The organism is Thiomicrospira pelophila DSM 1534 (assembly GCF_000711195.1).
Classification (GTDB): Bacteria; Pseudomonadota; Gammaproteobacteria; order Thiomicrospirales; family Thiomicrospiraceae; genus Thiomicrospira; species Thiomicrospira pelophila.
In genome coordinates this window covers 1498506-1555732 of the sequence record NZ_JOMR01000001.1, presented here as the reverse complement: position 1 = coordinate 1555732, position 57227 = coordinate 1498506, and the positions used below count along the sequence as shown (strand labels likewise).

55 protein-coding genes and 4 tRNA genes (2 of these 59 cut by a window edge) are annotated in these 57227 nt (G+C 44.1%); 35 read left to right on the top strand and 24 right to left on the bottom strand.

Annotation, left to right across the window (positions count from 1 at the left end):
• Positions 1-157 carry the beginning of a hypothetical protein gene (locus N746_RS0107460; protein ID WP_029935365.1) on the bottom strand. The gene continues 161 nt to the left of window position 1, outside the view, so 157 of the gene's 318 nt are visible here — the first part of the coding sequence; its start codon is at positions 155-157; the stop codon falls past the left edge of the window.
• A 323-nt stretch (positions 158-480) separates the two neighbouring features.
• Between N746_RS0107460 and guaB the strand changes: the two genes are divergently transcribed.
• The 7 genes from guaB (at position 481) to htpG (ending at position 9714) form a co-directional block, all read left to right on the top strand.
• The gene (guaB, locus tag N746_RS0107455; protein ID WP_029935364.1) at positions 481-1941 is read left to right on the top strand and encodes an IMP dehydrogenase; all 1461 of its coding nucleotides are present in this window, start codon (positions 481-483) and stop codon (positions 1939-1941) included.
• Positions 1942-2012: 71 nt separating this feature from the next.
• Positions 2013-3593: a glutamine-hydrolyzing GMP synthase gene (gene guaA, locus N746_RS0107450; RefSeq protein WP_029935361.1), complete on the top strand. Its 1581-nt coding sequence runs from the start codon at positions 2013-2015 to the stop codon at positions 3591-3593.
• 1 nt (position 3594) lies between these two features.
• Entirely contained in the window at positions 3595-4143 is a 549-nt protein-coding gene (tadA, locus tag N746_RS0107445; protein WP_245603346.1) for a tRNA adenosine(34) deaminase TadA, read from the top strand.
• 144 nt (positions 4144-4287) lie between these two features.
• Complete coding sequence (cheD, locus tag N746_RS0107440; RefSeq protein ID WP_029935357.1) at positions 4288-4863, top strand: chemoreceptor glutamine deamidase CheD; 576 nt, start codon at positions 4288-4290, stop codon at positions 4861-4863.
• Between the two features lie 106 nt (positions 4864-4969).
• Positions 4970-7069, top strand: coding sequence for a chemotaxis protein CheA (locus tag N746_RS0107435; protein ID WP_029935355.1), 2100 nt, complete (start codon positions 4970-4972; stop codon positions 7067-7069).
• 9 nt (positions 7070-7078) lie between these two features.
• Complete coding sequence (locus N746_RS0107430; protein ID WP_029935353.1) at positions 7079-7666, top strand: hypothetical protein; 588 nt, start codon at positions 7079-7081, stop codon at positions 7664-7666.
• Positions 7667-7815: 149 nt separating this feature from the next.
• A complete protein-coding gene (htpG, locus tag N746_RS0107425; protein ID WP_029935352.1) occupies positions 7816-9714 on the top strand; it encodes a molecular chaperone HtpG in 1899 nt (632 codons plus the stop codon).
• A gap of 206 nt (positions 9715-9920) precedes the next feature.
• On the opposite strand, the gene N746_RS0107420 is transcribed toward htpG, so the two are convergent.
• The 4 genes from N746_RS0107420 to N746_RS0107405 form a co-directional block, all read right to left on the bottom strand.
• Complete coding sequence (locus N746_RS0107420) at positions 9921-10610, bottom strand: FKBP-type peptidyl-prolyl cis-trans isomerase (protein WP_029935350.1); 690 nt, start codon at positions 10608-10610, stop codon at positions 9921-9923.
• A 93-nt stretch (positions 10611-10703) separates the two neighbouring features.
• Positions 10704-11831, bottom strand: a complete 1128-nt coding sequence (locus N746_RS0107415; protein ID WP_029935348.1) for a hypothetical protein — start codon at positions 11829-11831, stop codon at positions 10704-10706.
• Between the two features lie 57 nt (positions 11832-11888).
• Complete coding sequence (locus N746_RS10925; protein WP_029935346.1) at positions 11889-12719, bottom strand: hypothetical protein; 831 nt, start codon at positions 12717-12719, stop codon at positions 11889-11891.
• 120 nt (positions 12720-12839) lie between these two features.
• Positions 12840-13484, bottom strand: a complete 645-nt coding sequence (locus N746_RS0107405) for an RluA family pseudouridine synthase (protein WP_029935344.1) — start codon at positions 13482-13484, stop codon at positions 12840-12842.
• 51 nt (positions 13485-13535) lie between these two features.
• On the opposite strand from N746_RS0107405, the gene N746_RS0107400 reads away from it, so the two are divergent.
• Positions 13536-14024, top strand: a complete 489-nt coding sequence (locus tag N746_RS0107400; RefSeq protein ID WP_029935342.1) for a low molecular weight protein-tyrosine-phosphatase — start codon at positions 13536-13538, stop codon at positions 14022-14024.
• A gap of 48 nt (positions 14025-14072) precedes the next feature.
• On the opposite strand, the gene N746_RS0107395 is transcribed toward N746_RS0107400, so the two are convergent.
• Entirely contained in the window at positions 14073-16277 is a 2205-nt protein-coding gene (locus N746_RS0107395) for an Rne/Rng family ribonuclease (RefSeq protein ID WP_081836001.1), read from the bottom strand.
• Between the two features lie 658 nt (positions 16278-16935).
• On the opposite strand from N746_RS0107395, the gene rluC reads away from it, so the two are divergent.
• On the top strand, positions 16936-17871 hold the full coding sequence (gene rluC, locus N746_RS0107390; protein WP_038126106.1) for a 23S rRNA pseudouridine(955/2504/2580) synthase RluC: 936 nt from the start codon (positions 16936-16938) through the stop codon (positions 17869-17871).
• Entirely contained in the window at positions 17871-18530 is a 660-nt protein-coding gene (locus N746_RS0107385; protein ID WP_029935338.1) for an HAD-IA family hydrolase, read from the top strand. The genes rluC and N746_RS0107385 overlap by 1 nt, the downstream gene beginning before the upstream one ends.
• Here the strand turns inward: N746_RS0107385 and N746_RS0107380 are convergent.
• Positions 18527-19132 carry a Maf family protein gene (locus N746_RS0107380; RefSeq protein ID WP_029935336.1) on the bottom strand — a complete coding sequence of 202 codons (606 nt, stop codon included), beginning with the start codon at positions 19130-19132 and terminating at the stop codon, positions 18527-18529. The genes N746_RS0107385 and N746_RS0107380 overlap by 4 nt on opposite strands.
• Positions 19133-19233: 101 nt before the next feature.
• Between N746_RS0107380 and N746_RS0107375 the strand changes: the two genes are divergently transcribed.
• The 16 genes from N746_RS0107375 (at position 19234) to N746_RS0107300 (ending at position 33562) form a co-directional block, all read left to right on the top strand.
• Entirely contained in the window at positions 19234-19743 is a 510-nt protein-coding gene (locus N746_RS0107375; protein WP_029935334.1) for a YceD family protein, read from the top strand.
• Positions 19744-19856: 113 nt separating this feature from the next.
• Positions 19857-19991, top strand: coding sequence for a 50S ribosomal protein L32 (gene rpmF, locus N746_RS10440; protein WP_156018294.1), 135 nt, complete (start codon positions 19857-19859; stop codon positions 19989-19991).
• 6 nt (positions 19992-19997) lie between these two features.
• On the top strand, positions 19998-21041 hold the full coding sequence (plsX, locus tag N746_RS0107365) for a phosphate acyltransferase PlsX (protein ID WP_029935332.1): 1044 nt from the start codon (positions 19998-20000) through the stop codon (positions 21039-21041).
• Entirely contained in the window at positions 21038-22015 is a 978-nt protein-coding gene (locus tag N746_RS0107360; protein WP_029935330.1) for a beta-ketoacyl-ACP synthase III, read from the top strand. The genes plsX and N746_RS0107360 overlap by 4 nt, the downstream gene beginning before the upstream one ends.
• 52 nt (positions 22016-22067) lie before the next feature.
• Entirely contained in the window at positions 22068-23000 is a 933-nt protein-coding gene (fabD, locus tag N746_RS0107355; protein ID WP_029935329.1) for an ACP S-malonyltransferase, read from the top strand.
• Positions 23001-23008: 8 nt separating this feature from the next.
• Positions 23009-23749 carry a 3-oxoacyl-ACP reductase FabG gene (gene fabG / locus N746_RS0107350; RefSeq protein WP_029935327.1) on the top strand — a complete coding sequence of 247 codons (741 nt, stop codon included), beginning with the start codon at positions 23009-23011 and terminating at the stop codon, positions 23747-23749.
• Between the two features lie 123 nt (positions 23750-23872).
• Positions 23873-24109 carry an acyl carrier protein gene (acpP, locus tag N746_RS0107345; protein WP_029935325.1) on the top strand — a complete coding sequence of 79 codons (237 nt, stop codon included), beginning with the start codon at positions 23873-23875 and terminating at the stop codon, positions 24107-24109.
• Positions 24110-24230: 121 nt separating this feature from the next.
• A complete protein-coding gene (fabF, locus tag N746_RS0107340) occupies positions 24231-25472 on the top strand; it encodes a beta-ketoacyl-ACP synthase II (protein ID WP_029935323.1) in 1242 nt (413 codons plus the stop codon).
• 9 nt (positions 25473-25481) lie between these two features.
• Entirely contained in the window at positions 25482-26906 is a 1425-nt protein-coding gene (locus tag N746_RS0107335; protein ID WP_051678576.1) for an aminodeoxychorismate synthase component I, read from the top strand.
• Complete coding sequence (gene pabC, locus N746_RS0107330) at positions 26903-27775, top strand: aminodeoxychorismate lyase (protein WP_051678575.1); 873 nt, start codon at positions 26903-26905, stop codon at positions 27773-27775. The genes N746_RS0107335 and pabC overlap by 4 nt, the downstream gene beginning before the upstream one ends.
• Before the next feature lie 28 nt (positions 27776-27803).
• The gene (mltG, locus tag N746_RS0107325) at positions 27804-28892 is read left to right on the top strand and encodes an endolytic transglycosylase MltG (RefSeq protein WP_081836000.1); all 1089 of its coding nucleotides are present in this window, start codon (positions 27804-27806) and stop codon (positions 28890-28892) included.
• A 46-nt stretch (positions 28893-28938) separates the two neighbouring features.
• Positions 28939-29565: a dTMP kinase gene (tmk, locus tag N746_RS0107320; RefSeq protein WP_029935315.1), complete on the top strand. Its 627-nt coding sequence runs from the start codon at positions 28939-28941 to the stop codon at positions 29563-29565.
• Positions 29562-30530: a DNA polymerase III subunit delta' gene (gene holB, locus N746_RS0107315; protein ID WP_029935313.1), complete on the top strand. Its 969-nt coding sequence runs from the start codon at positions 29562-29564 to the stop codon at positions 30528-30530. The genes tmk and holB overlap by 4 nt, the downstream gene beginning before the upstream one ends.
• Positions 30527-31309 carry a TatD family hydrolase gene (locus N746_RS0107310; protein WP_029935311.1) on the top strand — a complete coding sequence of 261 codons (783 nt, stop codon included), beginning with the start codon at positions 30527-30529 and terminating at the stop codon, positions 31307-31309. Before holB ends, N746_RS0107310 begins: the two co-directional genes overlap by 4 nt.
• Positions 31310-33112, top strand: coding sequence for an ABC transporter ATP-binding protein (locus N746_RS0107305; protein ID WP_051678574.1), 1803 nt, complete (start codon positions 31310-31312; stop codon positions 33110-33112). It begins immediately after the preceding gene.
• Between the two features lie 24 nt (positions 33113-33136).
• A complete protein-coding gene (locus N746_RS0107300) occupies positions 33137-33562 on the top strand; it encodes a hypothetical protein (protein ID WP_029935307.1) in 426 nt (141 codons plus the stop codon).
• 40 nt (positions 33563-33602) lie between these two features.
• On the opposite strand, the gene folD is transcribed toward N746_RS0107300, so the two are convergent.
• Entirely contained in the window at positions 33603-34451 is an 849-nt protein-coding gene (folD, locus tag N746_RS0107295; RefSeq protein ID WP_029935305.1) for a bifunctional methylenetetrahydrofolate dehydrogenase/methenyltetrahydrofolate cyclohydrolase FolD, read from the bottom strand.
• 174 nt (positions 34452-34625) lie between these two features.
• Here folD and N746_RS0107290 point away from each other — a divergent pair.
• The 3 genes from N746_RS0107290 (at position 34626) to N746_RS0107280 (ending at position 34932) form a co-directional block, all read left to right on the top strand.
• Positions 34626-34703, top strand: a tRNA-Pro gene (locus N746_RS0107290).
• Between the two features lie 48 nt (positions 34704-34751).
• A tRNA-Arg gene (locus N746_RS0107285) sits at positions 34752-34828 on the top strand.
• Positions 34829-34856: 28 nt separating this feature from the next.
• Positions 34857-34932: transfer RNA gene (locus N746_RS0107280), tRNA-His, on the top strand.
• A gap of 324 nt (positions 34933-35256) precedes the next feature.
• On the opposite strand, the gene N746_RS0107275 is transcribed toward N746_RS0107280, so the two are convergent.
• The 5 genes from N746_RS0107275 to N746_RS0107255 all read right to left on the bottom strand — a co-directional run bounded on the left by N746_RS0107275 (position 35257) and on the right by N746_RS0107255 (position 37610).
• A tRNA-Pro gene (locus N746_RS0107275) sits at positions 35257-35333 on the bottom strand.
• Positions 35334-35402: 69 nt separating this feature from the next.
• Complete coding sequence (locus N746_RS0107270; RefSeq protein ID WP_029935303.1) at positions 35403-35714, bottom strand: EscU/YscU/HrcU family type III secretion system export apparatus switch protein; 312 nt, start codon at positions 35712-35714, stop codon at positions 35403-35405.
• A 16-nt stretch (positions 35715-35730) separates the two neighbouring features.
• Positions 35731-36006 carry an STAS domain-containing protein gene (locus N746_RS0107265; protein ID WP_029935301.1) on the bottom strand — a complete coding sequence of 92 codons (276 nt, stop codon included), beginning with the start codon at positions 36004-36006 and terminating at the stop codon, positions 35731-35733.
• Between the two features lie 35 nt (positions 36007-36041).
• A complete protein-coding gene (locus N746_RS0107260; RefSeq protein ID WP_029935299.1) occupies positions 36042-36401 on the bottom strand; it encodes a response regulator in 360 nt (119 codons plus the stop codon).
• 168 nt (positions 36402-36569) lie between these two features.
• Positions 36570-37610 (bottom strand): flagellar hook-length control protein FliK, encoded by a 1041-nt coding sequence (locus N746_RS0107255; protein WP_029935297.1) that lies wholly within the window; start codon positions 37608-37610, stop codon positions 36570-36572.
• A gap of 96 nt (positions 37611-37706) precedes the next feature.
• Here N746_RS0107255 and N746_RS0107250 point away from each other — a divergent pair, with 96 nt between their 5' ends.
• From N746_RS0107250 to N746_RS0107240, 3 genes are all read left to right on the top strand, one after another.
• Complete coding sequence (locus tag N746_RS0107250) at positions 37707-38534, top strand: CheR family methyltransferase (protein ID WP_029935295.1); 828 nt, start codon at positions 37707-37709, stop codon at positions 38532-38534.
• 51 nt (positions 38535-38585) lie between these two features.
• Positions 38586-39710, top strand: a complete 1125-nt coding sequence (locus tag N746_RS0107245) for a protein-glutamate methylesterase/protein-glutamine glutaminase (RefSeq protein WP_029935293.1) — start codon at positions 38586-38588, stop codon at positions 39708-39710.
• Between the two features lie 69 nt (positions 39711-39779).
• Positions 39780-41000 (top strand): methyl-accepting chemotaxis protein, encoded by a 1221-nt coding sequence (locus N746_RS0107240; protein ID WP_029935291.1) that lies wholly within the window; start codon positions 39780-39782, stop codon positions 40998-41000.
• 114 nt (positions 41001-41114) lie between these two features.
• On the opposite strand, the gene N746_RS0107235 is transcribed toward N746_RS0107240, so the two are convergent.
• Entirely contained in the window at positions 41115-41408 is a 294-nt protein-coding gene (locus N746_RS0107235) for a hypothetical protein (protein WP_169735998.1), read from the bottom strand.
• A 65-nt stretch (positions 41409-41473) separates the two neighbouring features.
• Between N746_RS0107235 and N746_RS0107230 the strand changes: the two genes are divergently transcribed.
• Positions 41474-41785, top strand: a complete 312-nt coding sequence (locus tag N746_RS0107230) for a YqfO family protein (protein ID WP_029935287.1) — start codon at positions 41474-41476, stop codon at positions 41783-41785.
• Here the strand turns inward: N746_RS0107230 and N746_RS0107225 are convergent, their stop codons facing one another.
• The 5 genes from N746_RS0107225 to N746_RS0107205 all read right to left on the bottom strand — a co-directional run bounded on the left by N746_RS0107225 (position 41786) and on the right by N746_RS0107205 (position 48672).
• On the bottom strand, positions 41786-42274 hold the full coding sequence (locus tag N746_RS0107225; protein ID WP_029935285.1) for a copper chaperone PCu(A)C: 489 nt from the start codon (positions 42272-42274) through the stop codon (positions 41786-41788).
• Positions 42275-42286: 12 nt separating this feature from the next.
• Positions 42287-42904 carry an SCO family protein gene (locus N746_RS0107220; RefSeq protein WP_029935283.1) on the bottom strand — a complete coding sequence of 206 codons (618 nt, stop codon included), beginning with the start codon at positions 42902-42904 and terminating at the stop codon, positions 42287-42289.
• 70 nt (positions 42905-42974) lie between these two features.
• Positions 42975-45008, bottom strand: coding sequence for a TonB-dependent receptor domain-containing protein (locus N746_RS0107215; protein ID WP_029935281.1), 2034 nt, complete (start codon positions 45006-45008; stop codon positions 42975-42977).
• A gap of 184 nt (positions 45009-45192) precedes the next feature.
• Positions 45193-46572, bottom strand: coding sequence for a 4Fe-4S binding protein (locus N746_RS0107210; RefSeq protein WP_038125923.1), 1380 nt, complete (start codon positions 46570-46572; stop codon positions 45193-45195).
• Between the two features lie 9 nt (positions 46573-46581).
• Positions 46582-48672, bottom strand: coding sequence for a TonB-dependent receptor (locus N746_RS0107205; RefSeq protein WP_029935277.1), 2091 nt, complete (start codon positions 48670-48672; stop codon positions 46582-46584).
• 189 nt (positions 48673-48861) lie between these two features.
• On the opposite strand from N746_RS0107205, the gene ilvA reads away from it, so the two are divergent.
• Positions 48862-50385 (top strand): threonine ammonia-lyase, biosynthetic, encoded by a 1524-nt coding sequence (gene ilvA, locus N746_RS0107200; RefSeq protein ID WP_029935274.1) that lies wholly within the window; start codon positions 48862-48864, stop codon positions 50383-50385.
• Between the two features lie 69 nt (positions 50386-50454).
• Here ilvA and N746_RS0107195 read toward each other — a convergent pair whose 3' ends face one another.
• Both N746_RS0107195 and N746_RS0107190 read right to left on the bottom strand, forming a co-directional pair.
• Complete coding sequence (locus tag N746_RS0107195) at positions 50455-52953, bottom strand: ABC transporter permease (protein WP_051678573.1); 2499 nt, start codon at positions 52951-52953, stop codon at positions 50455-50457.
• Complete coding sequence (locus N746_RS0107190) at positions 52953-53627, bottom strand: ABC transporter ATP-binding protein (RefSeq protein WP_029935270.1); 675 nt, start codon at positions 53625-53627, stop codon at positions 52953-52955. Before N746_RS0107190 ends, N746_RS0107195 begins: the two co-directional genes overlap by 1 nt.
• Before the next feature lie 27 nt (positions 53628-53654).
• Between N746_RS0107190 and N746_RS0107185 the strand changes: the two genes are divergently transcribed.
• Positions 53655-54263 carry an arylesterase gene (locus tag N746_RS0107185; protein ID WP_029935268.1) on the top strand — a complete coding sequence of 203 codons (609 nt, stop codon included), beginning with the start codon at positions 53655-53657 and terminating at the stop codon, positions 54261-54263.
• Positions 54264-54280: 17 nt separating this feature from the next.
• Here N746_RS0107185 and N746_RS0107180 read toward each other — a convergent pair whose 3' ends face one another.
• From N746_RS0107180 to N746_RS0107170, 3 genes are all read right to left on the bottom strand, one after another.
• On the bottom strand, positions 54281-54700 hold the full coding sequence (locus tag N746_RS0107180) for a hypothetical protein (protein WP_051678572.1): 420 nt from the start codon (positions 54698-54700) through the stop codon (positions 54281-54283).
• 111 nt (positions 54701-54811) lie between these two features.
• A complete protein-coding gene (locus N746_RS0107175; protein ID WP_051678571.1) occupies positions 54812-56227 on the bottom strand; it encodes an efflux transporter outer membrane subunit in 1416 nt (471 codons plus the stop codon).
• Positions 56224-57227 carry the 3' portion of an efflux RND transporter permease subunit gene (locus N746_RS0107170; RefSeq protein WP_029935262.1) on the bottom strand. 2146 nt of this gene lie beyond the right edge of the window, so the window shows 1004 of its 3150 coding nt (coding positions 2147-3150); the start codon falls outside the window, past its right edge; its stop codon occupies positions 56224-56226. The genes N746_RS0107175 and N746_RS0107170 overlap by 4 nt, the downstream gene beginning before the upstream one ends.

Below are 57227 nucleotides of genomic sequence, written 5' to 3'. Positions count from 1 at the left end.
TTTTCTGTTTCCAAACATTTTGGTTCTCTTCAGAGATGGCTTGTTTAGCCTTTGCTTCCTCAACTAACGCTGAGTAGTTATCGCTATGCTGATTGTGCGCGCAAGCACCTAGGGTTAGAGTGGCTAGAACCGTTGCACCAACTAGTAATTTTTTCATGTATTCCTCCAGATTAGATGAGCTTTTATTTTTTATTGTGTTAATCACAGTTTTAATTGTATAGGATGAACAAAAAAAGCTAAAGTACGAACAGACATTTTTTCTGTTTTTCGTATTTACGTATACGTTATTAAGTTTACCCCGTCGCTGTCAAACTTTATAATAGGGGAAATTTTTAAAATTTTGGGCCATTTTGTCGAATGAGACATCTTTTTTTTTGCTAGTGCATTGAAAAGTAAAAGGAAAATCTTTTTAATTTGGTTTTTACTAACTGGCAATAAAAAATCTAATCAGCCTATAAAGAATTGTGAGAGGTAGTTAAAGTGAGAATTTTGCAAGAAGCGTTGACGTTTGATGATGTGTTATTGGTGCCTGCACACTCCACGGTACTGCCTAAAGATGTTTCGCTAAAGACCAAGTTGACGCGGAATATTAGCTTAAATATTCCGTTTGTGTCATCAGCGATGGATACCGTTACCGAGGCGAGATTGGCGATTGCTTTAGCGCAAGAAGGTGGTATTGGCATTATTCATAAAAATATGACTATTGCTGAGCAAGCGGCAGAAGTTAATAAAGTAAAGAAATATGAGCATGGTGTGATTTTAGATCCGATTACGGTGCAGATTCAGGCCACGGTCGCTGATGTGGTGAAAATTACAGATGACAATAATATTTCTAGTGTACCTGTTATGGATGGCGATAAATTGGTGGGCTTGGTAACGGGACGTGATTTACGTTTTGTGACCGACCATAAAAAACCAATTAGCGCTGTCATGACCCCTAAAGAAAAATTAGTTACCGTTCCAGAAAAATTTGAGCGCACAGCCGTATTGGATTTATTGCATACCCATCGTATTGAACGTGTTTTGGTGGTTAATGATAATTTTGATTTGAAAGGTATGATTACCGTTACGGATATTTTAAAGTCAAGTGAACACCCTTTAGCCAGTAAAGATTCTAATGGTCGTTTACAAGTTGGTGCGGCAGTTGGGACCGGCGGTGAGACTGAGGAGCGTGTTGCAGCCTTGATTAAGGCCGGTGTAGACGCGATTGTGGTAGATACCGCTCATGGTCATTCACAGGGCGTGCTAGATCGGGTTTCTTGGATTAAGCAAATGTATCCTGAAGTTGATGTAATTGGTGGCAATATCGCAACTGCTGAAGCGGCGTTAGACCTAGTGAAAGCCGGAGCGGATGCCGTTAAGGTAGGCATTGGCCCGGGTTCTATTTGTACAACACGTATTGTAGCTGGTGTGGGGGTGCCGCAGATTTCAGCGATCTCAAATGTTGCGAAAGCTTTACAGGGTACCGGTGTGCCACTAATTGCCGATGGCGGTATTCGTTTCTCAGGTGATGTATCCAAAGCCTTGGTGGCAGGGGCTTCTTGTATTATGTTGGGCAGCATGTTTGCCGGTACTGAAGAATCACCGGGTGAGGTTGAGTACTTTCAAGGACGAGCTTACAAGGCTTATCGTGGTATGGGTTCTTTGGGTGCTATGTCTCAGAAACAAGGTTCAAGCGATCGCTATTTTCAGTCGTCTAATGCGGAAGATAAGCTTGTGCCAGAAGGTATTGAAGGGCGTGTTCCGTATAAAGGTTCGTTGTCCCCGATTATTCATCAGTTAATTGGTGGCGTTCGTTCGAGTATGGGGTATACCGGTTGCAAGGACATTTTGGAGATGAACACTAAACCATCCTTTGTACGAGTCACGAATGCGGGCATGATTGAGAGTCACGTGCATGATGTAATGATTACAAAAGAAGCCCCAAACTACCGTATATAGTTTAAAATTCGTTATCCTTTTTTTCATTAAGCGGAGCCTTGGCTCTGCTTTTATTTTTATATGGACACCCTATGACACAGCATTCAATTCACGATCATCGTATTTTAATTCTAGACTTTGGTTCACAGTATACCCAGTTAATTGCACGTCGAATTCGTGAAATTGGGGTCTATTGTGAAATCGAGCCTTGGGATGTTGACTTGGATGTGATTCAGGCGTTTGGTGCGAAAGGGATTATCTTGTCTGGAGGTCCAGAAACGGTGACGGGCGATGATGCACCGAAAGCACCAGGCCTGGTGTTTGATTTGGGTGTGCCGGTTTTGGGTATTTGTTATGGCATGCAAACCATGGCCGCTCAGTTAGGCGGCAAAGTGATCAACGCGGATGAGCATGAATATGGTTATGCCCAAGTTCGTGCGAGAGGTCATACTGATTTACTACGTGATATTGAGGATCATGTCACGCCGGAAGGTTACGGGTTATTGGATGTTTGGATGTCGCATGGTGATCGTGTTGATGTGATGCCATCTGGCTTTAAGTTGATGGCGAGCACCGAAAGTTGTCCAATTGCTGGGATGGCGGATGAATCTAAGCATTTCTATGGTATTCAGTTTCACCCAGAAGTCACGCATACAAAGCAAGGTTTGAGAGTTCTTGAGCGTTTTGTAACCCAAATTTGTGGCTGTGAGAAGCTTTGGACAACCGCTAATATTGTAGAAGATAGCATTGCACGTATTCGTGAACAAGTTGGTTCTGATGATGTGTTGCTAGGTCTGTCCGGTGGGGTTGATTCCTCCGTGGTGGCGGCCTTATTACATAAGGCGATTGGTGACCAGTTAACTTGCGTGTTTGTCGATCACGGCTTATTGCGTCACCAAGAAGGCGATCAAGTGATGGCTATGTTTGCGCAAAACATGGGGGTCAAAGTGATTCGTGTGAATGCCGAGAAACGTTTCATGGACAAGCTTGAAGGTGAAGCGGATCCAGAGAAAAAACGAAAAATCATCGGATACACGTTTATTGAAGTATTTGATGAGGAGTCGTCTAAATTAACCAATGTTAAGTGGTTAGCTCAGGGCACGATTTATCCAGACGTAATTGAATCAGCAGGTTCTAAAACCGGTAAAGCAAAAGTGATTAAATCACATCACAATGTGGGTGGTTTGCCTGAAGATATGGCGTTATCTTTACTTGAACCATTACGCGAATTGTTCAAAGATGAAGTTCGGAAAATAGGTGTCGAGTTAGGCTTACCGGTAGACATGGTTTATCGTCATCCGTTCCCAGGTCCAGGTTTAGGTGTGCGTATTCTAGGCGAAGTTAAAAAAGAGTATGCCGATATTCTGCGTTTGGCTGACCATATCTTTATCGAAGAGCTTCGCAAAGCGGATTTGTATGACAAAACTTCGCAAGCTTTTACCGTATTTTTGCCGGTTAAGTCGGTCGGTGTAGTCGGTGATGCGCGTCGTTACGATTATGTGGTTAGTTTGCGTGCTGTTGAAACGATTGACTTTATGACGGCTCGTTGGGCGCATTTGCCATATGATTTTCTAGAAAAAGTGTCTAACCGTATTATTAATGAAATTCCGCGAATTTCACGTGTGACTTACGATATATCAAGTAAGCCACCTGCGACGATTGAATGGGAATAGAGTGGCGTTCAAGCAAGACTTGGTTCCGTCACACTGTCCACCAGGCTTGGTGGCTGAAGAGCGAGATGCTTTTTGGATGCGCCATGCCATCGCTTTAGCTGAACAAGCTGAGGCCTTAGGTGAGGTGCCGGTAGGCGCGATTGTTGTAAAAGACGATGAGTTAATCGCCACCGGTTTTAATCGATCAATCACCTGTCACGATCCGAGCGCTCATGCTGAGATTGTTGCACTTAGAGAAGCGGGTGAAAAGCTTAATAATTATCGGCTACCAGATTGCGAATTATATGTAACTCTAGAGCCATGTGCCATGTGTGCCACAACGATGGTGCATGCGCGATTAAAGCGTCTGGTTTTTGGAGCGTCCGACCCTAAAACAGGTTCGGCTGGTTCGGTCTTAAATTTAGTCAATTACTCGGCTTTTAATCATCAAATTCCTATCAAATCCGGTGTATTGGCATCGGAGTGTTCAGCACTGTTATCTGGGTTTTTCAAAAAAAGACGCGAGCAACATCGGTTACTTAGACAAAATTTACCAATTCAGGATTCTTAAAGTCGACAAATTGGATTAATTGATTCAGAGTATTTAATTTGAATTTTATGATATTTGTTGTTGATCTGATGGCGAGTTGCTGGAATTTATCTTAGTCAAACGGTATTATGGCTATATTTAGTCTTCTAAGAAGTTATAAATTTTATGCAAAGAAGTATTGATCCAGCTGAGGGTATTCCTACCATCAAAATTTTGCCTGGCGAATATTATGTAACACGTCAAGAAGAACGAATTGAAACGGTTTTAGGCTCGTGTATTTCGGCATGTGTTCGCGATCCGGTGTCAGGTATCGGTGGTATGAATCATTTTATGTTGCCGGTGGATAAAAACAATGCGCGAGGTATTGAGCTTTCAGACGCTAACCGCTATGGTAACTATGCGATGGAAAATATGATTAATGCCTTGTTGAGTTCAGGTGCGATGCGTAACCGATTAGAGTTTAAAATTTTTGGTGGCGGTCGCATAATGAGTTCAATGACCAATATTGGTTGGTATAACATAGGGTTTGTGTTTGACTATATTTATACCGAAGGCTTTAAAGTAGTTTCACAAGATATTGGTGATGTGTATCCACGCAAAGTTATTTATTATCCGTTATCTGGACGGGTGCGAGTTCGGCGCTTGAATGCGATGCATAACCAATCGTTGGTTGATCAAGAGAGTCGATACTTTCAAAACATTGAACATAAACCGGTTGAAGGTGATGTTGAGTTGTTTTAATAAGCTACAATGTCTGCATAAATTGTAGTTTTAGCCGGCGTAATTGTTGGAGTCAGGTTTATGACATAACCTGGTTGAATGGTAATTGTTTTCTGAGGAAAAAATCATGGACATGATGGAAACGTTTCGACAAACATATTTAGAGGAAAGCTTTGAAGGCTTAGCAATCATGGAAACCGGTTTGCTCGAATTGCCACCAGGTCGTCCAGACTCAGAAAAAATCAATGAAATTTTTCGTGCAGCTCACTCTATAAAAGGGGGTAGCGGGACTTTTGGCTTTATTGAGATTGCCGGTTTTACGCATGTTTTGGAAACCTTGTTGGATGAAATGCGCGATTACAAGCGTGACGTTACGCAAGAGTCGATAGATGCCATGTTGGCCGCGGTTGATGTGTTACGTGATATGTTGACTAGATTGCAAAACCACGATCAAATTGACGAAGTTCGCGCGTCAGAAGTGCAGGCTAGGCTTGAGGCTATATTGGGTGGTTCAGCTTCAAATATTAATGTACCTGAAGCGGCTGCTACGGATGCTGCCGTAAAAAGTGAGGCGCCTAGTAGCTGGGTTATTCAGCTGAAACCAGAAAAAGGTTTATTGAAAACTGGTAATGAACCAATTCGTATTTTCCGCGAGCTTCAAACTTTGGGTAACCTTGAGGTAACCGCTCATACTAGTAATTTACCGGGTATCGAAAACTTCAATCCAGAAGAGTTACACATCTGTTGGACTTTGCTTTTATCGGGTATGGAAATTGAGTTAGAAGATATTAAAGAAGTGTTTGAATGGATTGATGGCGATGGTGCCGAAGTGATTATCGAGGCACCGATTACCTCTGAATCCTCACCTAGCTCACAGACGTCTCTATCAGAATCAGCTGTCACACAGCAATCTCAAGCTCCAGAAACGGCTGAAAAACTTCCAGAAGTGAGCCGAGCCGCATCTAAAGAACCAGCTAGTGTGCAAAAGAAAGGACCCGCTCCGCAGCAAGATGGTTCAATTCGCGTCAACCTTAGCAAAATAGATCAAATGGTTAACCTCGTTGGGGAACTGGTTATTACCCAATCTATGTTAAGTCAGTTTGGCGATCAAGCCGAACAAAACCCGGATAGTACCGAATGGATTGATAAGTTAAAAGAAGGCTTAACTCACCTTGAACGTCATACTCGTGAGCTACAAGAAAGCGTCATGAATATTCGTATGCTGCCAGTTAGTTTTGCATTTAACCGAATGCCTCGAATTGTGCACGACGTCAGTCAAAAACTTGGTAAGACGATTGAACTGGTTATGGAAGGTGAGTCGACAGAGCTGGATAAAACTATGCTTGAACAGTTAACGGATCCACTTGTTCATATTGTGCGAAACTCAATTGACCACGGTATTGAAGGTCCACAAGATCGTATTGCAGCTGGTAAACCTGAGAAAGGGGTGGTTAAGATGGCTGCTTTTCATCAGGGTGGCAATATCATGATTCAAATTACGGATGATGGTGCCGGTATTAATGTTGACAAGGTTCGTCAAAAAGCAATTGAAAAGGGTGTGATTGATCCGGATATCAACCTTAGTCACGATGAGATTGTGGATCTTATTTTCCATCCTGGTTTTTCAACGGCGGATGTTGTCAGTGATGTGTCGGGGCGTGGCGTTGGCATGGATGTCGTTCGTAGAAACATCCGTGGACTTGGTGGCACCGTTGAGGTTAAAACTAAGCGAGGCGAGGGGAGTGTGTTTACGATTCGATTGCCTCTAACACTTGCGATTTTGGATGGACAGTTGGCGTCTGTCGGTAGTCAAACCTATGTATTCCCATTGGTTTCTATTGTTGAATCTATTCAGGTAGATAAATCATTGGTGAAAGGTATCGCTGGTCAAGCCGAACTATACAAACTAAGAGATCAATATATCCCAGTCATACGTCTGCATAATCGCTTTGGTGTGAATGACGCCAAAAGTGACTTGTCAGAAGGCCTATTGGTCGTAGTAGAAGAGGGTGGTCGCCGAGCTGGTATTTTTGTAGATGACTTACTTGGGCAACAGCAGGTGGTCATTAAAAGCTTAGAAAGTAACTTTATGAAAATAGAAGGTATCGCAGGGGCAACAATTCTAGGTGATGGCAAAGTCGCTTTAATTCTAGATGTAGCTGGTGCGGTTTCAAATCATAAAACGGCCAATGCTGAAAAATTAGCGCAAATTGATGCGGCGGCTTAAAGGTAACCTATGACAGACTTAAATGAGCCAAATTATGTATTAGGCGCTAAAGAAGTCCAACAGACAATTCTGATACTTAACTTATCTATTGCTCAGATAGAGTTGTCGATCACCGAGGGTGACCACTCTGTTAATGCACTGATTGACTCGTTTCGCTTCATGTCTCAGCATATTGAAGAGATTCAATATGCTACAGCTGAAATTGGAACGGTTGAAACGGATAATGCCTTGTTTCACAAACAACACTCTTTATTGTTGAGTCAAACTTCAGATTTATCGCAAAAAATGCAGCAAGCGATCATCGCTTTTCAATTTTACGACAAGCTTAGTCAGCGTTTAGAACATGTTTCGCATGGTTTATCGAGTTTAGCTGAAATTGTATCGCATGAAATGCGAGTGCAAGATGAGCAGGAGTGGGAGAAGTTTAAGCTTTCAGTGCGAAAAGGCACGACGATGCGTGAAGAAGAGGAACTATTTGAACTGATTTTTGATCAAAAAATACCTTCCGCTCAAGCGATTGAAATTATGAAAGCTCGTATGTCTCAACGCATGCATGCCGAGCAAGAAAGTCAGGAAGAAGAGATTGAACTGTTCTAAGAGTTAAGTAACTGAATCAAAGTATTTAGATTAATCTGGAGCCCCTTTTTTGGGGCTTTTTTGCGTTTTAACTCTTGAAAAACTACGAATTAGGCCCTATGACAAGCGGGTTATTAAATACAGTAGTTATCAATAGGAGACATCAAAAAATGAGCACCAATAAAGAAACCCATGTGTTTCAGACAGAAGTTAAGCAGCTTCTGAAGTTAATGATTCATGCACTTTATAGCAATAAAGAAATTTTTTTAAGAGAGTTAATTTCAAATGCTTCGGATGCAATGGATAAATTGCGTTTTGAGACGGTTTCGAATGACGCATTAAGTGAAGGTGAATCTGAGTTAGCGATACAAGTTGAATTTGACGAACAGGCCAAGACCATTACATTGCGTGATAATGGAATCGGTATGACACGTGATGAAGTGATTGAAAACATCGGTACGATTGCCAACTCCGGCACGAAAAAGTTTTTGGAAAAACTAACGGGTGATCAAGCGAAAGATAGCCACTTAATTGGCCAATTTGGGGTTGGCTTTTATTCGGCTTTTATTGTGGCCGATAAAGTAACATTACATACCCGTAAAGCGGGTTCCTCGGTTGAAGAAGGTGTTCAGTGGGAGTCGAATGGCGAAGGTGAATTTACATTAGAAAACTTAGCTAAGCCAAAAAAAGGTACTGAGATTACTTTGCATTTAAAAGAGGGTATGGACGAATTTTTAAACGAATATCGTTTGAAGAACATCATTACAACTTATTCTGACCACATTAACTTCCCGATTCAAATGCGTAAAACCGTTGATACTGATGATTCGAAAGAGCAAGAAAGCTCAGCCGTTGAGTGGGAACAGGTTAACAAAGCGACCGCAATTTGGACGCAACCTAAGTCTGAATTAACCGATGACGACTATGCGAACTTCTACCAAACCTTATCGCATGACTTTGATAAGCCTTTAGCCGTTATGCATAACAAGGTAGAGGGTACCTTAGAGTATACATCTTTACTGTATTTACCTAAAAAAGCACCATTCGACTTGTACGATCGGGATCGTCGATACGGTTTAAAACTTTATGTTAAACGTGTCTTTATTATGGATGATGCAGAGCATCTGATGCCGGCTTATCTGCGCTTTGTGCGAGGAGTTATTGACTCGAACGACTTACCTTTAAATGTCTCACGTGAAATCTTACAAAGTAACCAGGTAGTCGATAAAATTCGCTCGGGCTCAGTCAAACGAGTTCTTGACCAGTTGACTAAGTTAGCCAAATCTGAAGATACTACTGAGTATGATGAATTCTGGGATGCCTTTGGACAAGTATTAAAAGAGGGGATTGTCGAAGACTATGCTAACCGCGAAAAACTGGCTAAATTATTAAGGTTCTCTTCGACACATGATTCGGCTAAACCTCAACGCACATCTCTGGATGATTATGTTGCAAGGATGCCTGAAACGCAGGAGGCGATTTATTACATTGTAGCCGATAACCATTCGGCCGCATTAGGTAGCCCTCATTTAGAAGTTTTTCGAAAGAAGGGTATTGAGGTCTTATTGCTGTCAGATCGTATTGATGAGTGGTTAGTGGCGCATTTAACTGAGTTTGATGGCAAGTCATTGAAGTCAATCACGCAGGGTGATATTAAGGAGCTGGTTGAAGAAGAGGAGCAATCCTTAACAGAGGACGAGAAAAAAGCGCGTAGTGACCTAACGGATAAGGTTAAAAATGCTCTGTCTGACTTGGTTTCAGACGTTAAGATGACGGTACGTTTAACCGATTCTCCAGCTTGCGTGGTTTCAGAAGAAGGTGGAGTGAGTAATCATATGGCACGTTTAATGGAGCAGATGGGTCAAGCACTGCCGAAAACAAAGCCCATTTTGGAGTTAAACCCTAACCATGTATTGGTTAAGCGTTTAGAAGCTATTGAAGATGATAAGCAATTAAAGGACTGGTCTATGTTTTTGCTTGAACAAGCGCAAGTGGCTGAAGGCGATCACTTAGAATCCCCATCTGAGTTTATCAAGCGGGTGAATGCCTTGTTGTCTGTAGGTTTATAGTTGACTGCTTAACTAACTGTTTTATATGGTTAAGTTGTTTTATGTCCCTATAAAAAAATTAGAAAGAAACTATATTAGAAAATCTTGATATTAGTAAACGCTTGTATTAATATAGAGGCTGTTGTTTTCAACAACTCCTCTTGAAGAGCTTTTATTGTCCGAATGGCATAAGCCCGAGCTTAAGAATTTAAGCTCGGGCTTTTTTTTTATTCAGCTGCGGTAGAGATGAAGTGAATTTCAAAGATTAACGTTTGATTTGGTCCAATTACATTGCCTGCTCCACGCATGCCGTAGGCTAAGTGAGCTGGGACAAAGATTTCCCATTTTGAACCTGGTTTCATTAGTTTTAATGCTTCCTGCCAACCTAGGATGACATTATCCATTTTAAATTCGATGGGGGCATTACGGTTGTAAGAACTATCGAACTCCGTACCATCCAGCAAGGTGCCTTTATAATGCGCAATGATTGTGTCATTTTCAGTAGGGTGCGCCCCTTTGCCTTCTTCAATTACACGGTACTGCAAACCTGAGTCCAAAGTTTTAATGTCTGATTTAACCTTGTTTTTGGCTAGAAAGGCCTCCCCCTCTTTTTTATTTTGATCGGCTAAGGCTTGTTGCTCAGCTTGTTGTTTAGCTTCAAGAGAGGCTCTGAAGGCATCAAGTGATTCCCCCATTTGTTCGCTGGTTAACTTTAGTTCATTATCTTTTAGAGAGTCTTCAAGGCCTAATAAAAAAGAGTCGACTTGAATATCTATGCCTTGATTTTGCAGGTTGTTGGCCAGGTCAACACCGATCGCATAACTGGCTTTTTGTTCGGTCGTTGAAAGTGGGGCGGCATGGGCATAACTGAAGGTGAAGGCAAGAGCTGATAGCGTAACTAGCTTGTTTGAAATCATAAGTTATCCTGACTGAATTTAAATGAATTTTGGATTAAAAAAATACATTATCACTTAAGCCAGGTTTAGGCAATCTTGAGTGCTTGGGTTTGCTTATTGTTTATACTCGTAAGGATTGCGATAGCTGTAGGGCTTGGGACCTTCATTGGCCGCCTCTTCTTTCACTTTCGCAAATTCATTAGTGAGTTTTTGTAAGTTAGTATAGATATCGCTCTGACGGTTCTGTAGTGAATCTAGTTGTTTTTTGATATTAGCTAGCTGGGAGCTTAGGGTGTTGTTTGTGTTTTTAACAACAGACGGCTCTGGTTTTTCGTTGGCCACATTCTGTTTAACTGAGCGTTCTAGCCTTTTATTGATTGAGTCAATTTGAGCCGACTGAGCTTGCAATAGATTTTCTATTTTAGCAAGTTGATTGTTTAAAGGTTCAAGATCAACCTTTTGACCGTCCATATTTGAGGTATTAGCCTTAGCGAGGTCTTTTAGGGAAGCTTTATACTCATTCAAGCTCTTAGCTATGCTTTTTTGAATTTCATCAAATTGTGCGGTGGCTGAGGTTTGGCTTTCATTTAAGGGGGTGTTCGTAATATCGGCCGGTTGATTGTTTACATCGATTGACCCTTCAGCCAGTTCTTCACCAGACGACTTTGAGGATTTGCTGTCAGTATTGCTTTCCCCGTTTCTTTGGTAGCTCAGTGCATTTTCAACAACCGAAGCCAACTCATCAATCTTCATGTTAACTTGGCGCTGGTTGAGTGATGATTCAGTCTGAATCATATCCATTAGTTGAGATTGAGATTCAGCTTGATTGTTTTTAGACATCAAAACTAACCAGCTCATTAAGCCAGCTGCGATTAAAGTTAAGATAATCGCACTGGTGAGCATTCCGACAAAAAAACCACGAGATGATTTTATTTCTAAGTTGGCATCCCGAATTGTTTGGCGCCAAGAAATGCCTGCATCGTGCATGCTGTCAATTTGCTGCTGCTGTTGTCCAGCTAACTTTAGGTTGACACTGGCCGACTCTTGGCTGCTGATGGCGGACTCTTGAGCCATTTTAGAAGCTTCCAGCATCAATACCGCTGTCTCCATGGCCGTTTCACCAGTATATTTATTTAGTGTGGCGTTGTTCTTAACAACTTGGTCAACTTGCTCATTGAGTTCTTCGGTAGAGTTCTCAAGGTCTTCTAAGTCATTAATTAGATCATCAGCAATATCTTTCATCAACCTATGCCTATTGCAGTTATTGTTGGCCTGTCATTATAAACAACAGGGTGAATTCTATTTCAGTTTAAGAGCGGCTAAACGTTCTTTTATTTGGCTGCTAGCTTGTTTTAAAGTTTGATTTCGTTCACGAATCGCCTGCAGTTGCTGAGCGAGTTCATCTGCCGATAAGTTTTTATCAAAGTTTTGTTCATTAAGCATGTAACCGGCATTTTTTACAGTTTCGAATGCTTTTTCTGCAGCACTAAAAGTTGCTTCAATAGCCGCTTGCGTTTTTTGAGCTGACTCTTGAGCTTGTCGTGCTGTAGCTAACGCAAGACTGGTTACTTCTTTTGATGTCTCTTTTAGTTCTTCGGCAATGGAATGAATATCTTGATCAATATGGATAGCATCTTCCATTGTATTGACAGACTGTGTAGAGATGTCAGCCGAGTCTTCGATGTCAGCCGAGTCTTCGATGTCAGCCGAGTCTTCGATGTCAGCCGAGTCTTCGATGTCAGCCGAGTCTTCGATGTCAGCCGAGTCTTCGATGTCAGCCGAGTCTTCGATGTCAGCCGAGTCTTCGATGTCAGCCGAGTCTTCGATGTCAGCCGAGTCTTCGATGTCAGCCGAGTCTTCGATGTCTGCTGAGTTTTCGATGTCTGCTGAGTCTTCGATGTCAGTTTCGTCTAAAAGTGATTCGCTAGTTTCTAGGTCAGATGATATGGGATCGGAATCTAGCTCAAGTGAGTCCTCGGGTGTGCTGACCTCAACTGAAGAGTTGTCATCCAGGTTTGAGAGATCGTTCAAAGCATCCAGTAAGTCATCTTCTTTGTTTGATGACTCGGATTCGCCCAGCATTTTTAGCATTTCTTGGTTTGCTAACTCGTCTTTTTCAACATCCGTCATTTTAAACCTCACTTAACATTCTGAGTCAGTATCACTTTGACCTACATGAATTATGAATCCATTTACAAGGACTTACAAATTATTCTAAATATAATCTCAGCATTTTATATGCCAGTTATATCATAGAAACTCTGGAGGACTTTTGATTTTCATTCTTTGATGCGTTTCAGGATGTGAAAACTCAAGCTCTCCAGCGTGTAGCATCAGTCTTGAATAATTTGCAACGCTGAGCGAATCGGCATAGAGATTATCGCCTAGAATAGGGTGGCCAAGTGACTTCATATGGAGTCTTAATTGGTGTGAGCGTCCTGTAATTGGACTGAGCTCGACAGAAAAATAATCGTCAAACTGGATAATTTTCTGCCAGAGTGTTTGAGCTGATCGTCCGTGGATAAAGTCGATCATTTGCTTAGGGCGTCTATCCCAGTCGCATCGCATAGGTAATTGAATGTAACCTTCGTCAGCAAGTAGCTTTCCTGCGCATAATGCATAGTATTTTTTATTCACTTGTCGGTCTTGAAATTGAATGCTGAGCGAACGATGTGCTTGTTTGTTTAGTGCCAGTAGCATAATGCCAGAGGTATCCATATCTAATCGATGAACAATTAGAGCGCTTGGGTGTGTTTGGTGTAAGTGGGTAAGCACGCACTCTTTATTTTGCTCACTTTTTCCAGGTACGGATAAGAGGCCGCTAGGCTTGTTTACAATAACAAGGTGCTCGTCAGCATAAAGTATCCAATCTGTTGGGGGCTGTGTTTTGTTCATGACTTAAGATATGTGTAAAATTAAAAGCCTATTTTAACGAAGGGGAGTTTAATGAAACAGAAAGTTTCGGTTTTATTCGTTTGTATGGGCAATATTTGCCGATCACCTACTGCGCATGCTGTGTTCAGAAAGTTAGTTCGAGATGAAGGACTGGAGGACTGGGTGGTGATTGACTCAGCGGGCACTCATGCTTATCACGTTGGCAATCCGCCAGATAGTCGCTCCATGCAAACAGCGGCCAATCGAGGGATTCAAATGGATGATTTGCGTGCTCGAAAGGTCGATTTTTCTGATTTAATTGAGTTTGATTATGTTTTAACAATGGATGCGGATAATCATCAGAACTTAATGCAGATGGCGCCTAGTGACTTACAGGCTAAGGTAAGGTTGTTTATGGAGTTTGCGCCCGGTTTTGGACAGGATTATGTGCCCGATCCATATTATGGTGGAGCTGATGGGTTTGAGGATGTTTTTGATATGGTAGAAGCGGCTTCAAGAGGTTTGTTAGATCATATAAAGCAGAACCAGTCGAATTCATAAACAGTAGAGACCTAAAAGGCTAAGCCTTTTAGGTTGAAACGTCTGTGATTAAGTTGATGAACTTGAATCGGATTCAGTTTTGTCACTTGTGCCTAGGTTTGCAACACTAATGTTTTCAGCATCTCTAGGTGCGCGTCTGCGGTTTAGTGAACTGCGACTGTTGTATCGACTGCGACGACGCGGGCCTTTCTTGTTGGCATCATCGTTGGTTTGCTGGTCATTCACATTGGTTGATTTTTGATCAACGGCCGACTCGTGAGAAGTATTACTTGGTTTTGTATTTTCTGCATGATTTGGCTTTTGTGGAGTTGACTTGTTAGCCTGCTCATCACGAGAAGATTCTCTTGCACCGTCATTAGACTGGTTGCGCTTTGAGTTATCGTTTCTACTGCGATTTCTTGAGCGTTCTGTCTGCTGATTTGATTTGGTATCTCTTGTTGACTCTACATTGCCCGTGGTCGTGTCATTTTCGTTGTTACGTTTGCGACCATTTCCTCGGCGACGATTGTTGTTCTTACGCGCATTTTGAGAGCGATTTGAAGTTCTTTCAGTTGGCTTGGTTTTTTTGGGGGCCGCAGGTTTTGGTTGTTTAAATAACCAATTCCATAGTTTGGCTAGCAGGCCTGGTTGCGATGGTTTCTCGCCGACTTGAGCGGGTGGAGGCGCAGAAGGTTGTATGTTTTTAATCGCAGGCTCTTCTTTTTGAGAGAGCGGTTTTTCCACGCTAGGTATTTCTTGAGTGATAATAGATTTTGCTTCATAGCTGCTGCTATGAGTGGGCTCTTCACCATTGCGAGTGCGCTCAATCAGGTAGTGTGGGGTTTCTAAATGTTCATTTGGAACAATCAAAATGTGTAAATCATAGCGATCTTCGGTTTTGATGATTTGGCTGCGCTTTTCATTTAGCAAAAAGGTTGCGACATCAACGGGTAATTGAACCGTGACACGACGAGTTCCTTCTTTCATGGCTTCTTCTTCTAGCAACCTCAAGATAGAAAGCGCAAGCGACTCTACACCTCGAATAACGCCAACACCATTACATCTAGGGCAGACGATTTGGCTCGATTCTTCAATAGAAGGGCGTAAGCGTTGACGTGACATTTCAAGCAGGCCAAAACGCGAAATTTTGCCAATTTGTACACGAGCACGGTCATTCACGACGGCATCACGCATTTGGTTCTCAACTTCACGTTGGTGGCGCGATGAATGCATGTCAATAAAGTCAATCACCACTAATCCGCCCAAGTCTCTTAGACGTAGTTGACGAGCAATTTCGCAAGCCGCTTCCATGTTGGTATGGAAAGCCGTTTCCTCAATGTCGCCGCCTTTGGTTGAGCGACTAGAGTTGATGTCAATCGAGGTCAAAGCTTCGGTCATGTCAATTACGATCACGCCGCCAGATGGCAAAATGACTTCTCGCTGGTAAGCCGATTCTATTTGCGATTCTATTTGGAAGCGTGTGAAGAGCGGAATTTTATCCTGATAAGGTTTCACTTTTTGCACGTGCTGGGGCATAACTTGTTGGATGAAGTCGCGAGCGCGGTGAAAAGTGTCCATGTCGTCAATTAGAATTTCACCAATGTCTTGGCGTAAATAATCGCGTATAGCTAAGGTGACAATGTCAGATTCTTGATGAATTAAGAAGGGGGCTGATTTTTCATTAGCCGCTTGTTTAATTGCATCCCAAAGCTGGATTAAATAGTTAATCCCCCATTGAAGCTCTTCTGGGCTTTTGCCTACACCAGCCGTGCGGACAATTAAGCCCATGCCATCAGGGATGTCGATGTCTTTTAAAGTGTCACGCAAGTCAGAACGTTCATCCCCTTCAATTCTGCGAGAAATCCCACCTGATTTTGGGTTGTTCGGCATCATGACGACATAAGGCCCGGCCAAAGTGATTTGAGTGGTTAGAGCTGCACCTTTATTGCCACGTTCTTCTTTTTGAACTTGGATAATCAGCTCTTGGCCTTCTTTTAGGACTTGCTGAATCGACAAGTTGTTGTCGTTGGTATTGTTTGGGTAGTATTCTTCAGCGACTTCTTTGAAAGGAAGGAAGCCGTGACGATCTGCGCCGTAGTCAACAAATGCCGCTTCTAGGCTAGGTTCGATGCGTGTGATAACGCCTTTGTAAATGTTGGCCTTTTTCTTCTTTTGGTGCGGGGTTTCGATGTCTAAGTCGTATAGGGTTTGTCCGTCAACCAGGGCTACGCGTAACTCTTCAGCTTGCGTGGCATTTATAAGCATTCTTTTCATGCTGTTCTCTTTGTCAATGTTAGGGCTTGGGGCTGACGTAGAAGTTGAGATCTAATAGCAGAGGGATGCAGGGGTGAAGGTTAGACTTCTTGAGGAATAAGGTTCTAATGGTTCTCGTCCGGCTAACAACAAAAGTTAACATGAAAATAGGTTCATGATTTGGTTCGAGCGCTGTTAGAGCGTTATTCATCGTTTTTGTCGAGCTTAGCGTTTTGTGCTGCGCTAAGCTCTTAGTCTAAACAAGTATGTTTCACCTTGTTTGCATGTCTTGTTACATATCGTGCTGATAAAGCTGAAGCGTCTTACGTCCATTTGTGTGGGCGGCGCGTTCATATCTTTATGAGCATCAATAGGCGAGTGCGCTTAGGCGGCCTGATATGCTTAGTACTCAATAATGTCTTCTAGATCAACCGCTTGCCGGATGGATAAAAAACTGTTTTGTTTAAATCATCGCGTTTGTGCTTCGCGGAATTTCTGCTTGCCTATGTTATTTACACTAGGCTTGCGCAATATAGCACCCCTTGGGGTCAGGTGCAATGCTTAATACGTGTGTTGGCCATTGTTATGGTTATTAAAGTTAAAAGGCGCGCGAGTTTTTCGGAAAAATGAGCGGCTTTCGGCTAAAATTGCGAGTCATTTTAATTTTTTGGTGGGCGTTATGTCGGGTGTGAGATGGGTTGAAGTGACCGAGGATGAAGCCGGGCAGCGGTTGGATAACTTTTTGCTGAAGCATTTACGAAAAGTGCCTAAGATGCTGATTTACCGCATTATTCGAAAGGGTGAGGTGCGAGTAAATAAAGGGCGATCTCAACCCAATGTGCGTGTCCAGACGGGTGATGTGGTGCGAATTCCTCCGGTTGTAACAGCGGAAGCAGGACAAACTGTCAAGCCACCACGCACGCAGCAGGACAAGATTGCGCAACATATTTTGTATGAGGATTCTGACTTAATTGTTGTAAATAAGCCTTCTGGTATTGCAGTGCATGGCGGAAGTGGCGTTAGCTGGGGATTGATTGAGTTGATCCGTAACTTGCGCCCAGAGGCGCGCCGGATTGAGCTGGTACATCGTTTAGATCGAGATACGTCAGGGGCGATTATCCTGGCTAAAAAAACCTCCATACTAAGAGACCTGCATCGCCAAATTCGAGAAGACCAGGTAGAAAAATATTATCTAGCTTTGGTTGCTGGAGCTTGGCCAAAAGATAAATATAAGGTAGATTTGCCTTTGCTGAAAAATACCTTACGCTCAGGTGAGCGCATGGTTGAAGTTTCGCCGGAAGGTAAGCCTAGTGTGAGTTTCTTTAAAGTGCTAAATCAGTTTAGTGATGCCGCCTTGGTTGAAGTTAAGTTGATTACGGGGCGAACCCATCAGATTCGTGTTCATGCTCAAGCTGTTGGGTGTCCGATTATTGGTGATGATAAATACGGATCAGAAGTCGCTAACGCCAGCTTTAAGAAACTAGGTATGGCGCGCTTGGCTTTGCATGCGCAAAAGCTTGGGTTTACGCACCCAGCAACGGGGGAAAAGTTATTTATAGAGGCTCCCTTGTTTGTCGATTTTAAAAACATAATAAAGACACTTGAGGCTAGATAATGTCCAAAGCACGCCGTTTTGATTTAGTTATTTTTGACTGGGATGGCACTTTGATGAATTCGGAAGCGCGGATTGTTGATGCAATCCAGTCGGCCGCTCAAATTTGTGGTTTACCCGTTTTACCTCGTCACGATTCAAAACAAATAATAGGTTTGAGTCTTGATAATGCCATTCATCAGCTTTATCCAGGGGTTGAGTCAGGCCTGGTGGTCGAAGTGGCAAAAGCTTATACGCAGCATTTTTTGCATGATTCAGTGGTGGACATGCAGCCTTATGAAGGGGCGCAGGAGTTGTTATCCGAGTTACATGGGCGGGGAGTTAAGCTAGCGGTCGCGACAGGTAAAAGCCGAACAGGATTGGATGCGGTATTGGCTTTGACCGGTTTTGAGCCTTACTTTCACATTACACGTACCCCAGTTGAGTCGGCTTCAAAGCCTGATCCGTTAATGCTTAAGCAGATTTTGGAGTTTAGCAATATGGATGTTTCTCAAGCGGTTATGGTGGGTGATACCAGTTTTGATATGCAGATGGCGCAGGCCATTCATATGCCTCGAGTGGCGATGAGTCATGGCGTGCATACTTTAGAACAAATGGCGAGCTTTGAGCCTATGTCGAGTTTTGAGGATTTAGGCGCTCTAGGTCGCTGGTTACTAAGTTAGCGGCTTGGATCTAATGGTAGGCTGAGGCCAGCTTGAGATAGCAGGTTAACCAGCTCAATCAGTGGTAAGCCAATCAATGCATTAGGGTCTTGGTTTTCGATTTTGCTAAAAAGCGTGATACCTAAGCCTTCAGATTTAAAGCTGCCGGCGCAATCATAAGGTTGCTCTGTCAGTAGGTAGTTGCGAATTTGCTGGTCGCTCAGTTCGCGAAAGTGAACCTTGGTGATATCGAGAGCACTCAAGTAAGTTTGATCGTGCGGGTTATAAACCACCAGGCCTGTATAAAAGCAAATGACTTGGCCTTGCTGAGCTTTAAGTTGCTCAAAGGCTTTTTCAAAACTACCTGGTTTGCCCAGGGCTTGATCATTTAAACTGGCGCTTTGGTCGGATGCGATAATGATTTTACTAGGGTGTTGCTGGACGAGAGCTTGCGCTTTTTTTAGGGAAAGTCGTTCAACCATCTCGCGCACAGTTTCGTGTTCATGCGCAGTTTCGTCTATGTCAGGCGATTCACAGTTAAAAGTTAAGCCGAGTTTTTCAAGTAGTTGGCGGCGATAAGGTGAGCTAGAAGCCAGTAAGATTTGAGGTGAATCAAGCGTCATTTTGTTCCTTTAATTTAATAAAAGGTTTTATGCGTAAAAATAGTGCGGTAAGTCTGTGAAAGTTTTGACAGAAACACTTTCTGAGAGTATCATTCCCCGCCATGTTTGAGAAACTTCCCGATTTGATCGATCCCGTTCACTGTGCTGAACATAATATGCGCTTTCAGGCTCGTGTCAACCAGTCTGCGATGAAGCGTTTGCTCGATCAAGTTAGGCAGTCGAATGGTGAGGTTGAAGTTGATATTGTTTTCAGTCGTCATCCTCAATTAAAGACACCTCAGTTCGAGTTGTCGGTGAAAACCGATCTCGTTCTTGAATGTCAGCGAACGCTCGAAGCGTTTGTTTATCCGGTTGATAGACAAACTCAAGGCGTGTACGTTTCGGTCATGTCGATGGCGGAAGACCTTGATGAAGATATCGAGGTTTATGAAATGCCAGAAGGCAAAGTATCGTTGTTAGAATTGGTTGAAGACGAAGTTCTATTAGCGATACCGATGGTGCCTCGACAAGAAGGCGAGATGCTGAGTTGGCAAGATGAGGCGTTCGAAGAAGTAGAGTTATCGCCCGCTGACGATAACCCATTTGCCAAGTTACAAGATTTGAAAAAATAAGGCTCGATCCGCTTTAGCGTTTCATAAGAGTAGAAGTTTTATATTTTGCGTGTTTATTAGGAGAACTTAAATGGCCGTTCAACAAAACAAAAAAAACCCCTTCAAAGCGCGGTATGCGCCGTTCACATGATGCATTAACTGCGGCTTCTTTGACCGTTGATGCTACAACGGGTGAAGTGCATCGTCGTCATCATGTCACTGCTGATGGTTACTACAAAGGTAAGAAAGTAATTCAAGATAAGGAATAATTAGTCTTGAAAATTACACTGTCTATAGATGCAATGGGCGGTGACCATGGTGTAAAGGTCACTGTTCCTGCGGTGATCGAAGCGCTAAAAAAGTTTAAAGATCTGCATATTATTTTAGTGGGCGATGAGACGTTAATTCGTGAACAGCTCACGCTTGCTAATTTCACCTCAGAAAACTTGTCTATTCAACATGCTGAACAAGTGGTTGATATGGATGACTTGCCTTCATTCGCTCTGCGTAATAAAAAACAATCGTCAATGCGTATTGCTTTGAACTTGGTGAAAGATGACCAGGCGCAAGCCTGTGTGAGCGCGGGTAATACTGGAGCGTTAATGGCCACGGCTAAGTTTGTTTTAAAAACTTTACCTGGAATTTATCGCCCTGCGATTTGCACATCTATGCCGACGATCAATGGTCACGTTCATATGCTGGATTTGGGTGCGAATGTGGGCGCGGATGGTGAAAGTCTGGCTCAGTTTGCCATCATGGGTTCGGTTTTAGCGCGCGCAATTGATAATAATCCTAATCCCAGTGTTGGTTTGTTGAACATTGGTGAAGAGGAGATGAAGGGGCATGACCGTATTAAATTGGCGCAGCAGATTCTGCGCCAAACCTCTATTAACTATGCTGGTTATGTAGAGGGAGATGATATTTTCAAAGGTACGGTCGACGTGGTCGCTTGCGACGGTTTTGATGGCAATATTGCCTTAAAAGCTTCGGAAGGTGTAGCTAAGATGATTTCGTTCTATCTTAAACAAGCCTTTAATCGTAACTGGTTAACCAAAATAGTGGGCTTGTTGAGTCTGCCTGTGCTGAAGAGCTTTAAGCAAAAAGTTGACCCGCGTCGCTATAATGGTGCTTCATTTTTAGGTTTGCGTAAGATCGTTATCAAGAGTCACGGTGGAGCTGATAGCTTCTCATTCTTTCACGCGATTGCTGAAGCCCGTTTAGAAGTAATGAATAACGTACCAGAGCGTATCCAAGCCGAAGTTTCGAAGCTATTGGAACAGCAAGCACTGAGTCAGCCAACCCAAGTGGTAAGTGAATGAGTTCAAAAATCTATAGTAAAATTATTGGTACAGGCCGCTATTTGCCTGAAAAAGTGCTGACGAATAAAGATCTCGAAACCATGGTAGATACCAGTGATGAGTGGATTCGTGAAAGAACCGGTATTGAGCAACGTCATATTGCTGCTGACAATCAAACGACGTGTGATTTAGCCGAGCAAGCCTCGCTAAAAGCCATTGAAATGGCTGGAATCAATGCGCAGTCGATTGATATGATTATTGTTGCTACCACCACGCCAGATAAAATTTTCCCGAGTACTGCTTGTCTATTACAGCAGCGCCTTGATATTCATGGCTGTCCGGCGTTTGATGTGCAAGCGGTTTGCACTGGTTTTGTTTACGCAATCAGTGTGGCGGATCAGTTTATTAAAACCGGTATGGCAAAACGTGTATTGGTAGTGGGAGCGGAAACCTTGTCTCGCATTACGAATTGGTCAGATCGTACGACTTGTATTTTGTTTGGTGACGGTGCGGGTGCCGTGGTGCTTGAAGCGTCAAGTGAACCGGGCATTTTATCGACTCATATTCATGCTGATGGTCAATACGAAACATTATTGCACGTACCATCAGGCCCATCTAAATTACCACAAACTGACGATGTCGCTGAACGCACTATGTCGATGAAAGGTAATGAGGTGTTTAAGGTTGCGGTGAATACATTAAGTCGTATTGCCAACGAAACCCTAGAAGCAAATGGCTTAACCAAAGATCAAATTGATTGGTTGGTGCCTCATCAAGCTAACTTACGCATCATCAGTGCGACGGGTAAAAAACTGGGACTGAAAGAAAGTCAGGTGGTTGTGACGGTTAATAAACATGCAAACACATCCAGTGCATCCGTACCTATGGCACTGGATGAAGCCATTCGTGATGGTCGTATCCAGCGTGGGCAGCTTATTCTAATGGAAGCGTTTGGTGGGGGCTTTACCTGGGGATCGGCTTTAATCCGTTATTAAATTTGTTTTAACCTGGCTAAAGCCAACTAGAATATTTGTTTAAAGGTTTATTATGAAATACGCGTTTGTTTTTCCTGGTCAAGGGTCACAATCTATCGGTATGCTTAGTGACTTAGCTGCCAATCACCCCGTCGTTACAGAAGTATTTAATGAAGCTTCCGCTGTTCTGGGCTATGATTTGTGGGATGTGGTTCAAAATGGTCCAGAGGCTCGCTTAAACCAAACAGATGTTACTCAGCCAGCTATGTTGGCTTCTGGCATTGCCGTTTTTCGAGCGATGCAGGCACAAAAACCAGATTTACAGCCTAGCTTTATGGCTGGTCACTCGTTAGGTGAATATACGGCGTTAGTGGCGGCTGGTGTCATGAGTCTAGCGCAAGGTATTGAGTTGGTGGCAGCACGCGGTCAATTAATGCAGTCGGCTGTGCCCGCTGGTAAAGGCGCGATGGCCGCTGTATTAGGTCTGGAGGATCAGCAGGTCGTTGAATTGTGTGCTGATTCAGCGCAAGGTGGTGTCGTAGAAGCTGTAAATTTCAATTCACCAGGCCAGGTTGTCATTGCAGGTGAGGTCGCAGCGGTTGAACGCGCTATGCAGCGTGCCGAAGAGCTAGGTGCTAAAAAAGTCGTCGCCTTGCCGGTTAGCGTACCATCGCATTGTGCTTTGATGAAACCTGCGGCAGAGGCATTAAAATCAAAACTAGATAATATGACATTTGAATCACCAAACGTCTCGGTGCTACATAATGTAGATGTTGAGTGTCATGCGGATCAGGCGCAAATAAAATCAGCTTTAGTTGAGCAGTTATACTGCCCAGTTCAATGGGTTAAAACCGTTGAGAAAATGAAAGCTGAAGGTGTTGAAAAATTATATGAACTGGGCCCAGGTAAAGTGTTGGCCGGTTTAAATCGTCGTATTGACCGTCGCATGGCGGTTGAAACTATTTTCGATTCTGCTACATTAGCCCAAGCAATAGAAGGATTGTAGGAGCCATTATGTTAACTGGAAATATTGCCCTGGTTACAGGCGCGAGTCGCGGGATTGGCAAAGCCATTACCCTGGATTTACTAGCCCAAGGAGCAACCGTGATTGGTACCGCAACCTCGGAATCAGGCGCTCAAGCGATTACGGATTACATCAAGCAGTCCGGCGGTAAAGGTCAAGGTTTAGCACTGAATGTAACCGATGCGGATCAAATTGCCTCAATTATGGATCAGATCACCAAAGAGTTTGGTACACCTACAATTTTGGTCAATAATGCAGGCATTACTCGTGATAACTTGCTCATGCGCATGAAAGATGATGAGTGGGACGATATTATTCAAACAAATTTAAGCTCTGTGTACCGTATGAGTAAAGCCTGTTTGCGTGGCATGATGAAAGCCAAACAAGGTCGTATTATTAATATTGCATCGGTGGTTGGCGTGATGGGAAATGCCGGTCAAACTAACTATGCGGCGGCTAAAGCTGGGATTATCGGCTTTGGCAAGTCTTTAGCACGTGAGGTTGGCTCACGCGGCATTACTGTTAATACGGTTGCACCAGGGTTTATTGATACTGACATGACGCGTTCGCTACCCGAAGAACAGAGAAAAGCGCTAACTGAACAAATTCCTTTGAGCCGTTTGGGCTCGCCGGAAGATATCGCGAAAGCGGTCACTTTCTTAGCGTCAGAAGGCGGAGCTTACATTACTGGGCAGACGATTAATGTCAACGGTGGTATGGTCATGGTGTGACCGAATATCAAAAAATTCGATTTTTTAGGCTTTTATTTCATTAAAAAGCTTGAAAATTTAGTTCCCTGAGTACAAAATACATTAAATTTTTTTCATCATTAAAGTAAGAGTTGGAGATTATCCATGAGCAGTATTGAAGATCGCGTTAAAAAAATCGTAGTTGAGCAGCTAGGTGTAGAGGAAGCGCAAGTTACACCTGACGCTTCTTTCGTTGATGATTTGGGCGCGGACTCACTAGACACCGTTGAATTAGTTATGGCTTTGGAAGAAGAGTTTGATTGCGAAATTCCTGACGAAGAAGCAGAGAAAATCTCTACGCTAGCGCAAGCCGTTTCTTACATCAACGCTAACATGGAATAATTTTCCACGTTACGTGATCAAAAAAAGCCGTGTAAACGGCTTTTTTTATATCTGGATTAAGATTTAGTGTTTGGTGAAAGCGTTTGCATTAAGTTGGTGACGAGTTTAGGAGGATTTTACTTTGTCAAAGCGTCGAGTGGTTATTACAGGTCTAGGTTTGCTAACTCCTGTTGGGCTTAATGTTCAGCAAACTTGGGAAAATATCAAAGCTGGCAAAAGTGGCATCACGCCTATCTCTAGATTCGATACGGAGAAGTTTTCAGTTAAGTTTGCCGGTACGATTGCAGATTTTGATGTGAATACTTATATTTCACCTAAAGAAGCCAAAAAAATGGATCCGTTTATTCATTACGGGATTGCCGTTGGTATTCAAGCTTTTGAAGATTCAGGTATAGAAGTCACTGAAGAAAATGCCACGCGAATTGGTGTATCAATTGGTTCTGGTATTGGTGGCATTGGCACGATTGAAGCCCAACACGCTGTATGCCAAGCGGGGGGGCCTAGAAAGGTTTCTCCCTTCTTTGTTCCGAGCGCAATTATCAATATGATCTCGGGCCATGTCTCAATTAAGTATGGTTTGAAGGGCCCGAATTTAGCCTTGGTAACGGCTTGTGCAACAGGTACACACAGTATCGGTGATGCAGCCCGCTTAATAGAATACGGCGATGCCGACGTGATGGTCGCGGGTGGAGCAGAATACTCTACAACCGAATTAGGCTTGGCTGGTTTTGCGGCCGCTCGTGCGCTTTCAACGCGCAACGATGACCCACAAGCGGCAAGTCGCCCTTGGGATAAAGATCGTGATGGTTTTGTATTGGCCGATGGCGCAGGTGCGGTTGTGCTAGAGGAATATGAACATGCAAAAGCACGTGGTGCTAAAATTTACGGTGAAGTACTGGGCTTTGGCATGAGTGGTGACGCTTATCACATGACTCTGCCAGCTCAAGGTGGCGAAGGCGCGGCTCGTTGTATGACAAATGCGTTGCGTAATGCGGGCTTGGACAAGTCAAAAATAGGCTATATCAATGCACATGGCACGTCTACACCAGCTGGTGATGTATGTGAAAACGCAGCGGTTAAATCGACCTTTGGCGATCATGCTTATAAACTAGCGATGAGTTCAACTAAGTCTATGATTGGACACTCGTTAGGTGCCGCCGGTGCGATTGAAGCGATTTTCTCGACTTTGGCATTATATGACCAAGTTTTGCCACCTACTATCAATCTAGACAACCCAGATGAAGGGTGTGATTTAGATTATGTGCCTCACGAAGCACGTGATGCCAATATTGATTATGCGCTGTCTAATTCATTTGGCTTTGGTGGAACCAATGCCAGTTTGGTATTAGGGCGAGTAAAATAATCAGGCATTATGCGTGACTTATCGCAAACCACTCGGGCTGTCATTCGACAGCCCTTAGTTTTTTCTGATCTGACGTTATTGTCAGAGCATCTTCCAGAGCGCTACCCGCATTTATTGGAAAGTGTTGCCAAAGGCGACCCTAATCAAGCGGATAGTTTAGGCCGGTTTGAAATCTTGTTCGCCTTTCCTCAGCAGACCCATGTATTACAAGATCTGAATTCTGCCACGAGCTTTGTTGAACAATTTGAAACCGAGTTCTCCAGTTTAGAACAAACACCAGGCCTGGTGGATGATTTGCCTTTTAGTGGGGGGTGGTTTGGTTATTTTTCGTACGAATATGCGCAGGTGGTTGAGCCCTGCTTAAACTTGGCCGAATCAACTTTACCCTTGGCTGTTTTACAACGATTTCCTGCGGCAATTATTGTTGATCATCATCTACAGCAAGTCTGCTTTGTGGCCGAGCCTGAATACGCAGATTGTGTTGAACATATGCAACGCGATTACGCGCAGTTTGTTCAGCCACCACAAGCTGAAAGGGCGAGTTTTGCAATTGAGGTGGCAGGCGTAAGTGAAGAAGCTGAACCTTCATTTTTGCAGGGTGTAGAGGGCATAAAAAACTATATTTTGGCTGGGGATGTCTTTCAGGTGAACTTGTCGCGTGAATGGCAAATTGACCTAGCTAAAAAGTCAAGACCAATTGATGTCTATCGTCAATTACGTCAACATAATCCAGCCCCATTTGCTTGTTTGGTTCAGTTCTCACAGCCTGCTGGAAATTTTCCAGACCCCTGGGCAATTATTAGTTCATCACCGGAGCGTTTAGTGCGTTACAGCGCGCAAACACAGTGTGTAGATACACGTCCGATTGCGGGTACACGCAAGCGCAGTGATTCACTAGTGCAGGATCAAGCCTTAATGGAAGAATTAATTTCGCATCCTAAAGAACGCGCAGAACATATTATGTTGATTGATCTTGAACGTAATGACTTGGGGCGTATTTGCGAGCCGGGTAGCGTTGAGGTGAATGAGCTGATGGTGATCGAAACCTATGAACATGTCCATCATATTGTTTCGAATGTCCGCGGCCAACTTAAACGTGGCATTAGTCCTCTCCAAGTAGTTCACGCTTTGTTCCCCGGAGGGACGATTACTGGCTGTCCCAAAATTCGCTGTATGCAAATTATTTCTGAATTGGAAAGCGGGCCTAGGGATGCTTATACTGGCTCAGTCGGTTACATTAATCGCGATGGCTCAATGGACTTTAATATTTTAATTCGTAGTTTTATTCAACAACAAGACCAATTGCGTTTTCGTGCGGGTGCTGGCATTGTGGCGGATTCAGTTGCGTCGGGTGAGCTTAAAGAAACTCGGCATAAGGCCAAAGGTTTATTGCGCGCATTGGGTTGCGAGACGAACGAGACAACTATCTCATGAACCAACAGGCCTGGTTAAACGGGGAGCCGACTGAGCAGTTGCTCGCCTATGACAGGGGATTGGCTTATGGTGATGGTTTTTTTACCACCATCCTGTGTTATCAGAAAAAACCACTTAATTGGTTGGGCCACTGGCAGCGTATTCAAGAGAGTTTGCAAACGTTACGACTCGGTGAAATAGATAAAAACCAACTGATAAATGAATTACAAACGGCTTTATACGAGTCAGCGAGTGACGGCTTTTGTATACTGAAGTTGATTGTGACACGAGGTACGGGTGGACGTGGTTATGCGCCACCTAAACCTTCAAATTTACATCGTTTAATTTATGTGATGCCGACTCCTTTTCAACCAACGGATGTTGCCCCAAGCTTGGTTGAGCTCAGCGCAATGATTTGTCAAACTGCCGCGTCAATTAACCCAAGCATGGCTGGTTTAAAACATTTAAACCGGCTAGAAAACGTATTGGCACGAAATGAAGTGGTTGACAATGAATTCGATGAAGGCCTAATGTTCAATGAATTCGGTCATTTAGTAGGTGGCACTCAGTCAAATATTGTATTAATTAACCAAACCTCGCATGGCCGCCAAGCTTTGACGCCTAAGTTGGATTTAAGTGGTGTAAAAGGTACCTGTTTGTCAGCCTTAAAGAATTTAAGCTTGGATTTAAATTGGCAAGAAAAAACCATTTCATTGAGTGAATTGAGAACTGCTGAAGCCGTATTCGTTTGCAATGCAGTTCGCGGTGTTCAAGCGATTAAACAACTTATAATAAGCGACAAGGTTGCGATTGATTATGCTATCGAGCCTGTTCAGATGATTCACCAGGCCTGGTGGTTATGGAATTTAAACCAGCCAGGATTTGATTAATTTTAACGCAACTAGAAAGTCGAGGGTTATGCCTAAGTCACGTCAATCTCAACACAAAGGTTCGGTTACCAAAACCCAACAATTATCTAGCCAAGTGGCTCGACTAAGTCGTCTGTTGTTTGTGACGCGCATCGGACTTATCAGCCTATTCAGTCTGTTAGTTCTTCTGATCGCTGGATTGGCTTGGGCTTATCACATATCTCATAGTCCCATATCAAGTTCTGCTCAACCACAAATTGTTGAATTGCCCAAAGGTGCTTCTGCAAAAGCCATGGCGAGACAACTTAATCAGGCCGGTATGTTGAAAAATCCAGAGGCGTTTGTTTGGTATTTACGTCTTAATCAGCAAGCCAACAATCTCAAACCTGGCGAATTTATGATTCAACCAGCGTGGGACTTTCGAGCTTTAATGCAAGCCTTGGTTTCAGGGCGAAATGTAAGTTATCCTTTTGCGATTATTCCGGGTGATAGTTTGGCGGAAGTAAAACAAAAACTACAGCAACTACCAAAGCTTAATCAGGTCATGCAAGCATCAGATTGGCAAACACTTGGCGAAAAAATGGGAGTGACCGAGCATCTTGAGGGTTGGTTGTTACCTGAGACTTATCATTATCATAAAGGTGAAACCGATCTTGAACTGGTTAAGCGCGCGATCGCAGCCATGAAGCAAACTTTAGAAGCCGAATGGTCGACACGTGATGGTGGTTTACCGTTAAAAACACCTTATGAAGCTTTAACCTTAGCTTCGATCATTGAAAAAGAAACCGGCGTCGCGCATGAGCGTCATCAGGTTGCAGGGGTCTTTATTAGGCGTTTGCAAAAAGGCATGCGTTTACAAACCGATCCAACCGTTATTTATGGCATGGGTGAACGTTATCAAGGTCATATTGGTCGCGAAGGCTTAGATACGGTAACACCTTATAACACCTATCGTATCCGAGGCTTAACGCCGACCCCAATTGCGATGCCAAGTCGTGAATCAATTCGTGCCGCTTTGCGCCCAGATGCATCGGATGCGCTTTATTTTGTCTCAAAAGGCAATGGCGAACATTACTTTTCGAGCACGCTAGAAGAACATAATCGAGCCGTTAGACGTTATATTTTGAATAAACCTTAGGGTATCGAGTGGCCTATTTATAAGTCGTCACGAAAAAAGGAATCACATGGCGGGAAAATTTATTACCTTAGAGGGTGGAGAGGGCGCAGGAAAGTCTACCAACTTGGCCTTTATTAAAGACTGGTTAGAAGCTCATGATATTCCGTTTGTTGTGACACGTGAGCCCGGCGGCACCAAGTTAAGTGAAAAAATCCGCGAACTATTGCTGGATAAATCCAATAGCAATATGACGACTGAATGTGAGTTATTATTGGTGTTTGCAGCGCGTGCTCAGCATATTGATGAAGTGATAAAACCCGCTTTGGCTGAGGGTAAATGGGTCGTATCCGATCGCTTTACCGATGCAACTTATGCCTATCAAGGTGCCGCTCGTGGTTTAGGGTTTGACCGCATCAAGTTAATTGAGGACTGGGTGCAGCAAGGGTTTGCGCCCAACCAAACCTTTGTATTTGATTTGCCTGTCGAAGTCGGTATGCAGCGTGTTCGTAACCGTGGTGCCGAAATAGACCGGTTTGAACAAGAAAAGGTCGAGTTTTTTGAGCAGGTTCGCCAAGCTTATTTAACTCGCGCATCTCAAGTCCCGGAGCGTTACTGTGTGTTGGACGCCGCTCAATCTTTAGATCAGGTTCAGGCTCACATTCAATACCAACTTGACGTCTTGGTGAACACATGACTTTTCCTTGGCAGCAAACCCAGTGGGACTTTTGGCAGTCTCAGCTTAATCGAGTAGGACATGCTTATCTCCTATCAGGTGCAAGTGGTTTAGGATTAACCGAATTTGCGCGTCAAATGGCCAAAAGCATGTTTTGCCAATCAGATCACACCAAGCCTTGCGGACAGTGTGCGGGGTGCATTCAATTTGATGAGTCTACGCATGCCGACTTTGTACAACTTGAAGTGCTAGAAGGTAAAAAAGAAGTTGGGGTTGAGCAAATTCGGCAGCTTACTCAGCGTTTAATGCAAACCGCCCACCAAGGTGGTTACAAGGTGGCGATTTTGCAAGAAGTCGAATGGCTAAACGCCTCCGCGTTTAATGCCTTGCTTAAAACACTAGAAGAACCACCTGAGCGAACCTTATTAATCTTAACCACTTATCAGGTTAGCCGATTACCCGCGACAATTATTAGTCGTTGTCAAAAAATGAGTTTTACGGCACCACCCATTAAAGAAAGCCAAGCATGGCTGGCCCAACAGGGCGCCGATGAGCAATTGGTGAAACGTGCCTTACGTTTAAACTGGGGTGCGCCCTTAGCGGCTTTGAAGTGGTTAGAACAAAAGGGCTGGGAGCAGGACGAGAGTTGGCAAAATAATATGCGAGGCTTGCAAACCGGCACGGAATCGGTATCACAAGTGGTGGCGGCTTGGCTTAAATGGCCAGAACCCGAGCGAGTATTTGATCAATTTTATTTAACCAGTGTGACCGAAATACGGCGCGCGTTTTATCAACAAGCCGAATTGAATAACAACTGGTTTCAATTTCAACAAGCTTTGTTGCAAGCCAAACAAGACTGGCGACAGAATGCCAACAAAGAATTATTATTAGAAAGTTTGTGCTTGTTATTTTTACAAGCCAATCAAGCAAATGTTCCGTTAGCGGAGGTTTTTCAAGGCGAATGGATACGAGGGAGATGGGCATGATTATTGATTCACATTGCCACTTAAATATTTTACCGGAAGACAAGGTAGGCAACACCGAAAAAGTGCTTCAACAGGCCAAAGAACATGGGGTTGAGCGCATGATGTGCGTGGCGATTGATCCATCTAAATGGCCAGAAGTTTTAGACTTGGCAGATCGTTACGAAAGTGTGTATGCCAGTATCGGCATTCACCCATGCAGCGATGACACGATTACCGCCACCGATGACGAGATTATTCAAGCCGCCAGTCACCCCAAGGTGTTGGCGATTGGTGAGGTTGGTTTAGATTACTTTCATCAAAGCCCAAGTGAGGTAGATTTAAGTTTTCAACATGATCGTTTTCGCCAACATATACGGATTGCGAAACAATTAAACAAGCCTTTAGTAATTCATACCCGCGCCTCGACGCCAGATGTACTGCAGATTCTACGCGAAGAGGGTGCGGATCAGGTTGGCGGTATTATGCACTGTTTCGTGGAAGATTTAGATACCGCCCAGCAAGCCATGGATTTAGGTTTTTATATTTCTTTCTCGGGGATTGTAACCTTCAAAAACGCGACGGACTTAAAAGCGGTAGCGAAGGCGATGCCTTTAGATCGGATTTTAGTCGAAACCGACTCACCTTATTTGGCTCCAGTTCCTTATCGTGGAAAGACTAATCAACCCGCTTATACACGCTATGTGGTGGAAGAAATTGCTCAATTGCGCGGTTTAGAGTTTTCTGAGGTGGCGGCGGCGACTTCAGCAAATTTTGAACGCTTGTTTGGATTAAATTCTTAAATGTCAGACCATCAACTACCAGGCCTGGTGGAAGGCGAAGCTTATAGCTGGCAACGTATTTTTGACTTGGTTGTGCAACATAAATCTTTGTTAATCAAAGCGCATATTATTGCTTTGCTTGCGACCCTGGCAACCGTGCCTTTACCACTTTTATTGCCCTTGTTGGTGGATGAGGTCTTGCTCGATCAGCCAGCTTGGATTGTCGCCAGTTTACAAGCCATAGCGCCCGAAAACTGGTACAGCCCGCTTTATTATATTGCTGCGATGACGTTGTTAACTATTGTGTTACGTGCAACAGGAGTCGGATTTGGCGTTTGGCAGATGCAACAATTTACCGTGATTTCGAAAGATGTTACTTATCGAATTCGGCGAGATTTGTTAGCGCGGGTGCAAGGCGTGTCGATGGCTCAATATGAAACTTTGGGTACTGGGTCGGTCAATGCGACCTTGGTAAACGATGTTAATACTATTGATACGTTTTTAGGCACGACAGTCGGCAAGTTAATTATCGCGGTTTTTAGCTTAATTGGTATGACCCTGATTTTGCTTTGGTTGCATTGGCAGTTGGCTCTGTTTATTTTGCTAATGAACCCTTTGGTGGTGTATTTCACCATGCGTATGGGACGTAAAGTTAAAACGCTTAAAAAGTCTGAAAACAGTGCATTGGACGCGTTCCAACAAGCTTTAAGTGAAACCTTAGAAGCTTTGTTGCAAGTACGTGCTTCAAATCAAGATAAATCATTTTTCCAGCGTATTAATCGTACCGCGTTTGATGTAAAGCGACATTCGGAAAGTTTTACCTGGAAAAGTGATGCCGCTAGCCGAATTTCATTTTTAATTTTTTTAGTTGGGTTTGATGTCTTTCGCGGTGTCAGTATGTTGATGGTGGTGTTTTCAGGACTTAGTATTGGCGAAATGATGGCGGTGTTTGGTTATCTCTGGTTCATGATGGGGCCGGTACAAGAACTGCTGGCGATTCAATATAGCTATAATGCCGCTACAGCCGGCTTACAGCGTATAAATAGTGTGTTGGATTTAAAGCAAGAGCCATATTACTCCTCAAAAGTGAATCCGTTTAAGTCTAATCAAGCCGTTTCCGTCAGTGTTCAAAACCTCAAGTTTCATTATCCCGGTAAAACCGAGTATGTTTTGGATGGTTTGAGTTTTGAAATTCAAGCCGGCGAAAAGCTCGCCCTAGTGGGTGCAAGTGGTGGTGGTAAAACGACGCTTGTGCAAATGCTGCTAGGCTTTTATCGCCCCGATTCCGGTGGCGTTTTTTTCAATCAGCAACCCATTGAACGAATTGGATATGATGTCGTACGTGAGCATGTTGCCACGGTGTTGCAAACACCGATGCTGTTTAATCAAACGGTGCGCTTTAATTTAACCTTAGGTCGAGATCTCAGCGAATCACAGCTTTGGCGCGCTCTAGAAATGGCGCAACTGGATGAAACTATTAAGGCCTTGGAGCATCAACTGGATACACAGGTCGGTCGTAGCGGGATTAAGTTATCCGGGGGGCAGCGACAACGTTTAGCGATTGCACGTATGATTTTACAAGACCCTAAGGTGGTGATTATGGATGAAGCTACCTCCGCATTAGATATGGAAACCGAGCGTAAGCTATACGAAGATCTAGCCCCTTTCTTTGAAGGTCGCACCACCTTAATTGTGGCGCACCGTTTAAGTTCGATTCGTCAGGCAGACCGTATTTTGGTATTTGAAGATGGTCGAATTATTGAAAGTGGGCATCATGAAGAACTACTTCAAATGCAGGGAACCTATCACCGTTTGTATCGTTAGTCGCTTTTAACTGGGAGTAAAAAAATGCTAAGTAAGTTGAAGTTTGTGGTTCTGGTAATGTTGAGTGTTTGGAGTCTGTCGGCCCAAGCGGATCGTTCATTTAACTTGGCCACGCCTGTTGTGATACTAATGCCATATGTTCTGCCCAATGCCGAATTGCTTGAAATTACCCCGGATCAAGCTCAGAAAGTACGTGAGATATCGTCAAATGTAAATCCCGAGCGAGAGGATAATGAGTTGTACAGTAAGGAGTTACGCAAAGAGTTGTGGGAGCTGTTATCAAGTTCGAAAGAACCTGAACAAGATGATTTGAAGGAGTTGATTCAGTTGATTTCCAAAGCTGAACAGCGACGAGTGGCCATGAGTGTTGAGTGTGCGACGCAACTGCGTGCTATTTTGACACCATCGCAATGGGACTTGCTTGTGGGTTTAGCGGCCGATGTTCAATAGCCCTAGGCGTTATAAACGCCTTAGGACTTAAGAGTTAGCCTTATTGTGATTTGGCGACTTGCAAGGTGTTTTCTAAGAGGGTGGCAATAGTCATGGGACCAACGCCACCTGGAACCGGAGTAATCCAGCTAGCCCGTTGTTGAGCGGTCGCAAACTCGACATCACCGCATAAACGGCCATCGTCCATGCGGTTAATGCCCACATCAATAACAATCGCGCCAGGCTTAATCCATTCGCCTTTCACCATTTCAGGAATTCCAACACCTACGACCACCAAATCAGCTTCGGATACCATCTTTGGCAAGTCTTTAGTAGCACTGTGGCAAACTGTTACGGTAGCCCGCGCGTTTAATAGTTCCAAAGTCATCGGTACACCAACAATATTAGATGCACCTACTACAACCGCATTTAAACCACGCAACTCAATCCCTGTCTTAGAAAGCATGGTCATGACGCCATGCGGGGTGCAAGGAGCTAACTTCGTCATACGAGTCGCTAAACGGCCAACGTTGTATGGATGAAAGCCATCTACGTCCTTAGATGGTGTAATGCTCTCAATTACCGTTTCAGGATCAATGTGATCGGGCAGGGGAAGCTGTACGAGGATACCGTGTACATCATTGCGATCATTTAACTCATCAATTAACGTTAATAAGTCTGCTTGGCTAGTTGTAGCCGGTAAATCATAAGCAAAATCATTAAAGCCGGCTTCTTTACAGGCATTCTTTTTATTGCGCACATACACTTGAGAAGCTGGGTTTTCGCCCACTAGGATGACCGCCAGGCCTGGTCGTTGTTTGCCTTGGCTAATTAATTGATCTACTTCTGTTTTAATACTCGCACGCAGTTCAGCAGCAATGGCTTTTCCGTCTAAAATTTTAGCAGACATAATGTTCCCTTAATATTAAGCAGGTTTAATTGTCGACAATAATAACCGATTTGACGATAAAATATTATTGTAAAATGTTTGATAACGCAGTTGACAGGCGGCGGGGCGCTCTATACAATACGCGCATCTTTTAACGCACTGGCAGATCTAATCTAACATGCGTTGGTCGATACTCGGAGTGTAGCGCAGCCTGGCTAGCGCACCTGTTTTGGGTACAGGTGGTCGGGGGTTCGAATCCCTCCACTCCGACCAGATTTCACTTTCTGACATCTTGTCAGAAAGTACCCTTGGTTCGAATGAGCGCCCATAGCTCAACTGGATAGAGCATCGCCCTTCTAAGGCGAGGGTTGCAGGTTCGAGTCCTGCTGGGCGTACCAATTCAACATACGCTTTATTTACAATATGGTGACCGTAGCTCAGTTGGTAGAGCCCAGGATTGTGATTCCTGTTGTCGCGGGTTCGATCCCCGTCGGTCACCCCATCTTTACCCCATCTTTTTCCTTTTATTACAATTCCTTATCTTTTTTATTTATTTTGTGTTAGTCGCAATTTCCACCTAAAAGCTCATTTTGTCGCTTCTATTATTACCCCTAGTGTACTGATTATAGGAACATGGAAAGGCTTGGCGTGAAATTTTTTAGAGTTTGCTTGTTTATATGTTAAGAAAAGCCAAATATATATTAGCGAAGTCATTAGGCGGCTTATGCTTTTTTATAGAAAGTGAAGATGTTTTCTAAAAACGAGATTGGTGTTATGTTGTTTTTTTTAGACTGGATTGAATAATTCATTGAATTTTTGTAAAAATTGGTCGGGACAGAAGGATTTGAACCTTCGACCCCCGCCACCCCATGACGGTGCTCTACCAGGCTGAGCCATGCCCCGAACAAGCTGTAGATTATAGCGGTTTTTGAAGTTGAAGCAAGCAGCTTGAGAGGCTTAATTGTGTTTATTTTATAAATTGTTAGTAGGGGGTGTCGTGGGGGAGTTGTTAGGTAGAGACTTGCCACTTAACTGGTAAGCGAACACTAAAACTTGCGCAACGGCTTCATATAGAGCAGGCGGCACCTGTTCATTCAATTCAACTTGACTGAGTAGTTCGGTAAGCTCGGCATTTTGAGTAATAGGAATGTTGTGTTGCTTGGCGAGATCTACGATTTGTTGGGCTAAGTGCCCAGCTCCTTTTGCCGTAACTCGAGGCGCACTGTCACCGGAATACTCCAGGCTGACAGCAAAAGTGTCTTTTAAACTGCGTTTATCCGACACCGTCCTTCCTTAAGTATTATTGCAGCTGAAGCTGGGAAACTAGGCCGATGTTAAGGGCGTTATCTTTAAGAGTGTTGTTGACGTTTTGCCAGTCAAATGGCACTTGGCGAGACTTTAAGTTTTCTACCAAGGCTAGCAACATTTGTAAGCCGGAGGTATCAATCGAATCAATTTGGCCTGCATCAAATACCACGCTCTCATTTTCAGAGACCACACTTTGCTTAAGTTCGGCAAAGTGGTCATTAATGTGATGAATCGTTAGATTTTCTGGAAGAGTAACTTGGCTGCTCATAATACAGGCTCCTTAATGCTTAATTGCAATAATGTTTATAGTACGCGACCAATCACAGATAGCAATTTTTCAGGACTGAAAGGTTTCACAATCCAGCCAGTTGCGCCCGCATCTTTGCCTTTTGTTTTCATGTCACCGGATGACTCGGTGGTTAGACACAAGATAGGGGTAAACTTGTAGTTTGGCATGGCTCTTAGCTCACCAATGAGTTCAATACCATTCATGTTTGGCATGTTGATGTCGGTGACAACTAAATCGAACTGTTCGCGTTTAGCGATATCCAATGCAACCGCACCATCCTCCGCTTCAGTAACATCGTGGCCGGCTGATTTAAGAGACATACTAACCATTTGACGCATTGATTTAGAATCGTCAACTGCTAAGATTTTTGACATTGTCTTTCTCTCTATTCTTTAAAGTTTGAAATTAATTGTGAGTGATTTTACGCGTAATTATAGCGGCTGTAAAATGGATATGTTTAAAAGCCGCTTATTCCTATTATCTTAAATGCTCGTCTTAAGCACTGAAAACTCCGCTGAGGCTAGCTTTTTTGCTAGCTTTTATTAAACTTTAATGTCGATCAAACCGACTTGTTGGGTGTTTGCGCTAAAGCTAGGTTTTACAATACTTAACTCAAGCAGGTTTAATGCCAATCCGGCTTGGTTAAACATTTCTCGCAAAGTAGGAAAGGCTTGTTGTATTTGGTTGGCAAGCATTTTGTACTCTGTATGGAAGTAACAGTCGAGTTGATCGTCATTTTTAAGGCTTAATTTGCAAGTCACGTCGTCTGCTTCTTGCACTGAAATTTGCAAGATGACTTCCCAGTGAGACTTTTCTTTGTCTACTTTGTTTCTAATTTCTAGTGTGATGGCACCAACTTGGTGAGGCAGTTGTAAGGGAAGGTTGGTTAATATTGACGCATTGTCGAGAAAGTGCAGTTGATTTAGTGTGATTTTATTAATGCTTTGATTAACTAGCGTAAGTGCTTGCGTAATGTTTGGGTTTTTGGATTGAGCTGCGAGCGGTTGTAGGCTTTGTTGCAGTTTAATCAATTGACCTTTAAGATCGGATTGGGTTGACTGAAAAGAGTTATTTTTTGAACTGAGTTTGTTTTCAAGTAAGATTCCGCTATTTATCAGTGCTTGTTGAATGTTTTTAGCATTGAAATGGCTGTTAGGTTTTAATAGTTGGTCTAAGATAGCGCTGATTTGACCTTGAATAATGGGCGGCAATTGTTGAAGAAACTGTGGCTGTGACAGAAAGTTTAGGGTCTGTTGAATAGGGCTTTGTTGTGGTAGCAGTTGGCGTAAATGCGTTTTACTAAGGTCGACTGCGTTATTATTAGATTGAATTTGCAGGCGTATCTGGCCTTGATGCTCTTGTACGTTGACACGTAATTGGTCGTTGGGTTTTAGGTTCAGTTGGGTTTGAGCCTGTAAGGTTTGCCCTCCCAGATTTAAGCTAACATGATCTGAGCTTACCTTAATAACTTGCACGCTCACCGTTTGACCAATTAGTGGCTTTAAAAGATTTAAAGCCACTGGTGTTGAGGCGTTAAGCTTTAAACTAGAGCTTGGGGGCAAATTGCCTTGAATTTTGGACATAGTCTAAGCTGCGTTTGGTTTAAAATATAATTATGAATACAGCGTGGTTAGTTTTACGCTGAAACTTATGGACTCTTTACGAAGGAATACTCGGCTATGAGCGTAAATGAATTTGACTTTAGTGACAAGGATTTTAAACGCGTTAAGTCAATGGTTTATGACTTTGCGGGTATTGATTTAAATGAGTCTAAAAAGAATTTGGTATACAACCGATTAGCTAAGCGTATTCGGTTTTTACAAATGAACCGTTTCAGTGAATATTTAGATTATGTTGAAGAAGTGGGTGAGGAAGAATTCGTTAATTTGATTAACGCCATCACAACGAACCTAACCTTCTTTTTTAGAGAAAACCATCACTTTGAATATTTGGCAAATAATGTTATTCCGCATTTATTGGCAAAAAACAAGGCCAGCAAAAAAATTCGTATTTGGTCGGCAGGTTGTTCCACTGGTGAGGAACCCTATTCATTAGCTGTTGTGTTGAAAGAGACTGTGCCGGCGGGCTGGGATGCTCGTGTTTTGGCAACGGATTTGGATACCACGGTTGTTGAAACCGCACAACGAGGTGTATACAACATTGAACGTTTAAAAGGCGTATCGGAAGCAAGAAAAAAACGTTGGTTTTTAAAAGGCAGTGGTGAGCGATCGGGATTTGTAAAAGTAAAGCCTGAGTTGCAACAAATTATTGATTTTGGTCAGATAAATTTAATGAATGAATGGCCTATTCGTGACAAGATTGATGTTATTTTTTGCCGAAATGTGGTGATTTATTTTGATAAACCTACGCAGAGTAAGCTCTTTAATCGTTACGCGGACTTGCTACAAGAAGAAGGTCATTTGTTTATTGGGCACTCAGAGTCTTTGTATAAGGTATGTGATCGCTTTGAATTACTTGGCCAAACGGTTTACCGAAAACTGCGTTGAACTATGTCTTATGAACTAGAGTTAAGCGTGGCGTAAAAGGAAAGTAAAGTTATGGAAAGGATAAAAGTACTAATTGTTGATGATTCGGCTTTAGTTCGTCAGATGTTGCAAGCCATGCTAGAAAGTGATTCGGCTATTGAGGTTGTGGGTGCCGCGTCTGATCCTTATGTGGCTAGAGATATGATTAAAGAGCACCGTCCGGATGTTTTAACACTGGATGTTGAGATGCCGCGTATGGATGGTGTGAGCTTTTTACGCAATTTAATGCGCTTGCACCCCATGCCGGTAGTGATGGTGTCATCGCTTACAGAGAAAGGGGCCGATGTTACCTTGCAGGCGATGGAATTGGGAGCAATTGATTTTGTTACCAAGCCTAAAATAGATTTGGCGCATACGTTTGAACAATATGGTGAAGAAATTTGTCAAAAGGTGAAAGCGGCCGCAAGAGTGTCTCGATCCAGTTTAGAGCGTCAATATGCCCGATATGTGGCGAATCAGCAATCCCACCCTAAGGTTGAAGTTCTTCCTGCTTCTCGCCCTAGTGAAAAATATAGTGCCGATGCGATTATCAAACCACTTTCTTCACCGGCACGTCATTTTAAAACGACGGAGAAGATTATTGCGATAGGTGCGTCTACTGGTGGTACAGAGGCGATTAAAGAAGTTCTAATGCGCATGCCGGCTTCTTGCCCTGGCATTGTTATTTCACAGCATATTCCGGCCGCATTTAGTGGCCCGTTTGCAGTTCGTATGGATTCAGTTTCGCAAATGACGGTGATGGAAGCCAAAGACCGCCAGCAAATATTGCCGGGTCATGTTTATGTTGCACCTGGAGGAAAGCATTTACTGGTTGAGCGTGATGGCGCGCGTTATATATGTCGATTAAACGACGGGTCTCCGGTTAATCGACATAAGCCATCGGTGGATGTTATGTTCCGTTCGGTCGCGCAAAATGTGGGTATCAATGCGGTTGGAGTTATATTGACAGGTATGGGGGCCGATGGTGCCCTCGGTCTTCAGGAAATTCAACAATCGGGTTCGCCAACCATTGCTCAGGATCAAAAAACCAGTGTTGTATGGGGCATGCCGGGCGAAGCCGTTAAGTTAGGAGCGGCCGATCAAATCTTGCCTTTGGACAAAATCGCTAAAGTTATTTTAGACCTCGTAACGAAATAAATGGCACAAAGCGTGCTTATATCCACTACAATTCAACACCAAATGCAATAAGCGGAAGGAATTCATCGCATGTTTCAAATTATCAAACTTTATTGGCCAGCTTGGCTAGTCACTCTAGTAGGCATTAGCTTAATGTGGCTTGATATCCCATATATGCCGATGATTGTTGCGCTGATTATTTCATTGGTTTGGACGCGCTTAATATTAACTAATACACGAAATGTTTCAGATTCAGGTATTGCAAAAATTCAGGCACGTCAGCAGGCTGAGCCGATGGTCAGTGTGCGTGAATCCGGTGGTTCGTTGCAGTTGATTATGAGTGACGTGGACGCTGTAATTGATGAAGAAGTAGATGTAGTACGGACTGAATTGTTGCAAGTAAAAGATTTGGTAGCAGAAGCGATTGATACCTTAAACACCAGTTTCACCGGACTGCACTCTCAAACGAATGAACAGTATCAACTTGTATTATCTTTGTTGGCCAACTTAGGCGGCACAGGTGAGGGTATGAGTATCGAGAAGTTCTCAGGCGAAACTAAGCAGGTTTTACAACAGTTGATTGATATGATTACTAACGGCAGTAAGCGTAGTAATCAAACCATGACCAAAATTGATGACATGGTGGCGCAAATCGAAGCCATTTTCACCTTGCTGGAAGATGTCAAAGGTATTGCGGATCAAACCAACCTATTGGCATTGAATGCCGCGATTGAAGCGGCTCGAGCAGGTGAAGCTGGTCGAGGATTTGCAGTGGTTGCGGACGAGGTGCGTAAGTTATCACTAAACTCTAATCAGTTAAACGAACAGATTCGTCTGAAGGCTCAAAAAGCACGTCATACGGTTGACCAGGTGCGCGGAATTGTAAGTGAAATGGCAAGTAAAGACATGGAGCAAGCTTCTACCTCACAAGCGCGTGTGAATGACATGCTGGGTGATCTTGAGTCTATGAATAAAACAATTTCGACTAAGTTAAGTGATGTGTCCGGAATTATCAGTGGGATTGAGCATAGCGTCTCAAATGCCGTGCGTTCGTTGCAATTTGAAGACATCGTGCGTCAGTTGGTTGAACAGGTTATGAACCACCTAGAAAACTTAAGCAGTTTCTCGCGTCAAATTAACCAGTACCTAGAAGAAAGTAAAGAAAATCCAGCTTCTTCAGCGCATGAGTATAAAGAACGTTTAGAAGAGTTTAGACAGACCATGCATGCCGAACGTCAAGAAATTGAAGGCAAGCGTATGCGTCGAGTAAGTACCGGCACGATGGACGAAGGTGAGATCGAAATGTTCTAACCTACCAGGCCTGGTGGTTAAAAAAAGAAAAGCCCCGAATGAAAAGTTACGATGTAATCGCAGCCATTCATGATCGGGGCTTTTTTATGACTCATTTAAAAGTCAAAAAACGTTTTAAATCATGCCGCCCATTTGGTGATTCCAGAGGCTGCCAAAAATTAAGCTGAATAAAATGCCCGTACCAAAGGTGATATACCATAGTCGACGCATTTTTTTCTCTGCCAAGGCTTCAGCTGACTCGGCTTCAAAATCTGGGCGGTCTTTAAAGAACACCAGCATCAAACCAACCGCACCAATAAAGCCGGCAATGTTTGCATAATAAACAACCCCTGTTGTATAAGAGGCAATACCTAGCAGTAAGATTACAAAATATGTAATCAGTAATTTTTTCATAGCCGTTAATTTCATAGAACACCTTTGATTTAATATCGAGGTTATTTTAGTGAAGTTTCTGCACTAAAAGGCAGGTTTTTATGTATAAGTTAATCTTTTTTGTACCCGAGTCGACGGTAGAGCCTGTAAAAGCGGCCATATTTAAAGCAGGAGCGGGTCATCAAGGCGATTACGATCAATGTGCTTGGCAAGCGAAGGGTGAAGGTCAGTTTAGACCATTAAAGGGCAGTCAGCCTTATATTGGTAAACAAAATCAGTTGGAAAGGGTGGTGGAATATCGCGTTGAGACTTTGGTCGATTCAGAATGTGTGATGGCCGTGATTGAAGCATTAAAGCAGGCTCATCCGTATGAAGAGCCTGCTTATGAAGTGATTAAGCTAGAGGCATTTTAATTACATGTTTTTCATGCCGTGGCCCATGCCTTTATGTTGACCCATGCCCATGATTTTACGTACCGGCGCGATAATTTCTTGTTCGGAACCGTCTTTTAAGGTCACCACAATGCGAACCTCGTCACCTTCTTTTAAAGCACGAGTTGGGTTGATTAGCATAATGTGTAATCCGCCTGGTTTTAGCTCGGCTTGTCCCATCGCGGGCACTAGAATTTTTGGGATTTCACGCATGCGCATAACACCATTATCGTGCGTATGAGTGTGCAACTCGACTGTTTTAGCCGCGTCTGACTTTGCGCTGACAATGGCAATATCCTGATCTGAGCTATTAATCATCGTCATAAACGCACCAGTAGCAGGAGCCGTTGGTGGCATTTCACGTACGAATGGGTTTTCAATTTCAAGGTCAGCCGCTTGGTTTGCCATGGCGTTAAAGCCGATTAGGCTGCTGAGTAGAGCGATAGCTAAAATTGTGTGGCGTTTAAACATAAATATCTCCATTTAAAGTGAATAGCGGTTAAGAGCTTCAATAAACTGTTGAGGATCACTTGCATGCGGTAATTGCTGCTTGAGTTCACCATTTGGTGCAATTACATAAGTAAAGGCCGAATGATCAACCGCATAGTTTTCTACATCGCCCTCGACTTTTTGGTACACAACTCCATAACGTTGTGCAATTTCGTCAATTTTTTGTTTCGAACCGGTTAAACCAATCATGTTGGCATCAAAATAATTGACATATTCTTGTAAACGTTCCGGCGTATCACGTTCAGGATCGACCGAGACGAACAAAATTTGTAAGTTTTGTTTTTGTTCATCCGATAGTTGACGATAAGCCATCGAAATCTGTGCCAAATTGGTAGGGCAAATATCGGGACAGAAGGTATAACCGAAATACACAAATACCACTTTTCCGTTAAAGTCTGATAACGCCACCTCACCATTTAGCGAGGTTAGCCTAAAATCACCGCCAGTGGGCGCTTCCATCGGAATTTGGTTGGCACTGGAGTGAGTGTTGTCAGGTTTGAGTGTATAAACTAACGCGTAACTGCCCGCCAAAAATACGCCAAAGGCTAAGAGCAAAATTAAAAAGGCTCGATTGAGCTTAGTTTGATTCATGGTTCTCTCCACGCAAAAGCCCGCTTTTGCGGGCTCATTAAAATAATAGTCGCTTTATTAAGCTATTCTACTAAAACTTCGCGGCCACGCGAGCCCAAATGTTACGGCCTGGTTCCATAACTTTGTAGCTTTCTCCGGTAAAGGAGTCGGTCCGGTTAACATGGGTGAAATAGGCGTGGTCAAGTAGGTTATCTACGCCAGCTTGTATCTGGAAGGTTTTATTTAGGCTGTAGCCACCAAACACATCTAAGGTACTCCAAGCCGGCGCCTTTTCTTCAGCATAAAGGGTATTTACTTCTGTTTGCTCGCTGGCAAAATTAAAGCGCGAACCGGCATACCAAACTTCACGTTCATAGCGCGCATTAATTTGACCGTTAACTGGCGCCATATTGCTTAGGTTGCGATCATCCGTGGTATTGCGACCTTTGGCTAAGGCCAGGTTGCCGCCTAATAACCAGGCCTGGTTAAGCTGATAACCCCAGTCGAATTCGGCACCATAAATCACCGCATCGACATTGACGTAACCTTCACCAGAATTGGTGATTTCTGTTTGATTTGCCGCTTTATCTCTCAAGATATAATCGGTTACCTGGTCATAATAAATATTGGCTGACCAATTAAAAGCATGAGCTTGCTGACTTAGACCTAGATCGATTTGCATGTGTTTTTCTGGGTTTAAGTCTGGGTTACCTGTCCAGGTATCGCGCGCCATAAAACGTTCGGTTTCATCCGCGGTGCGAGTGGTGAGGCTTAAGCCACCAAACCAAGCTAATGAAGAGCTGAGTGTTTGTTCATAACGAATCAAGCCATTCCAATTGGTTTCATCAATTTTAGTATCACCTGAGTAATCAGCATAAGCGGCATCATATAGATCAATGGGCGTACGTGGCTGAGGTGCCATCATTGTGTTATCCGGTGCTTGATTAGCATCTTTAGCCTGTGCGGTCACTTGATCAATGCGCACGCCATACATTAAGTTTTGGCTATTGGATAACGCCGTATTGGCCTCGGCAAATAGGCTGTTCTGCTCAGTTAAGGTGTTGGGCCACATTAAATACTGAGAGTTATTGTATTGGGGTGAAGTCGGCGCACGATTATAAAGTATCGCATCTTTTTCCATGGTTTGTAGCATCAAGCCATAATCTAAACGGGTTTGGTTGAGGTTAGAGGTGAGCTTTATCTTGGCGCCCTGAGTATTAACCTCAGTTGGGGTTTCCATCCACATTGTGGCGGAAGGGGCCGTACGCAAACTAAAGTTATCCATCACGTGTTCGACTTTCGATTGATACGCCGATACTGCGACTTCATTCACTGGGCCGCTAAAGTTTTTTCCCTCATAACTTAAGCGCGTCATGCTTCCGTTAGATTTAGGCGCATCCATGCTCGAACCTTGATATAAGGCATCTTGGGTATTTGATGTTTCATGCGAAAGTTTGACATGATGATCTTCAGACGGGGTCCAACCTAAATCAATATGACCTTGTTGGGTTTCGTAGCTGGCTCGCACATCATCGCCATTGCCATCTTTATAATCATCAGCGGATTTATTCGAGCCTTGTAATACCATGTACATTTGGTCGTTGCCAACTGCTACTTCGGCGCCGACATCTTGTGTCAAACCGTTCGAGTTGGTCGCGGCATAGACTTCACCCTTGTAGGCTTTGCCGTCTTCAAACTCTGGCTTGTCACGTTCCAATAACAAGGTACCCGCGGTACCACCGACACCATATTGTAAAGATTGCACGCCCTTTAGAACCGTAATTTTGTCGAAGCTCGATAGTTCGGTGTAATGAGTTGGCGGGTCCATGCGATTCGGACAGCCACCTTCAATTTTACCGCCATCAATTAAAATATTGACGGCCGATTGGCCTTGTCCGCGAATCAGGATATCCAAGCCAATGCCGCCTAATCGCTGAGCTTCTACACCTGAAAATTGACGAAGCACCGAACCGGCTTCCGTATTACCCGATTGTTTCAAGCTCTCAGAAAGTTCAACGGTTTCAGACTGAACATCCGCTTTAACTTGAATAGGCATTAAAGTCGCGGCGTGAGCTTGATAAGACAGTGCCGATAATACGGCTAATGTAACGAGACGTTGTTTCATTATTATCCTTTGAGATGACAATTAAAATAGTGCGTCTATTCTAGAAAGCTTAAAAATAAAGAGTATTGAAACAGTCTTGAGATAATTGTTTGGTTTTACGTGGTTTAGGGAATTAAGTTGTGTAGGTGAAGAGCTTATAATTTTTGTTCTAAACCAACCACCAGGCCTGGTGGTTGGCTAAAACTTAATGTCCTCGAGGAATCATGGCCCGTAGTACGACTAGATATAGGTAGAACCAGATCATTGAGCCGCTAATCATAAATATAACCAAGCGCTTTGGTCCGTTTAAGGCAAGCATCCCTAAACGTTTATGCAGAATAAACATGGCCCAAACCACCGCGACATAGTTAAACAATCCAAATAGGTGCACCCAACCATCACGAAAGCTGGCAAGCGGTTGCATTTGGTCGAACGAGCCGATTAGCCAATACCACGCATTGCCGACATCTGAGGCATAGTGTAAGAAGAAAAAACTCCCAACATGGCTTAACCCACCAATTAACATTAAGGGGGCTAACATTTGACCCACCGACTGGAAGTATTCCGTAAAAGGTTTATTAATCAGTTTTGCGCTTAATGCGAAGCTGGCATAGACGATCGCAAAAGTGATAGCCACCGCCATACCCAACGCAATCGCGCCAATCCAATCAAACATTGGCATCGGCCAGGCCTGGTTCATCCAAGTTCCGGCTTGTACCCAAGGCAGTTGTTCTTTGATGGAAGAGTGACCTAACGAGTGATGGAAACGCATGGTAATGGAGATCACCGCTAGCAACCAAACATACACCCAAACATTCATAGGCTCTTTGGCTTTTGAGGGCTTCCAAAGTTGAATAGACGGCTTGGATAGCTTGAATTCGACCGCATTACAGGCTTTGGTGCAATCCATGCATAGGGTGCAGTCGCCCATCGAATTTTTTTGTTCAAAAAGGTAAGGCTTAAGGTTCCATTGGCAGGCTTTCATACAGTCAAATGTACGGCAACTTGTGCAGTGGTCTTGGTCGCTAGTTAGCTTGGCAAAGCCGACTTTACCAAAAGCACTGGTCACTGATCCGATAGGGCATAGGTTTGAACAATAGGCCATGTTTCTAAATAAATAAAAGCTAACCCAGGCAAAAATGGTTAATACCAAAAAGAACAAAGCGGTAATCCAAGGCGTTTTAAGTAGGTCAGGAAAGGCGTAAATAGGAACCCAATAAGCCGCCAGTAAAAGCCCGAATCCGATCCAACGCTTTTTTAGCCAAGCCGGGATCGGTTTTTGTGGTCCGATTTTGTTGAGGTATTTTCCGACAAAACTGTGCGGGCAAATGCCGCAAAAAATCGGGCCTAAGGTCGCCATGCTGACAATCAGAAAGAACGGCCAAAACAGCGACCAAAAAATCGCTCCGGTGTATGGGTTGAGGTCTTCGGTTGGATAAACCAAACCGAAATAAATCGCGCTGACCATCATTGCCAATACGATAACTCGCATGACTTGCATGGTCGGCGTGTGATTAAAAAACCAGCCGATGACCGGCCAGCGTAATAGATTCAAACGACTCGATTGGCGTTCAACTACTTTCATATCCGGCTCCTAGTATTTATATTGATAGGTCAGCATCAGGCTTCTTGGCGCGCCCGGGGTATAGAGGTTTCCACCGTAGGATGCCGAAACTTCTTGAGCATAGCGTTTGTCTAATAGATTACGCACACTTAGGTTTACAAGATGGGATTGTTTGCTGTAACCAAGCATTAAATTGAATACCCCGTCATACCCTTGATCACGTTCCGTATTGGCATCATCAATATAGTAGGGACCAAAGCCAATTGCTTCGACTCGAGCGGAATACGCCTGTTTATGCCAATTGGCAAATAGAGCATATTGATAGTCAGGAATAAAACGAGGGCGGTTATTAGAGTAATCTGTGCCTGAGCTGACATAGTCGATATATCTATAATCCATCGCGCTCGCATTAGCGCCAAGGCTGAGATCTGATGTGGTTTGGTATTGTGCGCTTAATTCAATGCCTTTGCGTTCACTTTTACCGGCATTTTCATAGTAAGTATAAAGGTTTGGAAAGCTGCCGCCTTTTACCGAAACGATTTCATCAACCAGTTGGGTGTAGTAGACATTTAAATCCGCACTGAGTTTATGACCACGCTGTTTTAAGCCAAATTCAAAATTGCTTGAGGTCGAACCTTTTAGGTCGCCCTTGTCGTAAGTTTGATTGGCTTGCATCTCACTCACAGTTGGTGCCTGGTTGGCCGAAACGGCAATCGCAAACACATTCAGTGTGTCAGTTAAAGCATAACTAGCGCCAATTTTTGGGGAGATGAGTTGATAGGATTCTTGATATTTAAAATCACCATCGCCTGCTTCATATACACCAGTTGAAAAGTTGTAACTTGAATATTCGGTGCCTTTGATGTTCATGTTCAAAATATCGGTGCGAATACCTAGGTCTATGACCCACTTTGAACTCGGTGTGAAAGACTCTTGAAAGTAGGCGCTATAAATTTGGCTGTCGCTGTCTTCAATATTGGCTAAATTGCCTTTTTCATCTGAGTTAACTTGAGTGATGCGTCCGCCAAATCCGGTGGTAATATCCGCGTATTCGTATTTCTTGGCATCGTTTTGAATATCAGCACGCAAGCCTAGTCCGAAAATCTGTTCAGAAGGCATGTTGAAAAAATCGTGACTACGGCTCCAGGATAGATCGGTACCAATAACGGTATTGTCTTGTGAGTCGTTAATCATGCCGGTAACTGGGTGAAAATGATCCCAGCGAGTCATATATACTTGGGGTTTAAAGTCGAATTCACCCATCGTGGTTTCATAGCGGCTGTTAATAAACAAGGTATTAGAATAGCGACCACTCTTTTGCCAGGCGCTGCTGGTGTTGGTGGTTTCGCCGGTATCTTTATAAGCTTCAAACTCTGCAGCACTCAAGGATTGAGGTAGTTGCAGGTTGGCTTGGGTGTAAGCAATCTCGGTTTCAAGCACCGAGTCATCGTCAAAAAAGTGACCGTGTTTAATACTGAACTGGGATGTGTCAAATTTATTCCAATCGCGCCAGCTGTTTTCTGACTGGCGATGTGAGACGTTGATCGAAATATTATCTGTATCAGACAGTTGTAGTGATTTTTTGGCATTCAGTTTGACGGTGTTAAAGCTGCCATAGCCGACTTTTACACGATCCTGTTGGTCGTCAAACACGGATTTTGATTGGATAAATACCACGCCACCGGTGGCATTACTGGCGAAAATTGAACCCGGCCCTTTATACACTTCGACCGATTCAATATCATCAATATCAATGACATCAAAACGGGTGAAGCTGTCCGGATCGGTCATCGGTACGCCATCACGAATCACCATGATCTCACGCACGCCATAAGGAGCCTTTAATCCAGCACCTCGGATAATGAGTCGAGAATCATAGCCATTGTTCTTACTGACGGCGGTGACGCCGGGAATATTGCTGATCACTTCATTAATGCTGGTGGCATTTTCAGTTTCAATTTGCTTTTCATCAATGACGTATACGCTTTGTGGAACGGTTTTAGATTCACGTTCTATTTTTGTAGCGGTGATACTAATAGTATCCAGTTGGTTTTCCGCCATAACGCAGGTGGGGGCAAAGAGTAAGGTCGTTAGGGCTAAATATAGACGTTTATGCTGCATCGGATCATCCTTGTAATTTTAGGTGAGGCTATTTTATCCACAATATAAATAAGGACTATTGAGAAACTATTGAGAAGTTTTGATCGACTGAATCTAAGTTTGAATGGTAAGTAGCAGGCCTGGTTGCGAATTTTCTCGAATAGCGTTGCGCCTTGGTATAATGCCTGCATTATCACAAAGGGGAATCTCATGCCCGAACAAGTTTTAAAACGAGTCTTAACCGTGCCGGTTTACGACGTAGCCGATGAAACGCCGCTTGAAATGGCACCGCTTTTGTCTCAGCGTATGCAAAACAAAGTTTGGTTAAAACGTGAAGATTTGCAGCCGGTATTTTCGTTTAAATTGCGTGGCGCCTACGCCTGCATGGTGAAACTGACAGACGAGCAAAAACAAGCCGGTGTGATTGCCGCTTCGGCTGGCAATCATGCACAGGGTGTCGCACTAGCCGCTAATAAAATGGGCATAAAGGCCACGATTGTGATGCCAAAAACCACACCACCAATCAAAGTAAATGCTGTTAAACGCTTAGGTGCGGAGGTGGTGCTGCATGGTGATGCGTTTGATGAAGCTTCGGTACACGCCAATCAGTTGATGCGTGAGCATCATTACACCTTTATTCATCCTTATGACGATTATGATGTGATTGCCGGCCAAGGTACGGTGGCATTGGAAATGTTACGTCAGCATCCGAAACCTTTGGATGTTGTGTTTGTTTGTGTGGGCGGTGGTGGACTGATTGCGGGTATCGCTGCGGTATTGAAACAAGTCTGGCCAAGTACGCGTGTTGTGGGCGTTGAACCCGAAGATTCAGCGTGTATGACCGAAGCACTTAAAGCTAATGAACGTGTAGTATTAAAGCAAGTCGGGTTATTTGCCGACGGTGTGGCCGTGGCGCAAGTGGGGGAGATTCCGTTCCGCATTGCTCAAACCTGCGTGGATGAAATGATTACCGTCAGCACCGATGAAATCTGCGCGGCGATTAAAGACGTGTTTGAAGATACCCGTGCGATTGCTGAACCGGCTGGTGCGCTAGCCGTGGCCGGTTTGAAAAAATTTGTCGCCCAGCGTGAAGTGGCTGGTTTGGAAATGGCGGCGATCGTTAGTGGCGCGAATATGAATTTTGATCGTTTGCATCATATTGCTGAGCGCACCGAGTTTGGTGAGAAACGCGAAGCTATTTTTGCGGTAAAAATCAAAGAAGAGCCGGGTAGCTTTAAACAGTTCTGTGAGGACCTAGGCGCACGCCGAGCTATTACTGAGTTTAACTATCGTTATGCCGATTCTAAACAAGCAATTGTATTTGTTGGCGTGCGGACCGAAGGCGGACGAGCCGAGCAGCATCAGCTAATTGATAGTTTGCGTGGAAAAGGTTATGAAGTTGAAGATATGTCAGAAAACGAAATGGCCAAACTGCACCTGCGCCATATGATAGGTGGCAAGGCCGAAGGTTTGCAAAACGAAACCTTATATCGTTTTGAGTTTCCTGAACGCCCGGGGGCTTTGCTCAACTTTTTAAGTCGAATGAGCGAGGAGTGGAACATCAGCTTGTTCCATTATCGAAACCATAGCGATGCGTATGGAAGAGTATTGGTAGGTGTGCAGGTGCCACCGGTGCAAAAGGATGCATTTGAAATCTATTTAAATGAGCTGAAATATCCGTTTATCTGCGAGCAGGATAATCCGGGTTACCACTTATTTTTAAACACTCACTAACAACGAAGCCCTCAAGCACCAGGCCTGGTGCTTGAGGGCTTCGGCCTCCACCTTCTTAAAATCCTTAAATTAGCTATCGGCTTGCAGTTGTTGTAATAACTGTTTTGGCGTCTGCTTTAGCGAACGTCGTTGAGTTAGCCAGCCAATCATCAATAATAGCAAACTACTCATACCTACTGAGATCAGCCATAATGTTGGATTCAGTTGTGGTGTCATATCCAACCAGAAAAACGCAATCATACCACTGGTGATTTGCCCGAGAAAGGCGGCAAACACACCGGCTAATAAACCAATTAATACAAACTCGGTTAAACCAATTTTGACGATGTCGGTTTGGCGTGCGCCTAATGTTCGAAGCAACAACCAGCTACGCAAGCGTCCAAGTTGCGAGGCTTGAGTAGCCGTAAAAATAACAATCAAACTCGACACTAAGGTAAACACATACAGTAAACTCACCGCCATTGAGGCTTGTTGCATAATTTGCTGAATTTGACCAATCATATCTCGCGCATCAATCCACAACACGCCTGGAACTTCATTATTGATCGCTTTGCGTAAACCTGCGGTTTCCGCTTTTGATAAATCGGATTTAAAGTTAGTGATGTAACTGATCGGTAAGTTTTGGTCGGCTACCGGTTCTAAGATAAAAAAGAAATTAAGCCGGAAACTTTGCCATTCTACCTCTCGTAGGCTCACCAGTTGATAACTGAAACGCTGACCAATCAAATCAAAGGTTAAGCGATCACCTAATTTTAAATTCAATAACTCCGCAATTTCGGCTTCCACTGACACGCCGGGTAAATCCGAACGCTGGTCAGCGCTTAACTGTTGTGTGATGCGATTGTAGCCGGGTGGGTTTTCTAATAACGCTATATTGGCTTCGCGCTCCAATAAACGTTGCGCGCGGCCTTCGTCTTGATCTTGTATGCGTAAGGTCTGCTCGTTTAGTGCAACCAATCGACCGCGTACCATGGGTACTAAGTCAGCTTGTAGTTGTTTACTTTGTAACAGCTGGTTCACTGATCCAGCTTGATTCGGTTGAATATTCATCATAAAGGTATTAGGGGTGTTTTCTGGTAAGGAAGCTTGCCAGTTTTGCAATAAGTCTTGGCGCACAAACGTCATGAGCACCAAAATGAACACCACTAAGCCTAACGAGATTAACTGCAAAGTCACCAGGCCTGGTTCACGGGCTAAGGCGGCTAAAGACAAACGCAACCAACCTGAGCTAAAAGGCTGCAGTTTACTAATCAACCAAAGCAAGCCTTGTGCTACGCCGTACAACAAGGCTGCGCTGATTAACAACACCGGAACGGCCCATAAAATAACTTGCGTGCTGAGTAAAAGCCACATTAAACCAACTAACAACAATAAGCTGACTAATAACATCGCAGTGGCGCTGTAACGTGTATCTCCCATTCGCAGGACTTGTAAAGGTGAGACGCGTGTGGCTTGTCGAAATGCCGGCCAAGCAAAGGTCCAAAGCGCTAATGTACCACTTAACAGACCTAAGCCGATGGCACGTCCATAACCGGTAATGACTAATGGGTCGAAGTAATTATCCAATATGGGCCGCAGCAGTTGAAATAAGCCTTGGCCAATCAAAACCCCAATCACGCTGCCGATCAGCGCGAGCAACATGAGTTGAATCGCAAATAAACCGGTTAATTGAAGATTGGATGCACCACTGGCGCGCATCAGCGCCATCGAAGCCGTCCAACGCTGTAAATAGAATCGACTGGCGATTAGAATCGCAAGCCCGGCAATGAGTACGGTTGCCAAGGCGGATAAGTCTAAAAACAACCAAGCCGTATCTAAGGATTTTTCTAAATCCGGTGTCGGTGCCCGTGCGTTAATAATTTGCCAATGCGCTTGAGCTTCATTTTCTAACTGTTTCTGCCAGCGTGCGAGAGTAGCCGGGTCGCCACTAAAACCCAATTCGTAATTAACCCGGCTGCCCGGGCCAATTAAACCTAAGCCATCAAGTTGATTGAGCGGCAAAATCACTTGCGGCGCGAATTGCGAAAAAGTAGCTTGAAATACGTCCTGTCCACTTAACCAATCTCGCACCTTAAATTCTTTACGCCCTAAAGTGAGTGTGTCGCCTAGCTTTAAATCAATTAACCCGTTGAGTTGTGGGTCGGCCAATATTTGATCGCTTTGCACCTGACTAAGCGAAGTTTGTTGTTTCGTTTGCAATGCACCACGCAGTGGGTAGTTAGCCTCGATACCTTTTAGTTGCACCATTTGAAACTGATCGTTAAACATGGCCATGGTTGTGAGGGTGATGTTTGCACTGGTGTCCAGACCATCTGCTTGAGCCTGCTTGGCCCAAGTCGGTTCGATCGGACGGCTGGAACGAATCACCAAGTCCGCGGACAAGGATTCGGCCGATTTTGCTAGCATGCTTTGATGAACGGTGTGAGCCAATTGTTCAACCAGGGTCACACTCGAACTGGCGACCACCACCGCCAGCCATAACCAAAGCCAGTCTCCACGCCTAAATCCGCGCATAAACCACAAGCTAGCCGCTTTAAAACTAGAGACTATTCCGGTGTTGGCGCGCATTATAAGCCGTCCTCAAGTTGACCGTGTTGCAGGGTAACTTGGCGTTGGCAAAGTTGTGCAAAGGCCCGGTCATGCGTGACCAGAACCAATGTAGTGTGTTGTTGCAAATCAAATAATAAATCTTGGACTTGTTTAGCTGTGGTTTCGTCTAGGTTGCCTGTGGGTTCATCTGCAAACAAAATGTCGGGTTCGGTGACAATCGCGCGCGCAATTGCGACGCGTTGTTGTTCACCACCGGATAAGGCACGCGGTGTGTGAGTTAAACGGTGGCTTAAGCCCACTTTCTCCAGTGCCGCTTCAGCGCGTTCACGTGCTTGGTCCACGCCAAATAATTCCAGCGGCATCATTACATTTTCCAGCGCGTTCATCCCTGGCATGAGTTGAAAATTCTGAAAGACAAATCCCACTTTTAAGGCGCGGACTTGGGCGCGTTGGTCTTCGCTTAATTGGTTCATTGAATGTCCGAGTAACTCAATTTCACCTGAAGTGGGGGTGTCTAATCCAGCCATTAAGGCCAATAGCGTGGATTTGCCTGAACCTGAACGCCCGACAATAGCTAAGCTTTGATTCGGCTCGACATCTAGGTTGCAGCCCTTTAAGATAGAGATATTTTCTTGCGCAGAGGACACCTGGTAGTGAACATCCTTCAACTGAAGTACCGAGCTTGTTTTCATATTAGCCTATTCGTTTTTTTAATCATAATGTTTGGGTTCAATACTAACCCCGTTCAAGCCCAGTCGCAAGACGTGATGCTGGTTATGGGCGACAGTTTAAGCGCGGCTTATGGTATGTCGACTGAGCAAGGTTGGGTGGCTTTATTACAACAAAAATTGAATAAACAAACTCAGGATAAATTGTTCAATATTAACGTGGTGAACGCGAGTTTGAGCGGAGAGACCACGTCGGGTGGTTTACAACGTTTACCGAATCTGATTAAACGTCATCAGCCAAGCTATGTCATTTTGGAACTGGGGGCAAATGATGCATTGCGTGGTCAAAATTTAAGCACGACAGAACATAACCTAGCAAGCATGATTGAGATCAGTCAGCAAGCCGGTGCTAAAGTGCTGTTGTTAGGTATTCGGTTGCCAACTAATTATGGGCCGGCTTACGATGCGCGTTTAGCGCAAACCTATCTGAGTTTGGCCGAAACCTATCAGTTAGATTTGGACCCGTTTTTTCTAGAAGATGTGGCGTTAGATCCAGACTTAATGCAAAACGATGCTTTGCACCCTAACCCCAAAGCTCAGCCGATCATATTGCAACGATTGTGGCCAAAGTTGACCCGCTTAATTCTTTCGCAAGATTAAAACAGATTTAAGCGGATTTAAGACGCAGGCTGATTCGCTTGAAAACCTTGTTGATAGGCGGCCAATAGAGCTTGCTTCAGCATGGGGTGTTGATCTAAGTCCTCAATGTCTAACAGTTGTTTAGCTAAGCGTTGCAGGCTAGGCAGCGCGTTTTTCTGGTGCCAATCTTCAATAAAACCAGCCTCATCAAACACGCCATTCACCACAAAATCGGCTGCGCGACCTTGGGCACCTAAAATCTCAACTGGCTCCATTTGCATGGCTTCAAATAGATATGAATAGGTATCCACTTGGCTGGCGCGCGCGACCCAATCATGAAAGTCTGGTAATGCACCGTGTTTAGCTAAACGCGCATCTAAATCAATGGGTGCTTTAAAGTGGTGCACCTGACCTTGATAAGAAACTTGAATGCCGAGGGTTAAAGCGTTTGAACTCATGTTTTTATTCCGATAATTTTCGCGCCATTATAAAACAAAAAGGCCCGGTGATGCGGATCACCAGGCCTGGTGGTTGGCATAATGCGGAACCTGAAAGGTTTTAACTTAGTGTTAGCCTTGCCAATGACCGCCCAAGGCTTTGTAGAGTTCAATGCTAGCGTTCAGATAATTACGCTTGGTGGTGACCATCGCGACTTCAGCATCAAATAAAGTACGTTGAGCATCCAACACTTCTAGGTAGCTTGAATAGCCCGAATCAAAACGTTTTTGCGCCAAATCCAAGGTGCTGCGCAATGCGATCACTTGACGTTGTTGAACATCAAGCTGGCGTTCTGAACGTTTATGCATGTTTAAGGCATCTAACGCTTCAGCAAAGGCTTGGCGCAAAGTTTGTTGATACTGGTTCAACATGATCTGTTGTTCCGCTTCGCTGATTTGCACCTGAGCGCGTAAGGAACCGGCATTAAAAATCGGCGCGGTTAGACCGGCTTGGGCTTGCCAACGGGTTGAATTGCCATCAAACAAGGTATCTACCGAGTTACTATTAACTCCAATTAAGCCGTTTAAACTTAGTTTAGGGAATAGGGCGGCTCGTGCTACACCAATATTGGCATTGGCCGCAATAAGACGTTGCTCAGCGGCTTGAATGTCGGGACGACGCATTAATAACTCGGACGCTAAATCCGAATGCAAAGCCGGAATTTCGGTATCCGTAAACCCGCCGTTACCAGCTTCAGCTTGGCTAGCTTTGACCATTTGGGCGGGCGTGTCACCCACTAACAAACTTAGGGCATGGCGTTGGACATCACGTTGTTGTTCTAAATTAATTAACTCAATTTCAACACGCGTTAATTCCACTTCAGCTTGCTGCACGGCCAGTTGGGTTAAACGACCCAACTCATACTGGCGTTGGCGCAACTGTAAGTTTTCTTGGCGAGAACTGACCGTGTTGCGCGCAATAGACACCATTTGATCGAGTGCGCGCAAGTTGAAATAACTGGTGGCCACCGCAGAAGTTAAGCTCAAACGCAAAGCTTGGGTGTCGGCTTGCATGGCTTCATACTCGGCGCTTAAACGCAGTTGGTTTGAGCGCACGCGTCCCCATAAATCAACTTCATAACTGATTAGGCCGTCCAGGTTATAGCTTTCGAATTCTGCACCTGGAGCTTGTGGGGCATTGTCGCTGGTTTGTTGGCGGCCTAAACCACCTTGCACTTGCAAGCTGGGCCAGTGCTCGGCGCGACCTTGGGTTAAGGCGGCGCGAGCTTGGAATAAACGCTGTTGTGCGATATTAAAATCGGCATTACGTTCCAAGGCTTTGTCCAGCATGGCCTGTAAAGTGGCATCATCAAACTGCAACCACCAGGCCTGTTCAGTTTCAGGGATCACCAGGCCTGGTGCTTGTTGAATTTCGCCAATTGTTTGCGGTAAATCGGTTTGCGGCTTTTCGTAGTTAGGCATCTGCGAACAACCCGCTAAAACCAACATCAAACTGAGCGGTAAAATTTTACGCGTGGTACGAATCATGAGGTTTCTCCTGCGCGATTCTTCCGTTGACCTAACCATTCAGAGAAGGTCGCAACCCAACGGAAGAACATCGGAATAAATAATGGGGCGAGGAAGGTGGCTAGAATCATACCACCTACCACGCCGGTGCCAACCGCATTACGTGCCGCCGCACCGGCACCTTCACTTAACATCAACGGAATGGCCGCCATGGTAAAGGCTAACGAAGTCATTACAATTGGGCGGAAACGCATACGCGCGGCTTCTTGTGAGGCATCCAACAAACTCATGCCTTGGGCGCGTTTTTGCATCGCAAATTCGACGATCAATATCGCGTTCTTAGCCGACAAACCAATCAGGGTTAATAGTCCAAGTTCAAAGTAAATGTCGTTATCCAGCCCCGCCAATTTAGTCGCCAGGGCGGCCCCAAGTACGGCGAAAGGCACCGCGAGTACCACCGCAAGTGGTAAGGTCCAACGCTCATATTGCGCGGCTAGAATTAAGAATACGATCAGTAGACCAAATAAGAAGGCTTGGCTACCGGCGCCAGCTGACAATTCCTCTTGATAAGCTGAACCAACCCAGCCTAGAGTAAAGCCTTGTGGGGCGAGTTCATCCACCACTTCTTGCAGGGCTTTCATCGCATCGCCTGAGCTATAACCTGGTTTGGGTTCAGCGGTGATTTTGGCCGCCGGAAAGAGGTTAAAGCGATCCACTACATCGGCACCGGTGATGCGTTTGAAGTCAATCAGGTTCGCTAGCGAAACCATTTCACCGGTCGCAGAACGTACAAACACGTCTTTTAAATTGTCGGCCGTTTCACGGTATTTGGATTCCGCCTGCATATTGACGCGGAAGGTGCGCCCAAACAAGTTGAAGTCATTCACATACAAGCTACCAAAAGTGGATTGCATCGCTGCGAAAGCTTCATTTATCGAAACCTGCATCGCCAAGGCTTTTTCACGATCTAAAATCGCCTCGTACTGCGGTGTTTTGGTAGAGAAAGTGGTGCGGACACTTT

What these genes read in the sequence shown, in the direction of transcription:
- N746_RS0107435 (WP_029935355.1), top strand. Translation starts at nt 4,970, where the DNA reads ATGGACATGATGGAAACGTTTCGACAAACATATTTAGAGGAAAGCTTT.
- N746_RS0107385 (WP_029935338.1), top strand. Translation starts at nt 17,871, where the DNA reads ATGTCCAAAGCACGCCGTTTTGATTTAGTTATTTTTGACTGGGATGGC.
- N746_RS0107235 (WP_169735998.1), bottom strand. Translation starts at nt 41,408, where the DNA reads ATGAAATTAACGGCTATGAAAAAATTACTGATTACATATTTTGTAATC.
- fabD (WP_029935329.1), top strand. Translation starts at nt 22,068, where the DNA reads ATGAAATACGCGTTTGTTTTTCCTGGTCAAGGGTCACAATCTATCGGT.
- fabG (WP_029935327.1), top strand. Translation starts at nt 23,009, where the DNA reads ATGTTAACTGGAAATATTGCCCTGGTTACAGGCGCGAGTCGCGGGATT.
- N746_RS0107210 (WP_038125923.1), bottom strand. Translation starts at nt 46,572, where the DNA reads ATGAAAGTAGTTGAACGCCAATCGAGTCGTTTGAATCTATTACGCTGG.
- N746_RS0107240 (WP_029935291.1), top strand. Translation starts at nt 39,780, where the DNA reads ATGTTTCAAATTATCAAACTTTATTGGCCAGCTTGGCTAGTCACTCTA.
- N746_RS0107430 (WP_029935353.1), top strand. Translation starts at nt 7,079, where the DNA reads ATGACAGACTTAAATGAGCCAAATTATGTATTAGGCGCTAAAGAAGTC.
- tmk (WP_029935315.1), top strand. Translation starts at nt 28,939, where the DNA reads ATGGCGGGAAAATTTATTACCTTAGAGGGTGGAGAGGGCGCAGGAAAG.
- N746_RS0107260 (WP_029935299.1), bottom strand. Translation starts at nt 36,401, where the DNA reads ATGTCAAAAATCTTAGCAGTTGACGATTCTAAATCAATGCGTCAAATG.
- N746_RS0107220 (WP_029935283.1), bottom strand. Translation starts at nt 42,904, where the DNA reads ATGAATCAAACTAAGCTCAATCGAGCCTTTTTAATTTTGCTCTTAGCC.
- N746_RS0107215 (WP_029935281.1), bottom strand. Translation starts at nt 45,008, where the DNA reads ATGAAACAACGTCTCGTTACATTAGCCGTATTATCGGCACTGTCTTAT.
- N746_RS0107360 (WP_029935330.1), top strand. Translation starts at nt 21,038, where the DNA reads ATGAGTTCAAAAATCTATAGTAAAATTATTGGTACAGGCCGCTATTTG.
- N746_RS0107205 (WP_029935277.1), bottom strand. Translation starts at nt 48,672, where the DNA reads ATGCAGCATAAACGTCTATATTTAGCCCTAACGACCTTACTCTTTGCC.
- N746_RS0107310 (WP_029935311.1), top strand. Translation starts at nt 30,527, where the DNA reads ATGATTATTGATTCACATTGCCACTTAAATATTTTACCGGAAGACAAG.
- N746_RS0107190 (WP_029935270.1), bottom strand. Translation starts at nt 53,627, where the DNA reads ATGAAAACAAGCTCGGTACTTCAGTTGAAGGATGTTCACTACCAGGTG.
- N746_RS0107230 (WP_029935287.1), top strand. Translation starts at nt 41,474, where the DNA reads ATGTATAAGTTAATCTTTTTTGTACCCGAGTCGACGGTAGAGCCTGTA.
- folD (WP_029935305.1), bottom strand. Translation starts at nt 34,451, where the DNA reads ATGTCTGCTAAAATTTTAGACGGAAAAGCCATTGCTGCTGAACTGCGT.
- ilvA (WP_029935274.1), top strand. Translation starts at nt 48,862, where the DNA reads ATGCCCGAACAAGTTTTAAAACGAGTCTTAACCGTGCCGGTTTACGAC.
- pabC (WP_051678575.1), top strand. Translation starts at nt 26,903, where the DNA reads ATGAACCAACAGGCCTGGTTAAACGGGGAGCCGACTGAGCAGTTGCTC.
- cheD (WP_029935357.1), top strand. Translation starts at nt 4,288, where the DNA reads ATGCAAAGAAGTATTGATCCAGCTGAGGGTATTCCTACCATCAAAATT.
- N746_RS10925 (WP_029935346.1), bottom strand. Translation starts at nt 12,719, where the DNA reads ATGACGGATGTTGAAAAAGACGAGTTAGCAAACCAAGAAATGCTAAAA.
- N746_RS0107300 (WP_029935307.1), top strand. Translation starts at nt 33,137, where the DNA reads ATGCTAAGTAAGTTGAAGTTTGTGGTTCTGGTAATGTTGAGTGTTTGG.
- N746_RS0107195 (WP_051678573.1), bottom strand. Translation starts at nt 52,953, where the DNA reads ATGCGCGCCAACACCGGAATAGTCTCTAGTTTTAAAGCGGCTAGCTTG.
- guaA (WP_029935361.1), top strand. Translation starts at nt 2,013, where the DNA reads ATGACACAGCATTCAATTCACGATCATCGTATTTTAATTCTAGACTTT.
- N746_RS0107335 (WP_051678576.1), top strand. Translation starts at nt 25,482, where the DNA reads ATGCGTGACTTATCGCAAACCACTCGGGCTGTCATTCGACAGCCCTTA.
- N746_RS0107250 (WP_029935295.1), top strand. Translation starts at nt 37,707, where the DNA reads ATGAGCGTAAATGAATTTGACTTTAGTGACAAGGATTTTAAACGCGTT.
- holB (WP_029935313.1), top strand. Translation starts at nt 29,562, where the DNA reads ATGACTTTTCCTTGGCAGCAAACCCAGTGGGACTTTTGGCAGTCTCAG.
- N746_RS0107185 (WP_029935268.1), top strand. Translation starts at nt 53,655, where the DNA reads ATGTTTGGGTTCAATACTAACCCCGTTCAAGCCCAGTCGCAAGACGTG.
- N746_RS0107175 (WP_051678571.1), bottom strand. Translation starts at nt 56,227, where the DNA reads ATGATTCGTACCACGCGTAAAATTTTACCGCTCAGTTTGATGTTGGTT.
- N746_RS0107395 (WP_081836001.1), bottom strand. Translation starts at nt 16,277, where the DNA reads ATGAAAAGAATGCTTATAAATGCCACGCAAGCTGAAGAGTTACGCGTA.
- N746_RS0107405 (WP_029935344.1), bottom strand. Translation starts at nt 13,484, where the DNA reads ATGAACAAAACACAGCCCCCAACAGATTGGATACTTTATGCTGACGAG.
- N746_RS0107400 (WP_029935342.1), top strand. Translation starts at nt 13,536, where the DNA reads ATGAAACAGAAAGTTTCGGTTTTATTCGTTTGTATGGGCAATATTTGC.
- N746_RS0107420 (WP_029935350.1), bottom strand. Translation starts at nt 10,610, where the DNA reads ATGATTTCAAACAAGCTAGTTACGCTATCAGCTCTTGCCTTCACCTTC.
- rluC (WP_038126106.1), top strand. Translation starts at nt 16,936, where the DNA reads ATGTCGGGTGTGAGATGGGTTGAAGTGACCGAGGATGAAGCCGGGCAG.
- N746_RS0107305 (WP_051678574.1), top strand. Translation starts at nt 31,310, where the DNA reads ATGTCAGACCATCAACTACCAGGCCTGGTGGAAGGCGAAGCTTATAGC.
- N746_RS0107375 (WP_029935334.1), top strand. Translation starts at nt 19,234, where the DNA reads ATGTTTGAGAAACTTCCCGATTTGATCGATCCCGTTCACTGTGCTGAA.
- N746_RS0107255 (WP_029935297.1), bottom strand. Translation starts at nt 37,610, where the DNA reads ATGTCCAAAATTCAAGGCAATTTGCCCCCAAGCTCTAGTTTAAAGCTT.
- acpP (WP_029935325.1), top strand. Translation starts at nt 23,873, where the DNA reads ATGAGCAGTATTGAAGATCGCGTTAAAAAAATCGTAGTTGAGCAGCTA.
- N746_RS0107180 (WP_051678572.1), bottom strand. Translation starts at nt 54,700, where the DNA reads ATGAGTTCAAACGCTTTAACCCTCGGCATTCAAGTTTCTTATCAAGGT.
- htpG (WP_029935352.1), top strand. Translation starts at nt 7,816, where the DNA reads ATGAGCACCAATAAAGAAACCCATGTGTTTCAGACAGAAGTTAAGCAG.
- N746_RS0107415 (WP_029935348.1), bottom strand. Translation starts at nt 11,831, where the DNA reads ATGAAAGATATTGCTGATGATCTAATTAATGACTTAGAAGACCTTGAG.
- rpmF (WP_156018294.1), top strand. Translation starts at nt 19,857, where the DNA reads ATGCGCCGTTCACATGATGCATTAACTGCGGCTTCTTTGACCGTTGAT.
- N746_RS0107265 (WP_029935301.1), bottom strand. Translation starts at nt 36,006, where the DNA reads ATGAGCAGCCAAGTTACTCTTCCAGAAAATCTAACGATTCATCACATT.
- mltG (WP_081836000.1), top strand. Translation starts at nt 27,804, where the DNA reads ATGCCTAAGTCACGTCAATCTCAACACAAAGGTTCGGTTACCAAAACC.
- N746_RS0107380 (WP_029935336.1), bottom strand. Translation starts at nt 19,132, where the DNA reads ATGACGCTTGATTCACCTCAAATCTTACTGGCTTCTAGCTCACCTTAT.
- N746_RS0107245 (WP_029935293.1), top strand. Translation starts at nt 38,586, where the DNA reads ATGGAAAGGATAAAAGTACTAATTGTTGATGATTCGGCTTTAGTTCGT.
- N746_RS0107225 (WP_029935285.1), bottom strand. Translation starts at nt 42,274, where the DNA reads ATGTTTAAACGCCACACAATTTTAGCTATCGCTCTACTCAGCAGCCTA.